Below are 56,237 nucleotides of genomic sequence, written 5' to 3' on the forward strand. Positions count from 1 at the left end.
GACTTCCAGTTGTTCGGTGCCAGGTCGCCGAGGCCGGACCCGGGAACCGAATCCTTGCCGGGCCGGAACATGTAACGGTCCCGTTCGCGGGAACCCGGGGGAGACGCCAGGGCCTGTTGGAACCAGACGTGTTCGTCCGAGGTGTGGTTAGGGACCAGGTCGACGATGACCTTCAGCCCCAGCCGGTGAGCTTTCTGCAACATGTCATCGAAGTCGGCCAGGGTGCCGAAGAGCGGGTCCACCTGACGGTAATCGGCAACGTCATATCCTGCGTCCGCCTGGGGCGACTTGTAGAACGGCGACAGCCACACGGCGTCGACTCCCAGTTTCTGCAGGTGGTCCAAATGGGCGGTAACGCCGCGGAGATCGCCCATGCCGTCCCCGTTGGCGTCGGCAAAGGAACGCGGGTAGACCTGATACACCACGGCGCTGGCCCACCAGGCCTCGGTCGAGGTGCCGGCAGTGGGAACGGTGTTGTGGACCACAGGTATCCTTTCAGTAAAGTTTCTGTGTAAACGCTTGCATTTCTCACCGCAACGTTACTAGTGTGATGGGCACCACTTCAACCGCACCGCCGAATTGCTTGTCACTCAGCGAGGAGTCTCATTTATGAAAACCCCTAACTTCCTACTGCCGGCAGCTGCCGCCGGCATCCTGGCATTAACCCTCTCCGCCTGCGCCGGTGGAGGGGGCACAACAGGCGGCGGGGGAGGCAGCGGCGATGCCGAACAGGGCCTCGACGGCCGCGGCCCTATCACCTACGTCCAAGGCAAGGACAACAGCAATGTTGTGCGCCCCTTGATCGAAAAGTGGAACGCCGACCACCCGAACGAAAAGGTCACCTTCAAGGAGCAGACCGACCAGGCCGACCAGCAGCATGATGACTTGGTCCAGCACTTCCAGGCGAAGGACGCCGGTTACGACGTCGTCGACGTGGACGTGGTGTGGACCGCGGAATTCGCGGCAAAGGGCTGGCTGCAGCCGCTCAAGGACAAGATGGCCATCGACACCAGCGCCATGCTCAAGCCGACGGTTGAGAGCGGAACCTACAAGGGAACCCTCTACGCTGCCCCGCAGACGTCCGATGGCGGCATGCTGTACTACCGCAAGGACCTGGTCCCCACGGCGCCGAAGACGTGGGACGAAATGATGAGCATGTGCTCCATCGCGAAGGAAAACAACATTGGCTGCTATGCGGGCCAGTTCAGCAAGTATGAGGGCCTGACTGTCAACGCCTCCGAAGCCATCAACTCGTTTGGCGGTTCTGTGCTGGATAAGGACGGCAAGCCGAGCCTGAACACGGACGAAGCCAAGACCGGGTTGGAAAACCTCGCGAAGGCCTACGCTGATGGCAACATTCCGAAGGAAGCCATCACGTACAAGGAAGAAGAGAGCCGTCAGGCATTCCAGGACGGTAAGCTCCTGTTCCTGCGCAACTGGCCGTACGTGTACAACCTGGCCACCACCGAAGGATCATCCAAGGTCAAGGACGTCCTGGGCCTGGCTGCCCTCCCGGGTGTGGACGGTCCAGGTGCTTCGTCACTTGGCGGCCACAACCTCGCCGTGAGTGTCTACTCAAAGAACAAAGCCACCGCCCTGGACTTCCTGAAGTTCATGACGTCGGAAGAGACGGAGAAGTTCTACGCCACGCAGGGCTCGCTCGCCCCGGTCCTGACCTCGCTGTATGAAGACGAGGAACTCGTTGCCAAGCTGCCCTACCTGCCGGTTCTGAAGACCTCCATCGAGAACGCGGTGCCGCGTCCGGTAACGCCGTTCTACCCGGCCGTCACCAAGGCCATCCAGGACAACGCATACCCTGCTATCAAGGGAGAGAAATCCGTGGAAGACGCCCTAGCCGACATGCAGAAGTCCATCGAATCCGCCGGTGCGGGATCGTAGTTCTGCCATGGCAACCGAATTAGGCCCGACGCCGGTCAAGTCACCGGCGTCGGGCGGTACCCCGATCCATCACGGCCCCAAGGGCGTAGGTGAGGACAACAAGATCCTCAGCCAGGGCAAATGGGCTTCCTGGCTCCTGGCCCCCACCATCATCGCCTTGGGCATCGTGATCGTTTATCCGATCATCAGCGCCATCGTGATGTCCTTCCAGAAGGATGCCGGCCTGGATCCCGCCACCGGCCTCTTCACCGCCGGCGGCCCGGCAGGCGTCCAGAACTACGTCAACTGGATCGCGCAGCAATGTTCAGCCCCCGGTGGCGGAACCGTCGCATGTCCGCCGGGAACCCTCGGCGGCCAGTTCTGGACAGCCACGACAACAACGTTCTTCTTCACCGTTGTCACCGTGGCCTTGGAAACCGTCCTGGGCTTCTGGATGGCCATGATCATGGCCCGCACTTTCAAGGGCCGCAGCCTGGTCCGCGCCGCCGTCCTGGTGCCGTGGGCCATCCCCACTGCTGTCACGGCAAAGCTTTGGTTCTTCATCTTCGCCTTCGAGGGCATCGCCAACAAGCTGTTCAACACCACCATCCTCTGGACCGGTAGCGAGTGGCCTGCAAAGTGGGCGGTCATCATCGCCGACGTGTGGAAGACGACGCCGTTTATGGCGCTGTTGATCCTCGCCGGCCTGCAGATGATCCCGGCGGAGGTCTACGAGGCTGCCAAGGTGGACGGTGCCACAGCCTGGCAGCGGTTCCGCATGATCACTCTCCCGCTGGTGAAGCCTGCGCTGATGGTGGCCATCCTGTTCCGCACGCTGGATGCACTGCGCATGTTCGACCTCCCGTACATCCTGACCGGCGGCGCGAACAACACCACCACGCTGTCCATCCTGGTGATTAACCAGATCAGGCAAGGGTTCAACTCGGCGGCGGCGCTATCCACCATCACGTTCATCATCATCTTCATCGTCGCCTTCATTTTCGTCCGCTTCCTGGGCGCGAATGTCGTGGAACAAAGCGGCGCCACGGGTAAGGGGAAGAAATGAGCAACGGGACAGCCACAACTGCCCTGAGGGCGGAACAGGACAGGGGCCGCAAGACCGCCCAGAACCGGGAGAAATGGGCACAGGGGCGCACCTACATTAGCGCCGCTGTAATCCTTATCTGGTGTCTCGCACCGGCGTACTGGATGGTGGTTACGGCCTTTCGTGACGTCGGCTTCACCTATGACACGTCCATCCTTCCCACCCACGTCACCCTGGACAACTTCAACACTGCCTTCGATACGTCGTTCGGTAACAGGTTCGGCCAGGCACTGCTTAATAGCGTCTTCATCGGTGTGGTGGTCACCGCCGTATCGTTGCTGATCGGCGTGTTCGCCGCGTATGCACTGGCGCGGCTTAACTTCCGGTTCAAGTACCTTGTCCTCGGCTTCATCCTGGGGGCCTCAATGTTCCCGGGTGTCGCCCTGATCACCCCGCTCTTCCAGCTGTTTACCAACATTGGCTGGATGGGTACGTACCAGGCACTGATCATCCCGAACATCTCGTTCGTGCTGCCGCTGACCGTCTACACCATGACGTCCTTCTTCCGCGAAATGCCGTGGGAGCTGGAGGAATCGGCCCGGGTGGATGGCTGCACCCAGGGACAGGCGTTCAGGAAGGTGATCATGCCGCTCGCGGCGCCGGCTATCTTCACGACGGCTATTCTGGCGTTCATTTCCTCCTGGAATGAATTCCTGATTGCCAGCCAGCTCTCCAGCGATGCAACCCAGCCGGTGACGGTGGCCATCGCCAACTTTGCCGGCGCACAGCCGAACCAGATTCCTTACACGGCCATCATGGCCGCCGGAACCATCGTCACCATTCCTTTGGTGATCCTGGTCCTGGTCTTCCAGCGCAAGATTGTTGCCGGCCTTACCGCCGGCGCCGTCAAGTGACGGGTTCGGCAGTGGACGCGAACCAGAACCACGGAAGGGTCCGCAGTGAACACCGGCGGACCCGCTCCGGGGAGGACTTCGACATCATCATCGGATTCCTCGGGTTCTGGGCCGTCGTCCTGCTGGTGGTCACCGTCTGGATGGAGGTGACCGCGCAGCCGGCACTCGGCTGGGCCCTGGGCCTGCTCGGCGTGCTCCTGGTCCTCTACGGCATGTTGCGGCTCCGCCGGCGCCTGCCTGCGAGGACCGCTACGCGTAAGAAATAGGAGCTGATCAACAGCTCAAGGCTGAGCAGAATAGACTGGCTTGTTGCCGCAGGGGGAAGCACAAGAGCAAGAATCTGCGAACAGCTGAATAAGGGGTAACTGTGGCACGCACAACAGACAGGGCTCAACGGGGCGGCCATTCCGGCGTCAGCATTGAGGACGTCGCAGCCGCAGCCGGAGTCTCCACTGCCACAGTCTCGCGGGCAGTCCGCGGACTGCCCAGGGTTTCACCGGCCACCCGGGAAAAAATTCTCGAGGTGGCCGGTGCCTTGGGCTACGTGGCCTCCTCCTCCGCCTCGGGCCTGGCCACGGGACGGACCAAAACCATTGGCGTGCTGGCACCGTTCGTGAGCCGGTGGTTCTTCTCCAAGGCCATCGAGGGTGCGGACCGGGAGCTCCACGCCCGCCAATACAACCTGTCCCTGTTCAACCTGGGCGGGCACGGCAGCAACCGCGAGCGGCTGTTCAGCAAAACCATGGTCTACAAGCAGATAGATGCCCTGCTGGTGCTCTGTATGGCACTCACGCATGACGAAATCCAGCACCTGCAAAAAATCGACATTCCGCTGGTGGTGGTGGGCGGCCATGTGGAGGAATGCCCGTACATCGGCATCGATGACTACGCCGCGGCGTCCACCGCCGTGCGGCACCTGATCAGCCTGGGCCACAAGGACATCGCGCTCCTGCACGGCGACGACGAGACAGACCTCAACTTCGACGTTCCGCGCGTCCGGATCAAGGCGTTCCAGGACGTCATGGCCGGATCGGGGCTGACAGTGCGGCCTGAATGGGACGAGTGGGGCGACTTCACCGTCCGCAGCGGCCAGGACGCCTTTGCCAGGATGTGGACGCAGGACGGGCCGAAACCCACCGCCATCTTCTGCGCTTCCGACGAGATGGCCATGGGTGTCATCTTCGAAGCGAACAAAGTGGGCGTCCGCGTCCCCGAAGACCTGTCCGTCATCGGGATCGACGACCACGACTTTTCTGACGCCATGGGACTGACCACCGTCAGGCAAAGGCCCGATGAGCAGGCCGAGCTCGGCACCAAGATGCTGCTCGACGAACTGGACGGCACCGGCGTGGTTCATTCCGCCGTGGCCCCGCATCAGTTGATCGTCCGGCGGACGACGGCGGCGCCCCCTTCGCGGCGGCAGGCCTAGGAGGCGCGGGCCAGCTGCCTGATGGGAATCCAGCGGGAGGCCAGCCGGCGGTAGGCGGCCGCTGCCCCCGTCATGTCTCCCTCGGCCAGGCATTCGATGCCAAGGCGGACGTCCATTGGTGAATCGTCCGGATAGACCTTGTCCGCCACTGCGCCGTAGTCCAGTTCCACCACCGACCCGGGGTGGAAGAGTTCCAGCCACTCGGTGAGCTGGGTCATGTCATCGAGCATGTCCAGGTCCGGAGCGGCCAGGGCAAGGTTGGCCACGGCGTAGCGCACGCGTTCCAGGGCCTCGCCGATCCGCGCCCAGACGCGGACCGTGACGATCCGTCCGCCCGACTCCACCACGTCCTGCGGGTCCGACTCCTGGAAAAGCGAGAACCAACTGAACGGGATGCCCCACGTGGAGGCGCGGGTGTGGACGCGGGTGGTGCCCTCGCGGGCCTTTACCAGGTCGATGCGTTCCTGGTGCTTGTCCCGCTGTTCCTCCGGAATCAGCAGTTCGGCCAGGGGCCCGTGGATGCCTTCCATGAGGGCGTTGGCCGCAAGGCCTGCCCGCAGCACCAGCTGGCTGGGGCAGTACAGCAGCGCAGGCTCCCCGCTCTCGCCGTCGCCGTCAGCGTCGGCCTCGGCTTCGGCAGCGTGGCCCGGCTTCCCGGCATCGGCAGCAGCGGCAGAAGCGTCACCGGGCCTGCCGGCATCGGTTGCGTCGGACCTGTGCCTGGGCGGCCGTTCCGGCTCCGCGGGAGCCGGAACGACCCGCACCAGGTCGGTGCGCCCGGTGGGGAAAGGATCGCCGCCGGGACGCGTGATCCTGCCGAGCGAAGCCTGCAGCTCCGCGTTCTCCACGGCTGCGCGGGACACTGTCCGGGCACCGGCCGCCTGAAGCGCGGCGCGCTGCTCTTCCGGGAACGCAGACAGCGGCTCGTAGATCCGCAGCGCGGATGAGAACGGCAGGCCCGCCTGGCCCCGGTAGATGTTGCCCGTCATCGCGGACCCATCAGTTTGCCAGTTCTACGATGACCGGAGCATGGTCCGAGGCGCCCTTGCCCTTGCGCTCCTCGCGGTCGATCGACGCGCCGGTCACGCGGGAGGCGAGGGCGGGGGAGGCCAGGACGAAGTCGATCCGCATGCCTTCCTTCTTCGGGAATCGCAGCTGCGTGTAGTCCCAGTACGTGTAGACGCCGGGTCCGGGAGTGTAGGGCCGCACCACATCGGTGAAGCCTGCCGATTCGAAGGCGTGGAACGCGGCGCGCTCCGGCGGGCTGACGTGAGTGTACCGGTTGTTCACGAACAGGTCGATGTCCCACACGTCGTCATCGAACGGCGCGATGTTCCAGTCGCCCATCAGCGCCACCTGGGCTCCGGGGTTTTCGGTGACGAGTCCCTGGGCGTGCGTCTTGAGGCTTTCGAGCCACTTGAGCTTGTACGGCATGTGCTCGTCGTCCAGGGAGCGGCCGTTGGGGATGTAGAGGCTCCAGACCCGGATGCCGGCACACGTGGCGGCCATGGCGCGGGCTTCCTGCACGGGATCCGTGCCTGCCTTGCCGAACGAGGGCTGGTCCAGGAAGGTCCGCTCAACATCCTCCAGCCCCACCCGGGAGGCGATGGCCACGCCGTTCCACTGGTTCACCCCGAAGTGGGCCACCTCGTAGCCCATCCGCTCGAAGAGTTCCCACGGGAAGTTTTCGTCCTTGCACTTGGTTTCCTGGATGGCCAGGACATCGCAGTCGCTGCGCTGAAGCCAGGCCTCCACGCGGTCGGCTCGGGCACGGAGGGAGTTCACATTCCAGGTCGCAATCTTCACAGTTCCTAACTTACCGAACTTGGGCGCCGGACAAAGCGGCTCGGCGGGTCCGCGGCGGACGTATTGGCGCAGAAACGGGGCACTTCGGCACGGACACGCCCTCGGCTGGTGCCTCAGAGGCGAAATTGCCGCTCAAATTGCCCCACGACGGCGGCCGCGCTGCCTCCCGCTGCGACGCCGCCGGCACTCTGGAATTTAGTAGGAAGTCCGAGTATATTCAGCAGCAGGATGATGTAGGTCACATGCAAAGGAGCATTTCATCATGGTTCGCGAGCTATCCCATTACATAGACGGCCAGCGGGTAGAAGGCACCTCCGGGCGCTTCGGCGAGGTCTACGATCCCTGTACGGGCGCGGTCCAGGCCATGCTGCCGCTGGCCGGTGCCGACGAAGTCCGCAACGCCATCGCCAGCGCCGAGAAGGCCCAGCTGGAATGGGGAGCCATGAATCCCCAGCGCCGCGGCCGGATCCTGCTGAGGTTCGTGGACCTGGTGAACGAGCACCTGGACGAACTCGCAGCGCTCCTCTCCTCCGAACACGGCAAGACCCTCGCCGACGCCAAGGGCGACATCCAGCGCGGCATCGAGGTGGTGGAATTCGCCGCCGGTGCCCCGCACTTGCTCAAAGGGGAGTTCTCCGACAACGCAGGCTCCGGCATCGACGTGCACTCGATGCGGCAGCCGCTCGGCGTGGTGGCGGGGATTACTCCGTTCAACTTCCCCGCCATGATTCCGCTCTGGAAGTCCGGACCTGCCCTGGCCGCGGGCAACGCGTTCATTCTGAAGCCCTCCGAGCGTGACCCTTCGGTACCGCTGCGCCTCGCCGAGCTCTTCACCGAGGCCGGTGTCCCGGACGGCGTGTTCAACGTGGTCAACGGGGACAAGGAAGCCGTGGATGCGCTGCTGGAGGACGAGCGGGTCAAGGCCATCGGCTTTGTGGGCTCCACTCCGATCGCCCAGTACATTTACGCCACCGCCGCGGCCCACGGCAAACGCGCCCAGTGCTTCGGCGGGGCCAAGAACCACATGGTGATCATGCCGGACGCGGACCTGGACATGGCCGTCGATGCGCTGATGGGGGCTGGCTACGGATCCGCGGGCGAGCGGTGCATGGCCATCTCCGTGGCCGTCCCGGTAGGGAAAGACACGGCCGACGCCCTGGTTTCCCGGCTGGAAGAGCGGGTGAAGCACCTCAAAGTTGGCCATAGCCTGGATAAGGACTCGGACTTCGGGCCGGTGGTGGCAGCGTCCGCCAAGGAACGGATCGAAGGGTACATCCAATCCGGTGTGGAAGAAGGCGCCACCCTGGTGGCTGACGGCCGCGGCCTGGCCGTGGACGGCTATGAGAACGGGTTCTGGGTGGGCCCCACGCTCTTCGACAATGTCACCAAGGACATGAAGATCTACAAGGAGGAGATCTTCGGCCCCGTGCTCAGCGTCCTGCGCGCCGCGGACTACGACGAAGCCCTCCGGCTCTGCAGCGAGCACGAGTTCGGCAACGGCGTTGCCATCTTCACCCGCGACGGCGACGCCGCCCGGGACTTCGCCAGCCGCGTGCAGGTGGGTATGGTGGGCATCAACGTGCCCATTCCGGTGCCCATTGCCTACTACACGTTCGGCGGGTGGAAGGCCTCCGGTTTCGGGGACCTCAACCAGCACGGCGCCGATGCGTTCCGTTTCTACACCAAGACCAAGACCGTGACCAGCCGCTGGCCTTCGGGCATCCGTCAGGGCGCTAGCTACGTGATGCCGGAAGGCAGCTGATGACCGCAGAAACGAAGGCAGAAGAGACCGCAGGGAGCCCCGCCGATGACGTGCTGTTTGAGCGGCGCGGCCATCTTGGCGTCATCACCCTGAACCGGCCCAAGGCGGTGAACGCCCTCACCGCCGGCATGGCCGCCGCAATGCTGGAGCGGCTCTCCGAGTGGGCGGACGACGACGGCGTGGCCACCGTTCTGGTGCACGGTGCCGGGGAGCGGGGGCTGTGCGCCGGGGGCGACATTGTTGCCATCTACCAGGACATGCTGGCAGGCGGTAAACAAACCGCCGACTTCTGGCGCGTTGAGTACCAGCTGAACGCCCTGATTGCCGGGTATCCCAAGCCGTATGTGGCCTTTATGGACGGCCTGGTGCTGGGCGGCGGTGTAGGGATCTCGGCACACGGCTCAGTGCGCGTGGTCACCGAACGCACCCGCACCGGCATGCCGGAGACCACCATCGGTTTTGTGCCCGACGTCGGCGGCACCCTGCTGCTTTCCCGCTCCCCGGGGGAGGCAGGCACCCATGCCGCCCTGACCGGCGCGCACCTGAGCGGGGCCGACGCCCTGTTCCTGGGATTGGCGGACCATTTCGTGCCCTCCGTAAACCTGCCCGCCCTGGAGGCCGCGCTCGAAACCGAAACGGCGGAAGCCGCCGTCGGACGCTTTACCGACAAGCCCCCGGCGTCGGCGCTGGCCGGAGAGCAGCACTGGATCAACGCCTGCTACTCAAGTGACGACGCGGAGGAGATTCTGCGCCGGCTGCGTGCCTTTGGAGGAGGCAGTTCCGGTGAGGCGGCCGCCGCCGCCGACACCATCGAAGCGAAGTCTCCCACCGCCGTGAAGGTTGCGCTGGGATCGCTCCGCCGGGCACGGGGACTGACCCTGGAGGAAGCGTTGGAGCAGGAATACCGGGTGGGCCTGCGGTTCCTGGCCGGCCCGGACTTCCGTGAGGGGATCCGTGCCCAGGTGGTGGAAAAGGACAGGAACCCGCGCTGGAAGCCGGCCACCCTGCACGAGGTCTCCAGTGCCGACGTCGAAAGGTTCTTTGCGCCCGTGGGGGAGCGGGAACTCAAGCTGCAGTCAAAGGAGGCCGACAATGTCTGAAACAAGCGGACCCGGAAACCTGGGCCATGTTGCGTTCCTCGGGCTTGGGCATATGGGCGGGCCGATGGCCGTCAACCTGGTCAAGGCCGGGTACACGGTGGCGGGCTTCGACGTCGTGCCCGCAGCGCTGGACGCCGCCCGGGACCACGGCGTCCCCACCGTCGCGACGCCGGCAGAGGCGGTCAACGGTGCGGACGTGGTGCTCACCATGTTCCCCGGCGGACAGCACGTGCTGTCCGCCTACCGCGGAAACGGCGGCCAGCCCGGGCTGCTGGAAGTCGCCGCGCCGGACACCATGTTCCTGGACTGCTCCACGATCAACGTGGACGAGGCCCGCGAGGCCTCCGCGCTCGCGGTCGCCGCCGGCCACCGGGCAGTGGACGCCCCGGTTTCCGGGGGCGTGGTGGGCGCCGAGGCGGGAACCCTGACGTTTATGGTGGGCGCCCTGCCCGAGGACTTCGACACCGTGCGGCCCCTGCTCGAAGTGATGGGGAAGCGGGTGGTCCACTGCGGCGACCACGGAGCCGGCCAGGCCGCGAAGGTCTGCAACAACCTGATCCTGGGCGTCTCGATGATCGCGGTGAGCGAAGCCTTCGTGCTGGGCGAGAAGCTGGGACTGACCCACCAGGCACTGTTCGACGTCGCATCTGCGGCGTCCGGGCAGTGCTGGGCGCTCACCACCAACTGCCCGGTCCCGGGGCCGGTGCCCACCAGCCCGGCCAACCGGGACTACCAGCCGGGCTTTGCCGGGGCGCTCATGGCCAAGGACCTTAAACTGGCACTCAACGCGCTGCAAGGCACCGGGGTGGCCGCCCGGATGGGGCCGCTGGCGTCGGAGATCTACGATACGTTTGCGGCGGAGGGCGGCGCGGGCCGGGACTTCTCCGCCATCATCACCGATATCCGGGACAAGTCCGCACACTAGGCGGGTCCACAGGCAGGTCCACAGTATTCAAGGCAGAACCACGTGAGGAGTCAGGCATGACGGAACAGTACGGGAACATTCTGGTGGAGCGGCGCGGACGCGTGGGGCTGGTGACCCTGAACCGTCCCGAAGCGCTGAACGCACTGAACAAGGCCACCATGGATGAACTCGTTGCTGCCGTCACTGCCATGGACTCGGATCCGGACGTCGGGGCGGTGGTGGTCACCGGGTCCGGCAAGGCGTTCGCGGCCGGCGCGGACATCAAGGAGATGGCTGCCCAGGGCTACATGGACATGTACGCCGCAGACTGGTTCCGCGGCTGGGAGGACTTCACCCGGCTCCGCATTCCGGTGGTTGCCGCCGTTTCGGGCTTCGCCCTGGGCGGCGGCTGTGAGCTCGCCATGATGTGCGATTTCATTATCGCCGGCGACAACGCCAAGTTCGGCCAGCCGGAGATCAACCTCGGCGTGCTGCCCGGCATGGGTGGATCACAGCGGCTCACCCGGGCGGTGGGAAAGTCCAAGGCCATGGACCTGATCCTCACCGGGCGTTTCATGGACGCGGACGAGGCCGAACGAGCAGGCCTGGTGTCCCGGGTGGTGCCCGCCGCTGACGTCGTTGAAGAGGCCCTTAAGGCTGCAGAGGTGATCGCCTCCAAGTCCAAGCCGGCGGCCATGGTGGCCAAGGAGGCCGTCAATGCCGCGTTCGAAACCGGGCTGGCGCAGGGCGTGCTTTTCGAACGGCGGATCTTCCAGTCGCTCTTCGCAACCGAAGACCAGAAGGAAGGCATGGCCGCCTTCACGGAGAAGCGCCAGCCCGAATTCAAGCACCGCTAGGGACTTCGACCCTAGGGACGCGGCGGCCGGCGGTGGGCGCGCAGCACCGAATCCGTGACCGTTACGGAGTTGCCCTCCGCGTCCGGGACCGGCCGCGGCCGGGCTTCGCAGACGTCGATTTCCCACTCGTCAGGGTCCAGCTCGGCGGCTATTTCCTCAGGTGTGAAGAGCAGGCCCGGCTCCGATGGTCGGGGGATCCCTGCAGCCAGGTCCGCGGGATGGTGGCCGACAATCAGCAGTGTGCCGCCGGGCGCCACCGACGCCGCGAGCCGGTGATACAGCTCCGTCCGCTGAGCCGCGGGGAGGTGCATGAACTGGGCAGACACGAGATCGAAAGTGCCGGCCGGGGGCGGTGAGCTGGTCAGGTCATGATGTGCCCAGGTGATCCGCCCGGCTGCCTCCGCATCCTGCGAGGCCCTTTCGGCGGCGCGGGCCAGCGCCACGGAGGAGATGTCCACCGCCGTGACCCGCCAGCCCTGGCGTGCCAGCCAGATGGAGTCGGCCCCTTCACCGCTGCCCACGTCCAGCGCGGAGCCGGGACGCAGGCCCACGGCCTCCGCCAGCAGGTTCGGGTTGGGATTGCGGCTCCACACCGAACCGTGCTGGCGGTAGCGCTCATCCCAGAACGACTCGTCAAACTTCACCCGTGATCTCCTCGCTGCCCGTGCTTCAGGTCACGGCAGCGTACCGTCAGGGACGGTCCACGCTAAGCGGTGACTATGCCACGATACGCCGAGACGGCGTCCTCCAGCTCCTCGGCCATGAGGTCGGCGTTGATGACGGCCGGTCCAGGCTCAGGCTGCGCTGATCCCGAACAGACCGATGATCAGGGCCATGACCACCAGCGTGACCAGTTCGTGCGCGCAGTTCAGCACCGTCAGGCCGGCCGGCCTGCCTTCGAAGGCGTCGTGCGTGATGAAGCGGGCGGCCGTAAAGCCGGCCCAGAGAATGACGGCGGTGACCAGGCTGTTCGCCAGGAAGTTGCCGCCGTAGAAGTGCTGGGAAATGGCGGCCGAGCCGGCAAGGACCAGGGCGCTGACGAAGCTGACCACCAGGGTGATCAGGATGGGTTTGACGGCGTCCTTTGCTTCCCCGCTCGGCGATACTTTTGCGACCCTCATCCAGTAGTTGCCGAAGACTTTCGGGGTGTACCAGACCGAGCCCACCACCATGCTGGAAAGGGTGGCCAGCAGTACCGCCCAGGTGTTGATTTCCGGAATCATTGCGCTCTCCTCAGATTAGTCCGCGAAGTCGCCGGCGTTCCGGCGGAAATTTCCCAGGATCCGGATCAGCTGGTCCACGTCCTGGCCGGCGAAACCGGACTGGCCAAAAACTTCGGTGTTGAGTGCCGCCGTCGCACTTTTGGCCAGGGTGCGCCCCTCGGCGGTCAGTTCGATCAGTGTGGTGCGGCCGTCCGTAGGATGCGGTGAACGGACCACCAGTCCGGCGTCCTGGAGCCGGTCGACGGCGTTGGTCACCGAGGTGGGGTGCACCTGAAGGAGCGCGCTGGCCTTGTTCATGGGCAGGGCGCCGCTGCGGGCGAAACTGAGCAGTGCCAGGAGTTCGTAGCGGGCGAAGGTCAGGCCGAAGGGCTTGAGGACGCCCTCGATCCGGGCCAGCAGGATCTGCTGTGTCCGCATGATCGCGGTGATGGCCGCCATGGGCGCGGCGACGTCGCCCCAGCCGTGGCGTTCCCAGTTGCGCTGGGCGTCGGCGATGGGATCGCGCGGGAGCGGGTTTCCCATGGCACCTCCTGACGTGTGGGTTGCTCCAGCCTAGCTTTTCAGCCCGGGGAATTCCGTGTCCGAGTACTCGACGCCCAGGCCCGCCGGCAAAGGTCCGCTGCCGTGCCGGAGCTCCTCGGTGTGCCGCAATTCGACGCGGCGGATCTTGCCCGAGATGGTCTTGGGGAGCTCGGCGAATTCGAGCCGCCGGATTCGCTTGAACGGAGCCAGGTGGTCCCGGCAGTAGCGCAGGATCTCTTCGGCGAGTTCCGGGCCGGGCTTGTGCCCGGCGGCAAGCACCACGAACGCTTTGGGCACGGACAGCTTGAGCGGGTCGGGGGAGGGGACGACGGCGGCTTCGGCCACGGCAGGGTGCTCGATCAGCACGCTCTCCAGCTCGAAGGGCGAGAGCCGGTAGTCCGAGGATTTAAAGACGTCGTCGCCCCGGCCCACGTAGGTGATGATGCCGCGTTCGTCCCGGCTGGCCATGTCGCCTGTGTGGTAGTAGCCGTCGCGGAAGGCGTCCGCCGTTTTCTCCGGGTCGCCGTAGTAAGCCTTCATCAGCCCCACGGGGCGGGGGTCAAGGCGGAGGCAGAGCTCGCCGTCGTCGGATTCTTCTCCCGTTGCGGGATCGATCAGGACCACGTCATAGCCGGGCAGCGGCCTGCCCATGGCGCCGATCTTGATCGGCTGGCCGGGGGTGTTGGCGATCTGCACGGTGGATTCGGTCTGGCCGAAGCCGTCCCGGATGGTCTGGCCCCAGGCGCGCTGGACCTGGTCGATCACCTCTGCGTTGAGCGGCTCCCCGGCGGAAACCACTTTGGTGGGCGGGTTTTTCAGGACCGTGAGGTCGGCCTGAATCAGCATCCGCCACACGGTGGGCGGGGCGCAAAAGCTCGTGACCTTTTCGCGGTCCATCTGTTCCATGAGCGCCTTGGCGTCGAACCGGCTGTAGTTATAGATGAACACGCAGGCCTCGGCGATCCACGGCGTGAACACGTTGGACCAGGCGTGTTTGGCCCAGCCGGGGGAGGCGACGTTAAGGTGCACGTCGCCCGGTCCCAGCCCGATCCAGTACATGGTGGAGAGGTGGCCCAGCGGGTAGGACGTGTGGGTGTGTTCCACCAGTTTGGCCTTGGAGGTGGTGCCGGAGGTGAAGTACAGCAGGAGGGTTTCGTCCGCCCTGGTGGGTGCGTCCGGCGTGAAGTCCGTCGGTGCGCCGTCCGCGTCCGAATACCGCGCAGCACCTTCGGCGGGAGCAGCGGCGGGAGTCCCGCCGTCGGCGATTTCAATCAGTTTGTAGTCGCCTGGAACGTCGGCAAACTTGCCGATGTTGGAGCTTCCGACGGCGGCCCAGCCGGCCTCGCCGCGCTCCACCCTGTCGGTTAGGTCGGCAGGGCCCATGAGGGTGGTGGTAGGGATCATCACGATGCCGAGCTTGATGCCGGCCAGCATAAGTTCCCACAGTTCAACCTGGTTGCCCAGCATGATGATCATGCGGTCGCCGCGGCGGACGCCCTGGCTGCGGAGCCAGTTGGCCACCTGGTTGGAGCGCCCTGCCAGCTCCGCGAAGCTCCGCCGGGTGGCGCTGCCGTCCTGCTCCACGATGACCAGGGCGGGCTTGGTGCCCTTGCCGGGGTCCGCCGCGATCCGGTCGAACCAGTCGAGGGCGAAATTGAACTCGTCAAAGCGGGGCCATTGGAACTCGCTCCGCGCTTGGACGTAGTCCTCGCGCAGGGCCAAAAGCCTGTCCCTCGCGGCCCGGAAGTCGTCGGTGACTGTCATGGAGGCCCTTTCGCCTAGTGATCCACATCACTGTGCAATATACTAGGACATCCAAGGGTTTGGAAGTGCCGGGCACAATGATGCGGCCGGCGGACGACGAAGGGACAGCTGCCCGTGCCGACACAGGAACAAACCGATGAAATGCCCGATGCTGCGGAAGTTGCCACCGGGCGCCCGGAACTTCCGTTCCCCGAGGCGGACCTGATGTACATCGTGGACCTGCTGCCCGCGGAGGAGCGTTCGCGCTATCTGGAAGTGCGCGAATTCCTGCAGTCCCGCATCCGCGCTGCGTCCATCGAGTACTGGAACCGCGAGGAATTTCCGTTCGGGCTGTTGGCCGAGATGGGCAAATACGGGCTGGGCGGGCTGCAGACGGACGGAACGTCGGCGCTGTTCAAGGGCCTGATGTATGTGGAGGTGGCACGCGCCGATGTGTCCCTCTCCGCGCTCGTGGGGATCCACAACGAGCTGATTGTCGGAATGATCAATGAGCTCGGTTCGGAGGAGCAGAAGCAGCGATGGCTGCCAGGGCTGACAGCCTTCACCCAGCTGGGGGCGTTTGCGCTCACGGAGCCGGACCACGGCTCGGACATCGCGGGCGGGCTCGAAACAGCGGCCCGGCTGGAGCACGGCGAATGGGTGATCAACGGGGCAAAGCGCTGGATCGGCGCCGGCACCATCGCCGATTTTGCGCTGGTCTGGGCCCGGGATGAGGCCGATCAGCAGATCAAGGGCTTCATCGTGGAAACGGACCGCCCCGGCTACACCGCCACGAAAATCTCGAACAAAATCGGCCTCCGGATCATGCAGAACGCGGACATCCGGCTGGACGACGTGCGCATTCCGGAAACGAACCTTCTGCCCGGTGCCACGGATTTCTCCAAGGCCAACGCACTCCTCCGGGACTCCCGCGCCTGGGTCGGCTGGCAAGGTGCGGGGATCCAGCTGGCCGCGTTCGACGTCGCCCGGTCCTACGCGCTCCAGCGGAAGCAGTTCGGCAAGGAACTGGCGAGGTTCCAGCTGGTCCAGCAGCAGCTGGCCGAAATCCTGGGCAACGCCAGCGCCTCCTTGGCGCTCATGGCACAGCTGGCGCGGATCCAGCAGGACGGCAAGCTGGAAATGGCGCAGGCCGCGATGGCCAAGTCCACCACCACGCGCCTGGCCCGGGCTTCGGTGGCGATGGGCAGGTCGCTGCTGGGCGGCAACGGCATCACCAGCGACTACGAGATGGGCAAGCTGTTCGGCGACGCCGAAATCCTGTACACCTACGAGGGCAGCTACGAGATCAACTCCCTGATTGTTGCCCGTGCGGTGACAGGGAAGTCGGCGTTCGTCTAAAGGACCTTCATCAGTCCTGGCCGCGCCCGTAGTGCAGCAGCACCACCCCGTTGCCGAACGTCTGTGTCCCGGCCAGCTTGAGGTTCATCCGGACGTCAGGTGATTCGAACAGCGGCCGGCCGCGGCCCAGAACCACCGGGTGGACGTAGATCCGGTATTCGTCGATCAGGCCGTGCTCCATGAAGGTGGCGGCCAGGTTGGCCCCGCCCAGCGCGATGTCTCCGCCGGGCTGCGCCTTCAGTTCCGCGATTTCTTCAGGCACGACGTCGCGGATCACCGTGGTGTTCCAGTCCGCAGTGGTGAGGGTCCGGGAGAACACGAACTTGGGCATGTCACGCCAGATCCCCGCGAACTCGAACATGGGGCCGGTGCTGGCCGGATCCCGGTCCGCCGTTGGCCAGAACTCCGCCATCAGCTCATAGGTGACCCGGCCGTCCATAAAGGCGCCCATGCCCTTGCACTGCTCGTTGAAGTGGCGGTGCAGTTCCTCGTCCACCAAGTGCCAGCTGATGTCCCGGTCCGGCCCTTCGAAGTAGCCGTCCAGCGACACCGACATCATCAGAATGATCTTCCTCATCTGGATTCCTCCTGACATGCGGCGGGCATCGGGGGGGGCGGACCGCCGTCGTAGCCTCCAGTGAATCACTCCGGGATCCGCCGGGACAGGGGAAGATCCTGCTCGCGGCCTAAGCAAGGTCCTTTGTCCCTAACAACGCCGCGTCCCGAGGGCCAAAGTTGTCTTAGGGCGACCCGAGCCGGGAATCAATCAGGGCCACCCGAAGTGATTCGCGGCAAGAGGAGGAGCCATGAGGATCGAATCCTGGATTTTCGGAGGCCTGTCTTTGTTTTTCATCCCTGTGGGTGTGGTCTACGGCCTCATCACCAACTGGAGGGAACCGGTGGGCTTCCTGGGATTGTGGCTGGTGGGCGGTCTGTCCGGAATGATCGGGCTGTACCTCGGCTACACCGGTAAAAGGATAGGGTTGCGTCCCGAAGACCGCCATGACGCGGAGATGCACGAGGGTGCAGGGGAGCAGGGCCACTTCAGTCCCTGGAGCTGGTGGCCTATTGCCGTGGGAGTTTCCGCAGCCACCGGGTTCCTGGGAATGGCCGTCGGATTCTGGATGGTCTACATCGGCGCCGGATTCGCTCTGGTTGCCCTTATTGGCTGGGTTTTCGAATACAGCCGCGGGGACCACGCCCACTGACAGGCGGGGTCAGCGCCCGCACTGGCCAGGCAGCTCCGGTAACGGCGGCGGGTGTACGGAGTACACTCATTGAAAGAAAACGGCCAGGGAGAGCGCCCGCATGACCCAGCAGATGGAAACTACGCGCCGGATCCCGCTGAACCGGGACCGCGTGCTGGCTGCCGCCGTCGTACTCGCTGACGAGGCGGGCATCGAGTCTCTCAACATGAGGCGGCTCGCGCAGGAGCTCGGCGTGGTGCCCATGGCGCTGTACAAGCACATTGCCAACAAAGAAGAACTTCTCGACGGTATGGTGGACGTTCTTGTCGGCGAGATCGATCCGCCGGTCCGCGATGCAGGCTGGAAAACAGCGGTACGGCTCAGGGTGCTTTCGGCCCGAAGGTCCATGCTCCGGCATCGCTGGGCCCGCCAGGTGCTCGAATCCCGGATCAACCAGACGCCCGCCGTGCTGGAGTACATGGACTCATTCATCGGGATGTTCCTTGCCGGCGGCTTCTCGGCGGATCTCACCCACCACGTCATGCATGCGCTCGGCAGCCGCATGTGGGGCTTCACCCAGGAGCTGTTCGACGATCCCGCCACCCCGCCGCCGGCCTCCGTGCCGCCGGAAGTCCAGGCGGCCATGCTCCGGGAGATTGCAGCGCGTTTTCCGAACATTGCGGCGGTTGCCGGGGCGGCAAACCACGACGACGGCTCCGTGGTGGGGCAGGGCTGCGATGACCAGTTTGAGTTCGAGTTTGCCCTCGACCTCCTGCTGGACGGGTTCGAGAGATTCCACGAGCAGGGCTGGACATCGGAGCGGGCAAAGCTGGATCGATAGCCGGGCCGTCCTGCAGCATCTCCGCAGGAGTTTTCACGCCGGGCTCTATGTCGAAGCCGAACATAGCCATGTTAGCTTTTGGGGATGGAGGTGCTCGACTGGCTTCTCGACTCCGATCCCGCGATCCGCTGGCAGGTCCAGCGCGACCTCATGGGCGCGCCGCCGGCGGTAGTGCAGGCTGAACGGGCGCGCGTCGCGACGCAGGGCTGGGGCGCCCGACTGCTCGCGCTGCAAGGCGAAAACGGTCAATGGGACGGGGGTACTTACTACCCGTCGCCGTTTGACGAATCCGAGGACGGCCAGCCCTGGACAGCAACCACCTACAGCCTGCTGCTGCTGCGCGACTTCGGCCTCGACGCCCGCAGCGAGCAGGCCCGCACCGCCGTCAGGCTGGTCCGCGAGAACAGCCGGTGGGAAGAGGGGGACCAGCCGTTCTTCGAAGGTGAAGTGGAGCCGTGCATCAACGGCATGACGGTGGCACTTGGCGCATACTTTGGCGAGCACGTCGACGGCGTGGTCGAGCGATTGCTCGGTGAGCAGCTTGCCGACGGCGGCTGGAACTGCGAGGTGGAACGAGGCTCGGTACGGTCGTCCTTCGGTACCACCATTAACGTGCTCGAAGGGCTGCTGGAGCATGAGCACGCTACCGGCGGATCACAGGTCTCAGTCGCGGCCCGGGAACGTGCCGAGGAGTACCTGCTGGAGCGCGCACTCCTGCGGCGCAAGAGCACCGGCGAGTTGATCGACAAGGACTGGTTGGAGTTCTCGTATCCGACCCGCTGGCTTTACGACGTGCTCCGCGGCCTTGACTACTTCCGCGCCGTGGGGAAGCGCCCCGACGAACGCATCGCAGAGGCGGTGGAGGTGCTCCGCTCGAAACAGCAACCGGATGGGACCTGGCTTCTGGAGAACTCCCATCCCGGCCGGGTCCATTTCGCCTTGGACGACGGTGACGGACGCCCGAGCCGGTGGAACACCCTCCGGGCGCTGCGGGTGCTCGATTGGTATGAGCGTCAGTAACATTCAAGTGCAGTAGCGAACCACCCGGCCGGGGTTCGTTTATTCGCCGGCGGGTTGGAACAGCTCCACCACGTTGCCGGACGGGTCCTCGAGCAGGATCTGCTGCCCGCCCGGGCCGGTCACAATGTCGTTTCGGAAGGTGACCCCTGCGCTACGCAGCCGGTCCACCTCGGCAGCGATATCGCCAACGATGAGGTGGATGCGGTTCCAGCCGCCCGGCGTCGGCAGCGTGCCGTCCGGCATCGGCCGGCCTGCCGAGCTGCCAGGACCACTCAACAGGAGCCGTAGCCGGCCGCGCACAACATCGGCGAACGCCGGAGCTGCGCTCCTCCTGAGGGTGAATCCGAGGTGCCCGGTGTAGAAGGCGATGGCGGCATCGACGTCGTCCACCATGTACCGGACGCTTACCAGGTCCGCAGGATCGTGGGACATTGCTGGGTCCTCTCCGAAACGTGTGTCGCAGAAATTAGCACAACGGCCCCTCCGAACCGTCTGGTCCGGAGGGGCCGTTGTTGGTACGGGGTGGTCCGGCTGGCCGCCGGAACGTTTACCCTAAGCCTTTAGAGAGGGCGGATGTTCTCTGCCTGCGGGCCCTTGGGGCCCTGGGTCACATCGAATTCGACCTTCTGGTTCTCGTCCAGTGAGCGGTAACCGCTGCTCGCGATCGCCGAGTAGTGGGCGAAAACGTCAGCTGATCCGTCATCGGGGGCAATGAAGCCAAAACCCTTTTCGGCGTTGAACCATTTAACTGTGCCTGTTGCCATGGCTGCATTCCTTCATGTGACTCTGATTCTCTCTACAGGCACACTGGCCCGCAGAGCGGAGAACGTCCCCCGCTGTCCCCCAACGTACGTGGCGGACGCCTTGCTTGCAAGAGTAAAAGTGCCCTTTCGACACTATAAGTCTGGCCGCCGAGTACTTGGCGGGCCACTTAACTGCCGCTTCAGAGGCCCGAAGCGACCCCGTTCCGCCGGGGATTTCTCACCAGCTGACGGTTCCGGCCGCACCGTCCACCGTTACGATCTGGCCGTCGCGCAGCCTGGTGGTGGCATCCGCAACGCCCACGACGGCGGGGATGCCGTACTCCCGCGCAACCACTGCCCCGTGGGAGATGACGCCGCCCATCTCCATGACCAGCCCGCCGGCTGTCATAAAGAGGGGCGTCCAGCCAGGGTCGGTGGAGGGAGTCACCAGGATTTCCCCGGGGTCCAGGCGGGCACCTACCGGATCCAGGACCACCCTGACCTTCCCGGTGGCAGTGCCGGCAGACGCTGGAGTTCCAGCCAGCCCGGAAGAAGCTGCGGATTGCGGCCGCCGGGCGGTCTTCGCCATGACGGCCGCTTCCACGTCCGTTCCGTCGGAGAGCAGGAGGCGGGGAATCCGCCGTCGCCGTAGTTCGACGTCGTACAGCCGGCGGCGGGCGGCGACGATGCCCTTGAGGTCGGCACCGCGAAGGCCCACCCGCAGCTCCTCGAAGTCCAGGAAGAACACGTCACCGGCGGCTGCGATGCTGCCCGTCGTTGCCAGTTCGTCGCCGACTACCCTGAGCTGGCGGTGCATCGCCGCGAGGACCAGCACGACGTAAAACTTGGGCAATTCCCGTAGTCCGGCCAATTGGCGGGCCCGTCGCAGGCACAGCGCCACCAGGCGCGCCCGCAGCCGGCTTTTGGTTCCGGCCTTGTCCACCAGTTCACTGATCCGGGTCTCGGCGAGATCGGCGGCCCTGGCGAACTGGCGGTCCGGTGCCTGCTCAGGGTCGTCAACCCGCAGGTAGTTCGAGATCATTCCGAGGAGGTGCTCCGGCTCTTCGGACCATCTCGGCATCCCCAGGTCGATCTCCGCCACGGCCCGGTGGCCGTACTTGGCCAGGAATGTCCCCAGCCCCGCCTGTACAGCGGCCGGCAGAGTACCCGCTTTGTAGAGGGCGGCCAGTTCCTCAGGTTGCTGGTCCGTAAACAACCGGCGTGCGTCCGGGTTGCGGCCCACGGAAACGGCCAGGTGCCACAATTCCAGGTCCATGATGGTGGTCACGTTGTGGGGAAGCCCGCGAAGGACCGCCTCAAGTTCGCGCGGTTCGGCAATTCCCCGCAGCAGCCTGCGGGCTGCGGCCAGCATCAGGTACCCCACGGCCGGAGCTGGAAGGGTCGCCCCGATCAGTCCGTCGAATACGTCGGGTCCCAGCACGTCCTGCGCATGCCGGAGCCGGGTGTGCGCCGTTGCGGGGACAGGGAGCGCCAGTTGGGCTTCGAGGCGCTGCTGGTAATGCCGTGCCCGGCGCAGTCCGGCGTCCGGCCACAACAGCGTCCGGACCATGGCAGGAATGAGCTGGACAGCCAGGCCGAGGCTCTGCGGCCTGTCAGTGCCTTTTGTGTCCGGCTGGCCGTGGCCCGGAGTGCCGGTCCGGCCCGGCTTCCGCCAGGGGGGCCTGACATTGCCGAACCGCGGGTCTTCCAGGAGCGCCGGGAAGACGGCCGCGGACCTCCCGTCAGCCAACGAAAGCATCCGAAGCATCACCCGGCGGCCGGATTTGCTGCGGAGAACCGGTGTCAGGTCAACGTACATCCGCAGCCCGGGGTTCACGGATCTCCATCCGCCTTTGGGGCCCTGCATGAGGCCGAGGACGGACAGCCCCATCGGAGTGATGGGGCGGGTGAGTCCCTGGAGCAGCGTGCCGCACAAATAAACCCGCGTGTCAGTGCCTGCGGCCTCCGGCAGCGGATACAGCGTGGTGATGGGGCGCGACTGGGTCAGCCAGGCCTTGCCCTGGGCATCGATCACCCACTCAACATCCTGGGGCGCACCGAACAGCAGCTGGGCTGCCTCACCGAGGGATGCCAGTTCGCGAAGCTGGGCTTCCACCAGGCTTGGCTGGCCCGGCGGCTGCTGCAGAATCCTGGCAGTGGCTGTGTCGACCACAAAGTGATCCGGGTTCACGGCGCCGGACACCACCGCCTGGCCCGGCCCCGGGCTGGCGTCTATGACGGTCTCCGTCCGCGTCCCGGTCACGGCGTTGGCGGTGAACAGCACGCCGGCCGTGCCGGCGTCGACCATTTGTTGAACGACGACGGCGAGGCCCACCTCGCGGTGGCTGATCCCGTTAGCCGCGCGGTAGGCCACGGCCCGGTCCGTCCATAGGGAAGCCCAGCAGCGCCGGACGGCCTGGATGACGTCGTCGGCTCCAACGACGTCCAGGAACGTGTCCTGCTGTCCTGCAAAACTGGCAAAAGGCAGGTCCTCGGCCGTCGCCGATGACCGCACCGCCACCGGCACATTGCCCAGGACCGCATACGCTGCGCGGACAGCAGCCTCGACGCCGGACGGAACCGCGGCCCCCGCCACCGCTTCGCGGGCATGCCCGGCAAGCCCGGCACGGTCGTCGCCGGGCGGGCCGGATGCGGTGTACGTGCCTGTGGGCGCGTCCGACAGTGCTTCATCCAGGCGGGCTGCGATGGCGTCCACTTCCCCAGGAACGGCGGTCCGGTAGGCGGCCGTGGTCAGGCAGAACCCGGGCGGAACCGGATACCCGGCGGCGGCAAGCTTTCCAAGGTTGAGTGCCTTGCCGCCCACCTGCGTCAGCGAGGCGGAAGCCAACTGGCTGAGCTCAACCGTGAGGCTCTTCCGGTCGGTGCTGTACGGCTCCCGGCCTTGGCTGACAGAAGCCATCTTCGGCTCCTAGCCGTTCGCGGCACTCTCGCCGGTGTCTTCCCACATGACGTCCAGGTTGTGGAAAATCACCGGGCCGTCGCACAGGGCCGCCATTTTTGCGGCAAATTCCGAGGTTTCGGGACGGCCCGAATTTTCCATCGCTGAGTCAAATGAATCGAAATCAACAATGGTGAAGTAGGTCCCGGGCCGGTCCCGGTCCGCCGTGGCAATAATGCGGCGGAAGGTGGGCGCCGTGGATCCCTCAGTCCTTGAGGGCCTGCCCAGCTCTTCTATCTCCTCAATGCGGGAGGTCTTGAATTCGATGATCTGCACAAACCCGGTCATGACGGCTCCTTGACGGCGGTGGTTGCTGACGCGGATCACCCTAGACCTGCAGCCGGGCGGAGCAAAGGGCAGAAATGCCCTACTTGGGCGACTGGGGGCTGTCGGTTCCAAGGACTGTGCGGTTGCGGCCGAGCGACTTGGCGCGGTACAGGGCGGCGTCCGCCGTCGCGATTAGCTCATCAAGGCCGGGCGTTCCGTGGCCTATGGGGGCAATGCCGTAACTGACCGTAGGCATCCGGGCACCGCCCGCTCCGCGGACTGCCTTCAGCTGCCGGTTGATCTCCGCCGTGATGGCCTCGGCCCGGTCCGGGGACACCCCGGGGAGGAGGAAGATGAACTCCTCACCGCCGTAGCGTCCCACGAGGTCGGTTGAACGGACCGTGCCGATGCAGGCGGCGGCGAACGACTGGAGCGCCGCGTCACCGGCAGCATGGCCATAGGTATCGTTGACGGTCTTGAAATGGTCCAGGTCGGCCAGGATCACGGAACCCGCCGCCCGCGAGCGCCGCAGCCGCTGCAGCTCATCGGAGGCCAACTCCACGAACGCGGCCCGGTTCAGGAGTCCCGTGAGGCCGTCCTGCGTGGCCACTGCGCGGAGGGCACGGGTCTGCTGCTCGCTGCTGAGGGCGGCCATGCTGAAGGACACCACAACAAGCAGAACCATGGTGACAAGGGTGGTGACGGCGGAGCCGAAGTAGGTGATGAATACCTTACTGTTCGGGCCTTCGCCGATGTACACCACCATCCGGCAGAAGTAGTAGGCGGAGAGCAAGCCGGACACGATGGCCAGCGGGATCCGGACCCTGGAGTAGCCCGGCTCGAGCCGCCAGAGTTCGCGGGACGCGAAGCCTAGCATCAGGCTCATCAGGGCAAGGAAAGCCGCGCCTCCGGACCAGGTGTTAACGGCAGGGCTGTCGAAGGCCGCGGCGACCGTCACGACGGCGGGAGCTGCCGCCAGCTGCCACGAAGGCGGGCGGGGTGCCCGCAGCGACCGGGCGCCGCCCCAGACGCAAACCGCTCCGGCAACCAGCAGGCAACTCCCCAACGGATTGGCCCACACCTGGTGCGCCGTTCCGTCCAGGAGGTAGGAAGCGGAACCGGCGAGGAAGAGCGTCAGGGCCACGCACCACCACCCGCTGTACGGGGACCGCGTGCTCCGGTACGCGGCAAAGTAGAACAGCAGGGCCAGAGTGAACGCGACAATGGCGAAGGCAACCCTGAGGGTCAAGGTGTCGAGCTGCATTCGGTTACCCCCAGTTCCCAACCAAGCGAAGACCCGGACCGCCGAGCTGATCCATACGCAGACTCAGTATCGCATTCGGAGGCTGCCGGCGCGGTCAGGTTTGAGCAGCGATCAGGGCTTGAGCAGGACCTTGATGGCGCGCCGTTCATCCATCGCCTTGTAGGCCTCTGGAGCTTCCTCCAGCGGCATGACGGAGTCAAACACCCGGCCGGGGTTGATGGTTCCGGCGAGCACGTCCGCCAGCAGCTCGGGGATGTATGTCCTTGCGGGTGCCATGCCACCGGCGATGGACACGTTGGAATCGAACAGGTAGCGCAGCGGGACCTCGGACCCGCCGGTGGGGACGCCCACGAATCCAAGGGCGCCTCCCGGGCGGACACAGTGAAGGGCTTGCTCCATGGATTCCTTGGTGCCCACGCATTCCAGCACCGAATCCGCGAGCACGCCGCCCAGCAGTTCCCGGACCTTGGCCACCCCGCCGTCGCCTCGTTCCGCCACGATGTCCGTGGCACCGAACTCGCGGGCCAGGGCCTGCCGGTCAGCATGGCGGGACATGGCGATGATCCGCTCCGCCCCGAGCCGCTTGGCCGCGAGGACACCGCAAAGGCCGACGGCGCCGTCGCCCACCACAACAACCGTCCGGCCGGGTGCCACCTTCGCGGCCAGTGCCGCATGGTGGCCGGTGGCCATGACATCGGACAGGGTCAGGAGGTTGGCCGTGAGCTCAGCGTCCGGTTCGGCGACGTCGGGAACCTTGACGAGGGTGCTCTCAGCCAGCGGCACCCGGACGGCCTGCCCCTGGCCGCCGTCGATCCTGAAGCCGGCCTTATCCCGGCCGCCCCAGCCTGCCAGGAAATCGCAGGCTACGGTGACGCCGTTCAGGCACTGCGGGCATTCGCCGCAGCTGACGACGAAGGGCGCGATGACAAAATCGCCTTCAGCCAGTCCGGTCACGTCCTCGCCGACGCTTTCGACCACACCGACGAATTCGTGGCCGATGGCCGACGGTTTGCGGGTGGACCTCACGCCCCGGTACGGCCACAGGTCCGAGCCGCACACGCAGGATGCCGTCACCTTCACCACCACATCAGTGGGCAGCTGCAAAGTGGGGTAGTCCCTGTCTTCGACCCGGATGTCACCCGGGCCGTGGATGATGGTGGCGCGCATGGGGGCTCCTTCGATCGGATGCGGGGGACCGGCTAGGTTCGAGTCTAAACCCGGTCATTGGGCGGCTCCGCAGGTTAGCGCATACCCTCGCGCCGGATGGCCGTGGCGATGGCGGCCGCCCTCGTCTCGACTCCGAGCTTCGCGTAGATGTGCGCCAGATGCGTCTTCACCGTGGCCTCCGAGATGAACAGCCGCTGGCCGAGCTCACGGTTGCTGAGTCCTTCGATCAGCAGGCTCAGCAGCTCAGCCTCGCGGGGTGTCAGGATCTCGTCCGGGTTTCGCAGCTGCTGGAAGAGCCGCGAGGCCACCGGTGCGCTCATCACGCTCTTGCCCTGGACCGCCCCGCGGATGGCGGCGAAGATCTCCTCCGGTGCGGCATCTTTGAGCAGGTAGCCCATGGCGCCGGCATCGACGGCACGGACGATGTCCGCGTCCGAGTCGTAGGTGGTGAACACCAGCACGGCCTGCCTGGCGTTGCGTCGGCGCAGCTGCTTGATGGCTTCGATTCCGTCCATGCCGGCACCCATGGCCAGTCCATCACCACCACGGCAGGGCTGTGCTGCTCCGTCAGGGCCAGGGCCTCCTCGCCCGAAGCTGCCTCGGCCACCACGTCAATATCGGGCTGTGTTCCCAGCAGCGCCTTGAGCCCGCTGCGGACCACCAAATGGTCGTCCACCAGCAGCACGGTAATGGGATTCATCGTTCCTCCCCGGTGGGCAGTTGTGCGGCCACGATCGTCCCTTCCCCGGGCGTGCTTTCCACCGAAAACACCCCGCCCAGTTGTTCCACGCGCTGGCGCATGGCCCGGAGTCCGTAGCCTCCGGCGTCCGACGGCGGTGCCAGCAATAGCGAGTCGAAGCCCGCGCCGTCGTCGTACACATCCAAAGTGACTGCATCCGGCAGGAACCCCAGCGTCACGGTGGCGTTCGCCGCGGCAGCGTGCAGCTTCGTGTTCGCGGCGGCGCTTTGGACCACCCGGAGGAGCACGTGCCGGACGTCGGCGGGGACCGGGCGGGGCTCCCCGGTGACCAGCAGGCGCACGCGCGGGACGTACTGGGATGCGGCCTGCAGCAATGCCTCGGGCAGGGGCGCCGTGTCCAGGCCGGGGGAGGCGAGCTCGTGGACCAGGCTCCGCGTGTCCGCGAGGTCTTGGCGCAGCATTCCGCTGGCGGCGCGGACGTCGTCGCGCGCGTCCGTGCTCGGCCAGGACCTGTTGGCTGCCTCGAGCAGCAGGAGGCTGCTGGCCAGGCCCTGCGTCACGGTGTCATGGATTTCCCGGGACATCCGCTCGCGCTCCTCGATGGTTCCGGCCCTGCGCTCGCTGACCGCCAGCCGCCCCTGCGCCAGCGACACCTCCGCGTGCAGCCGGCGCTGAACCGCGGCGTCCTGTTCAATGCGGTCGTAGATCAGCGTCAGCATGACGCCCACCGCAAGAGGGCCAAGGAGCATGGCAATATCGCTGCCCCCGCTCAGCCGGAACAGCCCGGCGGCGGTGGCCGCCGCCGTCGCGCCTCCCGCCAGGTACGCCACCCAGCCGCCGAAGGCCGAGCGGCACAGGAAGAACAGCGCGAACGAGCACCACGCAAAACTGGGCGCCGCGACCACCAGGACCGCCCACAAAGCCACCAGGACAAACATCCATACCGCCCACGGCCGGCGCCGTTGCGAGAGCACGGCGATCACGGCGTAAAGCGAACACACCGCTGCGGCAAGCGCCAGGACCCACAGGTTGTCCGCGGGGCTGTGCCGCATGACGTACCGGACCGCGGACGCTACCAGCAGCACGGCAAAACCAAGATGGACGACGGCGTCAATCCGGCCCAGCGGGCGGCCGCCGGCGTGGTCCTGCTCTGCTGCCGTCGCCGGCTCGGCGGGAAGGGTTGGGGGTGAGGAGGGCATGGTTGTCCGGTTCGGGTATAGGAGTGCTACCCACCATGCTAGGGCCCGCGCCGTTGCTGGTCCCTCAGCCTTTTTGGCTGATACGGCCAGCCCGATGGGGGAGTCCGCGGCAGACCAAAGCCCGATGCCCTGGCGTGCCCGGACCGGAAAGGATGGATTCAGGCCGGGAAGTGATCCCGGCAGCCAGCCAAAACCTTTACCTCCCGGGAGAACCATGAAGAAGTCCAACAAGATCGCCGCTGCCGCTGCCGCCGGGGCACTGCTCCTCACCGGAGGCCTGACGGCTGCAGCCAACGCCGGAACCTCGGCGGCTCCTGCGTCGGCCGCTGCGGCTGCCGGCGTTTCCGCAGCTGTTCCCGCCGTTGACATCCAGCCGGCCCCCGAAACGGTGGTCGCGCAAAACCGCATCAGCGTAGGTGCCTCCACGGCCGCCGTCGAGGCCGCGCTCGCCAAATGCCAGGCCGACAAGCTGCCGTTCGTCACCGTTGCCCTCGTGGACAGGTTCGGTACCGTGCAGGCCCTGCTCCGCGGCGACAACGCGGCTGAGCACACGATCGAAGCGGCGCAGCAGAAGGCCTACACCGCGGCCGCCTTCGGCGCGCCCACCAGTGAACTTGCCAAGCGCATCAACGGCAACGGCCCCGGCATCGACGACCTCCCCGGCACCCTCTTCCTGGCCGGGGGCGTCCCGCTCAAGGTGAACGGCGTATCCGTGGCGGGCATCGGCGTCGGCGGCGCCCCGGACGGCGCGCTGGACGAAACGTGTGCCACTGCCGGCGCCGAGGCCATCGCAGCCGGAACTGCGGGCGCCGGAACTGCGCAGTAAACAGGCTCCGGCTTGGAGTTTTTGTCCAGATAATGGCCGTTCCGTCCTCCCTAGGGCGTGTTATCTGGACAAAAACTCCGGGGGTTAGACGGCCTCGAGCACGCTGACATAGTTGGCGATGCCCACGCCGCCCATGTTCTGCACGGCGGCCCGGCGGGGATTGGCCAGCTGCATGTCGCCCGCTGTGCCGGTCAGCTGCATGGCGGCGATGACGTGCTGAGATACCCCGGTGGCGCCGACCGGGTGGCCCTTGGCCTTGAGCCCGCCGGAGACGTTGACGGGCAGCTTGCCGTCTTTGAACACCCAGCCTTCCTCGAGGGCGCGGGCTCCCTGGCCGGGTTCGGTCAGCCCCATGGCCTCGTACATGAGCAGTTCGGCGATGGTGAAGCAGTCGTGCACTTCGGCGAAATCCAGGTCGTCAAGCCCGACGCCGGCCATCGCCAGCGCCCGCTGCCAGGACGCGCGCGTCGCATTAAAGGCAGTGGGGTCGCGGCGTTCGGCGGGGAAGAAGTCGTTCGCGTGGCCGAAGCCGGCGAGCCGCACTGGAGCGGTTGCCCCTCCGGTCGGAGAGACGGAAAGCACGACGGCGGCGGCGCCGTCGGACACGGGGGAGCAGTCGGTGCGGCGCAGCGGATCCGCCACCATCGGGTTCTTGTCCGAGACCGTACGGCAGAACTCCTCGCCGAGGTCCTTGCGGAGCTGGGCGTAGGGGTTGTCCACGCCGTTGCGGTGGTTCTTGGCCGCGATGGTTCCCAGGACGTCAGACACCGGACCGTACCGCTTCCCGTAGTGCTTGGCCACTTCGGCGAACAGGCCGGTGAAGCCGGTGGTGGAGCGCTTGCCGGCCATGTCGTAGTCGGCTCCCAGCAGGGCCGCGCCCACAACGTCCGCACCGGCCTGGGTCATCTTCTCCGCCCCGATCACCAGGACAGTCTTCGCCGTTCCGGCCAGCAGCGACTTGGTGCCCTGCTGGAACGCTGCCGAACCGGAGGCGCAGGCGTTCTCCACCCGCGTGGCCGGTACGTTGGCGAGCTGCTCCGAGACCTGCAGCGCGAGCGAGGACGGGAACGCCAGCGGCATCATGCCGGAGTTGAACTGGCCGAGATAGATTTCGTCGATCTGGCCGGGCTCGATGCCGGCGTTGCCGATCGCCTCCGCGGCCACCTGCACGATCAGGGATTCAAGGGTTTCATCGGTGAGCTTGCCGAAGCGGCTGTGCCCCCAGCCGCTCAGCAGGACATCCTTGCCGAACTGTTCCTTGAGGCTCATGCGGTTGCTCCTTCCAGTGTTGGTTCTGCTTCAAGTGCGACGGCGAACTCCGCCTCGGTCTTCCCGCGGATTTCCTCCACGGTGACCCCCGGGGCGAGGCGGGTGAGCGTGAGCTGCCTGCCGCCGTCGCCGGTTCCCTGTTCATTCTTCACGAGGTCGAAAACAGCAAGGTCGCTGATGATCCGGTCCACGCAGCTGACCCCGGTGAGCGGAAGCGTGCATTCGCGGACGATCTTGGCGGTGCCGTCCTTGGCGTTGTGTTCGGTCAGGACCACGACGCGCGGTGTCCCGGCGACGAGGTCCATAGCACCGCCCATGCCTTTGACCATCTTGCCGGGGATGGTCCAGTTCGCGAGGTCGCCGCTCCCGGACACCTGCATGGCACCCAGGATGGCAACCTTCACATGCCCCCCGCGGATCATGCCGAAGGAGGTGGCGGAGTCGAAGATGCTGCCGCCGGGCAGGACGGTAACGGTCTGCTTTCCGGCGTTGATCAGGTCGGCGTCCTCCTCGCCTTCGTAGGGGAACGGTCCCATGCCGAGCAGTCCGTTTTCGCTCTGCAGGACCACGCGGACGCCGTCGGGCAGGTTGTTGGCCACCAGCGTGGGGATGCCGATGCCGAGGTTGACGTAGTCGCCGTCGTTGAGTTCTTCGGCCGCGATCGCAGCCATTTCATTCCTGGTCCAGGCCATGGGGTTCTCCTTGGGTCTCAAAGTTGGGGGCTTAAATGCTCGTTCGCGCTGGGTGCGGGATCAGGCCGGTGCTGTCGCGGCGACGCGCGGGCGGACGGTGCGTTGCTCGATGTCCTTGACGCGGTCGCTCGCCTGGACCAGTCGCTGGATGTAGACGCCGGGCGTGACGATGTGGTTGGGGTCCAGCGTTCCCGGGTTGACGATGACCTCCGCCTCGGCGACGGTGACGGCACCCGCAGTGGCCACCACGGGGTTGAAGTTCCGGGCGGTGTGGCGGTAGATCAGGTTGCCGTCGGTGTCCGCGGTGTGCGCGTGCACCAGTGCGAGGTGGGCCTTGATGGCGCGCTCCTGGACGTACGTTTCGCCGTCGAACTCCGCCAGCGGCTTGCCCTCGGCGACGAGGGTGCCGACGCCGGTCTTGGTGTAGAAGGCCGGAATGCCGGCCCCGCCCGCGCGGAGGCGCTCGGCGAGGGTACCCTGCGGGGTGAATTCCACCTCCAGCCGGCCGGCGAGGTATTGCTCGGCGAAGAGTTTGTTCTCGCCGACGTAGGAGGCTATGACCTTGCGGACCTGGCCGGCTTCGATGAGGATGCCCAGGCCCTTGCCGTCCACGCCCATGTTGTTTGAGACCACGGTGAGGTCCTTGACGCCGGAATCACGGATGGCCTCGACCAGGTCCGCCGGGATACCGCTCAGGCCGAAACCTCCCACGGCCAACGTCATCCCGTCGTGCAGCACGTCCTGCAGCGCTGCTGCGGCGCCGGATTTCACCTTTGACATTTGCATCTCCTCATTGAGCGCTGGGTCCGTTGATGCGGTTTCCCTGCGAATCCGTCAATCCACTTTGTGGACGGATGTTCTGGGAATGGAGCGTACGGGCCTGCAAAAGGTGCTGTCAAGGTGAGAGTATCCTCATGAGATGAGCATTTATACAGTGTGGACGGTAGGCTTTAGTGCGTCCATATTGTGGATATTTTGGAGAATTTTGAAGGGAAAATAATGAATTCAGTACCGGTCCAGGGTGCGCAGGTAGTCAGCCGGGTGGCTGCCCTGCTGAGGATCGTTGGGCGCCAGCCCGAAGGGAGCCCGCTGGTTGGACTGGTCCGGGAGTCAGGCCTTACCCGGCCCACGGTCTACCGGCTGCTCACCTCGTTGGCTTCCGAAGGCCTGCTGGACCAGGACCCGCAGAGCGGCAATTGGGTGCTGGGCCCGGAAATCCTGTTGATGGGTTCTGTGGCGTCAGCCCGTTTTCCGCTGGAGGACATCGCCCGGCCGAGCCTGCGTCGTCTGGCCGAGGAGACCGGTGAGAGCGCCTTCTTCTCGATTCGCAGGGCAGCGGAAACGGTGTGCCTGCTCCGGGAGGAAGGCAGTTTCCCCGTGCGCTCCTTCGTTCTGCATGAGGGCGTGCGGTTTCCACTGGGGGTGGCCTCCGCCGGAACGGCCATCATGGCGTTCCTGCCGGAGCCGGAACAGGAGGAACTGTTGGCTGGCTGGGAGGCGCACGCGGGTAAGTTTGCGGCGGCGCACACAGAGGCAGTGGTCCGGGAAAACCTGGCCAGGACGCGGCAGGCCGGCTACTCGGTCAACCCGGGCCTGGTGCTGGAGGGCAGCTGGGGCATGGGTGCAGCCGTGTTCGACCAACGAGGGCGGCCGGCCTGGGCGTTGTCGCTGACTGGCATTGAGCCGCGCTTCCGGGGTGAGCGGCAGGAGACGCTGGGCCGCCTCCTGATGGAAGAAGCGCACCGGATCTCCACGCTGCTGACCCGCGCGCCGGGCGGTGCCTGACCCGGGCGGCGCCCGACGCCGGCCGGGCGGCTGGCGAGGATCCACGAAACCTGGCCGGCCGTCGTCGGGCACTTTGACACGAACACGCCGGCAATTGAGGCCGGAACGGGCCAACGAGGCTTCAAAGTGCCCCGTTTCGGCCCGGACTTCGTCCGTCAGGTGCGGGAGCTGGTGGTCAAGTTGCAGGCGCTTGCGCACCCCACCGACTGTGCAAGATGCTGGCTGCATAGGCAACCACTGTGTCGAGCCCAGGGAGTGCAGCCCCATGAAAAGCATCAAAATGTCCTTTGACCGCTTCGGCAGCCCGGGGGTTGTCGCAGTGGTCGAAGAAGAGCTGCCGCCCCCGGGAGAGCGCGAGGTCCAACTGGATGTCAGGGCCATCGCCGTCAACCCCATGGACTGGAAGCTCGTTGCCGGCTACCTCGAGCCGTACTATCCGCTGCCGCTTCCTGCTGTTCCCGGATGTGAAGCGGCGGGCACGGTGACCGCCGTCGGCTCCGGTGTCTCTGCCTACGGTGTGGGGGAGGAGGTTATCTGGAATGGTGTGGCCGGCGGCTACCGTTCGGTGGCCAACTTTCCGGCGGACCAGCTGACCTCCAAACCGGCAGGACTCGATTTTGAGCAGGCGGCCTGTGTGGCGATAGCGGGCGGCGCCGCGTATTCCGCCGTCGTCCAGCTGGGAGTCCGCCCGGGGGACACCGTCCTGGTTCACGGTGCAGCGGGCGGGGTGGGCTCGGCGTCCGTCCAGATTGCTCGGGACCTGGGAGCCCGGGTCATAGGTACCGCTTCAGAGCCTAACCATGAGTATCTGCGCGGGCTCGGGGCCGAACCCGTGGCCTACGGCGATGGACTTGAGGAGCGGGTCCGCTCGCTCGGCAGCATTACGGCAGTGGTGGACACCGTTGGCGGGGAGGAGACGACGGCGGTCACCGTCGCGCTGCTTGGCGGTCACGGCGCCGCCGTGACAACGGTGCCCGGCAAGGAGTCCAATGCCGCCGGCATTGCGCAGGTTCAGCTGCTAGATGGACGGGTGGCGGATGCGGCCAGGCTGGCAGCCGACGGAAAGCTCCGTTTTAACATCCACGAACGCCTGCCACTCACGGATGCGGCCCGGGCGCTGGGCCTCAGCCGCGCGGGGCACGTACGGGGCAGGATCGTGCTGACGCCGTAAGTCCCGGGCTCCCGCAAACCCGGGAAGCCGAGCCCCGGGAACCGGGCCCCCGGCAAGGCCCCGCTCGGGTTTACAAACCGACCCGGGGTTCCTCGGGACCCTCGTGCCTCCACCAGCTGTCGAAGATGCTGACCGGCACGGTGCGCTTGTGGCGGGTGCTGAGGTACTTCTGCTCGATGGAATCGGCCACGGCCTCGGGGACTTCGCGGCCTTCAAGGTAGTCATCGATCTGGTCGTAGGTCAGGCCGAGCTCTTCCTCGTCCGTGCGGCCGGGCCTGCCGTCGAGGAGATCCGCCGTGGGGACTTTCTCCCAGATCCGGGCCGGGGCGCCGAGTTCGGCGAGCAGTTCCCTGTTCTGGCGCTTGTTCAGCCCGAACAGGGGCAGGATGTCGGCGCCGCCGTCGCCGTACTTGGTGAAGAAGCCCGTGACGGATTCCGCGCCGTGGTCCGTTCCGATGACCAGATAATTGTGCTCACCGGCGAGGGCGTACTGCGCGATCATGCGGGTGCGGGCCTTGGTGTTGCCCTTGTGAAAGTCCGAGATCCCGTTGCCCACGGTTTTTTCGAATTCATCCTCGAAGCCGTCCACGGCAGCGGAGATGTTGAAGGTCCACTCGGTCTTGGCCTGGATGAAGTCCAGGGCAGCCTGCGCGTCATCCTCGTCGTGCTGCACGCCGTAGGGAAGACGGACGGCGACGAAGTTTGCCTCCACGCCCTCGGCCTCGAGCTCGTCAACGGCAAGCTGGGCAAGGCGGCCCGCGAGCGAGGAATCAAGGCCGCCGGAGATGCCCAGGACGAAGCCCTTGGTGTTCGTTGCCTTGAGGTAATCCTTGAGGAAAGTGACCCGTTTACGCACCTCCCCGGCGGGGTCGATCCGGGGCTGGACGCCCATTTCTTCAATGATCCTGGCCTGGAGTTCGCGCATGTGATCCAGACTAGTCAGCAGTGTCAACCATGCTCAACTGTGTCCGCCGAAATTGGCCTGATTTACCCGGGAGCGGCCCCGGTGGATCCCCGGACGGTGAGGTGGGTGGGCATCACGGACCGGCTGCGGGTGCCGCCGCCCGCCAGCGGGTTCAGCTGGGCCAGCAGCATGGACACCGCCACCCGGCCGGCCTGTTCGATCGGGGACGCCATGGTGGACAGCGGCGGGTTGCAGAAGTCCGCGCCGAAGATGTCGTCACAGCCCACGATGCTCATGTCCTCCGGGACCCGGATGCCGCGCTCGCGCAGGCGCTGGAGCATGCCAATGGCGATGAGGTCGTTGAACGCGATGCAGGCCGTCACTCCGCTGTGTACGGCGGCGTCCGCAGCTGCCGCACCGGACTGTGTCTTGGGGGCGAAAGGCCCCAGCCTGCGCACTTCCACGCCGCGTTCCTCGGCCGCCTCGGAGAGCGTGCTCCAGCGACGTGTGCTGGATTGTGACGTGACCGGCCCGGCCATGTAGGCGATGCGGGTGTGACCCAGCGAGATGAGGTGGTCGAGGGCCTGGGTGGTGGCGGACGGGGTGTCAATAAGGACAGCGGGAACTCCGGGAACGTCCCGGTTGACCGTGACCATGGGCATCTTGGCCGCGGCTGCAAGCAGGGCTTCGTCGCTTAGCCGGGAGGCGGTCACCACGATGCCGTCCGCACTCTTGCGCAGTTGCTCCATGGTGCTGGCTTCGACTTCGTCGGATTCCTCGGTATCCACCAGGAGCTGAGTGTATCCGGCGGCCTTGAGCTGAAGCTGGGTACCCCGGATGAGGTCGAAATAGAACGGATTGGTGATGTCAGGGACGAGGACTCCCACCGCGCCGGTGCGTCCGGAACTCAGCGCCTTTGCCTGGCTGTTGGGGATGTAGTGGAGCTGGGCCGCGGCCGCCTGGATCCGTTGCCGCGTCCTGATGTTGACGCGCTCCGGCGTCGAGAGCGCCCGGGACACGGTGGAAGCCGCCACACCGCAGAGCGCGGCAATGTCGTGGATGGTGGGCGGGCGGTCCACCGCTGCTGGTTGCGTCGTAACCACGGCGCCCCTTTCTGAATATGGTGGCCGGGCTGTTTGGGCCGGGGTCGGAATTGGCGCTCCTGTGACTGCGGCCACAGAGTATCAGCAAAGAATGCCACAGATTGTCAAACTTTGGCAATCGGTTGTCATTTAGATGCAGTGCTGGCTAAGCTGAGGTGGACACCGTTTGTGAACTGCCTCACCGCACTGGAGCCGAAATGCTAGCTGCCCGCGCGGCGGCGCGAAACCCAGGAGATCAGCGTGAGCAAAACAACGACAGCAGTCTGGCCGCTCTCAGGCTTTGGCGATGAGATAGATCCGGATCCCGCCGTGCAGGCCGCAGTACTGCTGGCCCTGGGCGCAAGCCACATCGAAGTGCGGAGCGCCTGGGGCACCAACGTCTCCGAGCTCGAACCGCAGCAGGTTGCGGCGCTCAAGGAAATCCTCGATGAAAAGGGCCTCAAAGTCTCGGCCGTGGCCAGCCCGATCGGAAAGGTGGACGTGAGCCTGCCGGTGGAACATGAGCTCGACCGGCTCCGCCGCATCATCTCCGTGGCCAACGGCCTGGACACCAGATACATCCGCATCTTCTCCTTCTTCCGTGCGGAAGACCGGAGCGCCGAAGACATCCGCGACGACGTCATGGCCCGCATGGGCGCGCTTGCGGCACTCGCCGCGGAAGCCGGCGTCGTGCTTCTGCATGAAAACGAAAAGGGGATCTACGGCGACACCCCCGAGCGCGTCCTGGACATCATGACTACCGTGGACTCCCCCGCGCTCCGCGTCGCCTGGGACAACGCCAACTTCGTCCAGGTGGGCGTCAAGCCGTACACCGAGGGCTACGCCATGCTGCGCCCCTACCTCGAGTACTTCCAGGTCAAGGACGCTCTGGCCGACACCGGTGAAGTGGTGCCGTCCGGCGAGGGCGACGGCGAGCTGGACGCCACCATCGCCGCCCTGGAGGCGGACGGGTACACCGGCTTCGCCTCGCTGGAACCGCACCTGGCCAGCGCGCACGAGCTCGGCGGCTTCTCGGGGCCGGTGGCCTTCGGCGTCGCGGCCCGCGCTTTCGCCGCGCTGGCCGCGAAAAACGGGGTTGAACTCTCTTGAGTACGACGACGGCGGTGATCGGCTGCGGCGATGTTTCCGCCGTGCACTTCGAAGCAGTGGCAAAGCTCGACGGCGCCACGCTGGTTGCGGTGTGCGATGCGGACCCGCAGCGGCTGGCCGCTGCGGTAGCCGCCTACGGCGTCCCGGGCTTCCCCGATCACCTCTCCCTGATCGAGGCCGTGAGGCCCGACGTGGTGCACATCTGCACGCCGCATGACCAGCATGCGTCGGTGGCCGCCGACTGCCTGGAGCGGGGAGTCAACGTCATCGTTGAGAAGCCGCTGGCCCATACGCTGGCGGAGGGGCGACGCCTGGTTGACGCAGCGTCGGCGGGCAGGGCGAAAATCGCGGTGTGCTTCCAGAACCGGTACAACGCGACGTCGCAGGCCATGCACGCCCTGCTGTCATCGGGCGAACTGGGGGCCGTGGTGGGCGCGTCGGCGACAGTGATGTGGCAGCGTTCCGCCGAGTACTACCAGGACCGGCCGTGGCGGGGCACCTGGTCGGGCGGCGGCGGGGGCCTGATGATGAATCAGGCCATCCACACCGTGGACCTGCTCCAATGGCTGGTGGGTGATGTTGTTACGGTCACCGGCAATGCGTCCACCCGTTTCCTGGGCGGCACCATTGAGGTTGAAGACACTGCCGAGTTTGTGGCAGAACATGCCAACGGAGCCAGGAGCGCGTTCTATGCGACGCTGGCCAATGCGTTCAACGCTCCGGTGACACTCGACGTGGTCACCGAGAAGGCGGTCCTGAGCCTCCGGGGCGACCTCACGGTGACGCACGCCGACGGACGCGTGGATGTCATTCCGGAGCGCAGGAGCGAATCCGGCGGGCGGTCCTATTGGGGTGTCTCCCACGAACTTTTGATCAGCGACTTCTATGCACGGCTGAGCGACGTGGAGCCGTTTTGGATCAGCCCTGCCGAGGCTGAAAAATCGTTGCGGATCATCAAGGACGTCTACCGGCAGAGCTACCCGGAGTCCGCTCGCAACGTGTCCTAGGCCGTCCGTGGCAACCGGATGCATCCTTAGCGCCTAGGGCCTTGAGGCGCATCATCAGCTCGCGCGATAACAATTGCAACAGTTCTGACAATCGGTTGCCAAAAGCGGCAACGATGCGTACTGTGAATCTCACAAGGCCGATGTGGCCTGCGCCACACCGCCCGATTCCGTAAATCTCTCGTTCCCCAGATTCAGGAGCCAACAATGAAGTTAGGTCCCAAGGTGGCAGCAGCCGCCCTTGTTCTCAGTGCGTCTTTTGCGCTGACCGGTTGCGGCGGAGCTGCCAACTCCGGGTCAGCCGCCGGCGCTGCCACAGCGCTGACTCTCGGCACTGTCCAGGATGTCCGTTCCTGGGACCCGGCCCAGGCCCACGTTGGCCATGTTCTCCAGCCCTATCAGGCCGTGTACGACACGCTGATCCTGCGCGAGCCGGACGGCAAGCTCAGCCCGATGCTGGCCACCGACTGGAAGTACAACGCCGACAACACCAAGCTCACCCTGGACCTGCGCACGGACGTTACCTTCAGTGACGGCGCCAAGTTCGACGCCGAGGCCGCCAAGGCCAACGTGGACCACTTCAAGAAGGCCAACGGCCCGCAGATGGCGCAGCTGGCTTCGGTCAAGGACGTCACCGTGGTGGACGCCGACACCATTGACTTCAACCTCAGCACGCCGGACCCGGCGCTGGAATACTTCCTGAGCCAGGCCGCCGGCCTGATGGGCAGCCCCAAGGCGCTCGGCTCCGAAGGCATCAAGACCGAACCGGTCGGCTCCGGCCCGTACGTGATGGACAAGGCTGCGTCGGTCAAGGACTCACAGACCGTGTTCACGGCCCGCAAGGACTACTGGAACAAGGACCTGCAGAAGTACCAGAAACTGACGTTCAAGGTCCTGACCGACCTCACCGCCCGCACCAACGCCCTGGTCTCCGGCCAGGTGGACGCCACCATCCTGGATCCCAAGAACGGAAGGCAGGCCGAGGGCGCCAAAATGAAGCTGGCCGCCAACGAGGTTGACTGGCAGGGACTGCTCCTCCTGGACCGCGACGGCGTCAAGAACCCGGCCCTGGCAAACGTCAAGGTGCGCCAGGCCATCAACTACGCGTTCGACCGCAAGACCATCCTGGACCAGGTCATGCTCGGCCAGGGTACGCCGACGTCGCAGCCGTTCGGCAAGGCCAGCGGCGCGTGGAGTGAAGAGCTGGAGAACTACTACAGCTACGATCCGGCCAAGGCCAAGCAGCTCCTCAAGGAAGCCAGCTTTGAAAATGGGGTAACGCTGGAGATCCCCGCCGTCCCCGGCTTCGAAACCCAGATTTCCGTCATCACGCAGCAGCTGGCCGACGTCGGTATCACCCTGAAGGTTGGCGCAGCACTGACGAATACCTACACCGCGGACATTGCCGCCCAGAAGTTCACCACCATCTACTTCTCGCTCTTCCAGGGTCAGCCCACCGTTGCCACCGACCAGATCGTCTCCACCAAGGCGCTGTACAACCCTTTTAAGAACACAACGCCGGAGCTGGAAGCCAAGATCGCAGCAGTGCGCAGCGGCGGCGCCGACGCAGGCAAGCTGGCCCAGGAAGTCAACAAGTACGTCGTTGAGCAGGCGTGGTTCGCTCCGCTCTTCCGTATCAACCAGATGTACTACCACAACTCCAAGGTGAACGTGACTCCGCAGATCCAGCAGGCCGTCCCGTCCGTCTACAACTACTCACCGGCCAAGTAGGACACCATGATCAGGTTCATTGCGAAAAGGCTGGGCAGTGGTCTGGTGGTGCTGTTTGTTGTCTCGGCGCTCACCTTCTTCCTGCTGTACATCTCCAGCGGGAGCATTGCCCGGAACATCCTGGGCGACCAGGCCACCGCTGAGCAGGTGGCGATGAAAGAGCACGAGCTGGGCCTGGACCAGCCGCTGGTGCTCCGCTACTTCGCCTGGCTGGCCGATGCGTTGAGCGGGAACCTCGGTGCCTCGTGGTTCACGTCCGAGCCGGTGGCCAATTCGCTGGCCACCCGGATTCCGGTGACCATGACCATGGTCTTCGCCGCAATGATCCTGATCGCATTCTGTGCCGCACTGATTGGTGTTATCGCTGCGGTCAGGCGCGGCTGGGTGGACAGGGTGGTCCAGGTTGGCGCCATCATCGGTGACTCAATTCCGGGGTTCGTGATCGGCGTCATCCTGGTCACCGTCCTGGCCATCCAGCTGGGCCTCTTCCCGGCAACCAGCACGATTTCCCCCGAATCCGGTCCCGACGCGTGGCTCTACTCCATGTCACTACCGGTGATCGCACTGTTGGTCAACGGCGTCACGGGAGGCGCGCAGCAGATCCGCAGCGCCGTCATCAAGCAGCTCGAGCGGGACTATGTCCGCACCCTGCGCAGCCGCGGCATCGGCGAGCGCGAGATCCTGTTCAAGCACGTGCTGCGCAGCGCAGCCCCGGCCGGCCTGACCGTCCTGAGCCTCCAGCTGATCGGCATGCTCGGCGGTGTAGTCATCATCGAGCAGATCTTCGCTCTCCCCGGCATGGGACCGCTCGCGGTCGCTGCCACCGGCCAGTCGGATCTCCCGGTGGTGATGGGCGTCGTGATGTACACGGTGGTCGTCGTCATCGTGGTGAACCTGCTGGTGGACATTATTAATGGCTGGCTCAACCCGAAGGTACGTGTGTCATGAGCGATTCTGTAGAAACCGCGGCAGTTGCCGCACCGGTGCCCGGCGCCCCGTTCACCGGTCAGACCGGTACGGTGGTCCGCTCCACCGTGGGCCAGCGCCTGTTCAAGAACCCCCTGGGCCTCGTGGCCATGGCCATCCTGCTGGCGATCTCGCTCCTGGCCATCTTGGCTCCGGTCCTGGCACCTTTCCAGGAAAACTACTCCAACATCGCCAAGACGCTGGCTGCTCCGGATTCTGTGAACATCCTGGGAACGGACAGCGCCGGGCGCGACGTCTGGAGCCGCCTGCTGTTCGGTGCGCAGCTGACACTTCTTTCCGCCCTGCTCTGTGCGGGCGTTGCCATTGCCATCGGGCTGCCGGCCGGCCTGATCGCAGGCTACTACGCCGGAAAGTTCGAGGCAGTCTCGAACTGGGCAGTCAGCATCCTCATGAGCCTTCCCGGCCTGATCGTGCTGCTGACCATCCGGGCTGCCTTCGGCCCCTCGGTATGGATGTCCATGATTGCATTCGGCATCCTGATCAGCCCGTCCTACTTCCGACTGACCCGCACGGCCGTCCAGTCGGTCCGGAACGAGCTGTACGTCGACGCCGCAAGGGTCTCCGGGCTTTCGGACCTGAGCATCATTGCGCGCCATATCTTCTCCGTGGTCCGGGCGCCCATCATCATCCAGACGGCGGCGATCGCCGGCGTAGCGATCGCCATCCAGTCCGGACTGGAGTTCCTGGGCCTGGGCGATCCCACCAAGGCAACCTGGGGCGTCATGCTCTCTGAGGGCTTCAAGAACGTCTACCTGAACCCCACCCTGCTCTTCTGGCCGGCATTCGCCATGGCGCTGACCATCGGCGGCCTGGTCCTGCTGGGCAACGCCATCCGTGACGCCCTCGAAGACGGGGAAAAGATCAAGCACCGCAAGAAGGCTGCTCTGAGCACGACGGCGGCACCCGCCGCCGCGCGCACAGTACCTGCCGCTGGCGGGAAGTCCGTTGCCGCCGTCGACGCCGGAACCGAGCACCACCTCTTGAAGGTGGCCAATCTCGGCGTCGGCTACCCGCAGGCCGACGGCTCCGTCAAAAAGGTGGTGGACGACGTTTCCTTCCACGTGGACCGCGGCGAGATCCTGGGCATCGTAGGTGAATCCGGTTCGGGCAAGTCCCAGACGGCGTTCTCCATCCTGGGCCTGCTTCCGGACAACGCCCGCATCGTGGCCGGTTCCGTCCAGTTCGACGGCAACTACACCGTGGCTCCGGGTGAGGAGCGCGTCGACCAGGCCCGGCTGTCCAAGCTGCGGGGCAAGCGGATCTCCTACATTCCGCAGGAGCCCATGAGCAACCTGGACCCCGCCTTCACCATCGGCCACCAGCTGGTGACGCCTATGGTCCGCGTCCTCGGAATCTCCAAGGAGGAAGCCCGCAAGCGAGCGCTGAAACTCCTGGCCGACGTCGGAATCGTCAACCCGGAGCTGACCTTCGGTGCCTACCCCCACGAAGTCTCCGGCGGCATGGCCCAGCGTGTGCTGATCGCCGGCGCCATCAGCTGCGAACCGGACCTGGTGATCGCCGATGAGCCCACCACCGCCCTGGACGTCACCGTGCAGGCCGACGTGCTGGACCTCCTGCGCGAGCTCCAGCAGCGGCTGAACATCGGCGTCGTCCTGGTGACCCACAACTTCGGCGTGGTGGCCGACCTCTGCGACCGGGTGGCAGTCATGCAGAACGGCCGCCTCGTGGAGGAAGGCTCCGTCCGCGACATCCTCCGCAACCCGACAGAGCAGTACACTCGGACCCTGCTGGCGTCCATGCTCGAAGGTAAAACCCCCATGTCCATGCTTGTATCCAGCCAGAAGGAGCCGGTCGCATGAGCACTGTGGAAGTTAAGGAAATTGCACCGCTCCTGACGGTGGAGAACCTCGTCGTCGAGTACCCCAGCAAGAAGTTCCGGGCCAAGCCGTTCCGGGCGCTGACGGACGTCAACATCTCCATCGGCCAGGGCGAGACCCTTGGCCTGGTGGGGGAGTCCGGCTCGGGCAAGACCACCCTGGGCCGTGCGGTCCTGGGCCTGGCCCCGGTCACCGGCGGAAAGATCACCTTCGAAGGCAACGACATCAGCCACGCCACGCGCAAGCAGCGGCGGACCCTGAGCCGGGACGTCCAGGTGGTCTTCCAGGACCCGTACACCTCGCTGAACCCGGCCCTGGAGATCGGCGACATCCTCGCCGAGCCCCTGGGCGTGCAGGGCATGGAGCAGGCGGCGGCCCGGAAGCGCATCAAGGAACTGCTTGACCAGGTGGGGCTGCCCTCGGACGCCATCCACCGCCTGCCGCGGGAGTTCAGCGGCGGCCAGCGCCAGCGCGTCGCAATCGCCCGGGCACTGGCGCTTTCGCCGAAACTGATCGTCTGCGACGAACCCGTCAGCGCCCTGGACCTGTCCACGCAGGCACGTGTCCTTGACCTGTTCCTGCAGATCCAGAAGGACACCGGCGTTTCCTACCTGTTCGTCTCGCATGACCTGGACGTGGTGCGGCACATCAGCCACCGCGTGGCCGTGATGTACCACGGTGAAATCGTCGAACAGGGACCTGCCGAGGTGGTCACCCGCGACCCGGAGCACCCCTACACCCAGCGTCTTCTGCTGGCTTCCCCAGTACCCGATCCCGACCGGCAGGAACAGCGCCGGGCGGACCGTCACCGGCTGCTCGAGATCCAGCGGCAACAGAACGAACAGGCCGGCGTCCCCGCCTGAGGACGCTCGCAAACGAAAGGACCACCATGGCCAACACAGCCACAATTGGCGTACAAGCGATGATGCTGAAAGACAGCTTCAGCGAACTGGGAGCGTTCGAAACGCTCCGCAAGGTCAGCGCGATCGGCTACAACGCCGTCGAGATTTCCCAGGTCCCGATGACGGCGGAGAACGTGGCCGAACTGGATCGCTCCCGCAGTGAACTGGGCATGGACATCGCGGCGTTGTCCGTGGCGATGGAAACCCCCAAGGGCATGCCCGCCGATTCGCTCAAGGACCACTTCGACAAGGTCGTGGACGACGCCAAGCGCCTGGACACGAAGCTCCTGCGGATCGGCATGCTGCCGTTCCCGGCCATGAAGTCGATCGGCGCCGTGGTGGACTTCGCGAAGCTGGCCAACGAGTACGCCGAGCGCCTGCAGGAGCACGGCATCAGCCTTTACTACCACAACCACCACATCGAGTTTGCGAAGTTCGACGGCAAGTACATGCTGGACATCATCGCGGACAACTCCCCGGCCATGGGCATGGAAATCGACGTCCACTGGGTGCAGCGCGGCGGCCTTGACCCGGTCCGGACCCTGGCAAAGTACGCCGGCCGCACCGCCATGGTGCACCTCAAGGACTACCGGATCGGCCAGCTGCCGGAATCGGCCTTCGGGCTCCTGGAATCCGGGGACGTCGCGGGCTTTATGGCGGCGTTCAAGGACGTGGTCCAGTTCGCCGAAGTGGGCGAAGGCAACCTGGACTTCCCGGCCATCATCCCGGCCGCCCGGGCCGCCGGTGCCCGGTACCTGCTCGTGGAGCAGGACCAGCTGTACGGCCGCACCGTCTGGGACGCGCTGCAGACCTCCTACGACAACCTGGTGGCCATGGGCCACGCCGACCTCTTCTAATTTCGACACAACAGCAGGAGATTCACTCATGAGCAGCAAAGTACGCCTGGGCATCATCGGCCTGGGCCAGCAGGGCGGCGCGTACGCCAAATTCATCGCGGACGGCATGGTCCCGAACATGGTGATCGGCGCCATCTGCGACACCGACCCCGCGAAGAAGGAAGTTGCCTCGGCGGCCTACCCCGACGCGCCGTTCTACGACGACTACATCACCATGCTGGAAAGCGGCGACGTCGATGCGGTGGTCACGTGCGTGCCGCACTTCCTGCACCCCGGGATGGGCATCGAGACGCTCAAGCGCAACATCCACGCTTTGGTGGAGAAGCCGGCCGGCGTGTACACCAAGCAGGTCAAGGAGCTGAACGAGTTTGCCGCCAGCAAGCCTGAGCTGTCCTTCGCCATCATGTTCAACCAGCGCAACAACCCGCTGTACCAGAAGCTCAAGGAGACCGTCGACGGCGGCGAGATCGGCGCCATCCGCCGCACCAACTGGATCATCACCAACTGGTGGCGTCCGCAGGGCTACTACAATTCCAGTGAATGGCGCGCCACGTGGGGCGGCGAAGGCGGCGGTGTCCTGGTCAACCAGGCACCGCACCAGCTGGACCTGTGGCAGTGGATCTGCGGTGTACCGAAGTCCGTCTACGCGAAGGTTGCCTACGGCTTCCGCCGGGATATCGCCGTCGAGGATGAAGTCACCGCGGTGGTGGATTACGGCGACGGCGCCACCGGCGTCTTTGTCACCGCCACGCACGACCTCGTGGGAACCGACCGCTTCGAGATCCTGGGCGACCAGGGCAAGATCGTCGTCGAAAACTCCAAGACAGCCACCGTGACCCGCCTGAAGAAGCCCGAGCGCGAACTCAGCGACAGCATGGACATGGACGATGTCCGCAAGCTCTTTATGGGCGAGCTGAACCCGGAGGAGTACTACACCACCGAGGTCATCGAGTTTGAGTCCGCCTGGGGTGCGCAGCACGCCGGCGTCCTGGAGAACTTCGCCGCCAACATTCTGGACGGCACCCCGCTGCTGGCACCGGGCTCGGACGGCATCAACGGCGTCCGCCTAGCCAACGCCATCCACCTCTCCAGCTGGACCGGCACGGAAGTGGGCCTGGACTTCGACGAGGACGTGTTCCTTGCCGAGCTGAACAAGCGGATCGCAGACGAAGGCAAGTTCGCCGAGCGCTCCTAGCCCTTCCCAGAAAACCCTTCCCAAACAACCCTGCCCGGCAACCGCTGGCCACCGGCCAGGCAACACCAGCCCAACTGAGTAGCAGTTAATGTCGTAATGAGCCCTCAAAACGGCATTAACTGCGACCTGGTTGGGTTGTTTCCTCGTTAGGATGGGGCGGTGACTGAACCCAAGACGCCGGATGTTGCCGCAACAACAGGTCCGGCCAAAAAGCACGCCCGGGACGGAAAGCCCAACGCCACGATTTACGACATCGCCAAGGTTGCCGGCGTCAATCCGTCCACGGTCTCCCGGGCGCTCAGCAAGCCCGGCCGGGTCAGCGCCAAAACGCAGAAACTCATCGAGGACGCCGCCGCCGAGCTCAACTATCAGGTCAACCCGTTCGCGCGGGCCCTGCCCACCGGACGGACCAGCACCTTCGGGCTGATCGTCGCGGACATCACCAACCCCACCTTCTTCGACATCATCCGCGGGGCGGAGACCACGGCCACCCTGCGGGATTACACCCTGGTGCTGGCCGAGTCCGCCGAGTCGGCGGTCACCGAACTGACGGCGGCCCGCCGGATGATGGCCACCGTGGACGGCCTCATCCTGGCCAGCCCCCGCATGGACGACGACGACATCCGCGCCCTGGCCCGCGACAAACCCGTGGTGGTCATCAACCGCGAGGTTGACGGCGTGCCGTGCGTGGTGCCCGACGTCAACAAGGGCATCAGCGAGGCCGTTCGGAGCCTGGCCGCCAACGGCCACAAGAAAGTTGCCTTTGTTGCCGGGCCGCCACAGTCCTGGATGTCCGCCCGCCGCTGGGACGGCGTGCGGGCCGCCTGCGAATGGTCCCGGCTCGACGCCGTCCGGTTGGAATCCAGCAAGCCCACGGTCGACGGCGGCAGGCAGGCGGCGCGGGCCGTCCGGGACAGCGGCGCCACGGCCGTACTGACGTACAACGACCTCCTGGCCATCGGGCTCATGCAGGAACTGCAGGCTGCGGGCGTGGTGGTGCCGGATCAGATCAGCATCGTGGGCTTCGACGACATCTTCGGCGCGGACTTCACGACGCCCCCGCTCACCACCGTGCGGTCCCCGCTGGGGGAGTGCGGCTCTGTCGCCGCCACGCTTCTGCTCGATCTGCTGCATGGCACGGGGGACCCCGCCGGCACGCTGCGCGTGGAAACGGAGCTGGTGCTGCGGGGCTCGAGCGGACGCCTGCTGCCGCCGCGCTAGCCTTACTCCCTCAGCCATTCCTGCAACTTGTTGGCAATTTATGGCAACCGGTTGACAAAAGCCTAAGACAGGCCGGACCATTGAGCTATGTCACAGTCGATTGCCGCCAACCCAGACCGGCTCCTGCCCGCTGATCCCGGAACGCGCAGCATTGCGCGCGACCTCCTGCAGCGCGTCCAGGACCTCCCCATCATTTCCCCGCACGGGCACGTTGACGCCGCGGTCATCGAGCACAACACCCCCTTCCCGGATCCGGCAGCGCTGCTGGTCAGCCCGGACCATTACGTCACCCGGCTGATCCACGCCAGCGGCGTTCCGCTGGACCGGGTCCGCGGCTCGAAAACCGCAGAACCCGACTCACGCGCCGTCTGGCACGAGTTCTGCAAGGCCTGGCCGCTGTTCGAGGGCACAGCCTCCGGCTACTGGCTCCGCACGCAGTTCGACGGCGTCTTCGGCCTGCGCCAGGCGATCAGCGCCGAGACCGCCGACGCCAGCTACGATGCGATTTCCGCCAAGCTGCTGGAACCGGGCTTCCGGCCCCGGCAGCTCTTCAAGGACTTCAACATCGAGGTGCTGGCCACCACGGACGATCCGCTGGATAACCTGGCCAGCCACCAGGCGATCGCCCAGGATCCCACCTTCCACGGGCGCGTCCTGCCTACGTTCCGCCCGGACCAGTACCTGAACATCGCCCACCCGGAGTGGCAGTCCAACGTGGACCGCCTCATTGCGGCGGCGGGCGACGGCGGCACCGGCTATGCCGGGTACCTCACCGCGCTGGAAAACCGGCGTCGATACTTCGTGGAACACGGCGCGGTCTCCGCGGACCACGGCGTCCGCACTCCCGCGACGCTCAAGCTCGACGCCGCAGAGGCGGCGAAACTCTTCGACCGTGCCCGCTCCGGACAGGCCACGGCTCAGGACCGCGACGACTTCGAGGCGCACATGATGTACCAGATGGCCCGGATGTCCGTGGAGGACGGACTGGTCATGACCATCCACCCCGGCTCCTACCGCAACCACCATGACCCCACGTTCGAGAAGTTCGGCCCAGACACCGGCCACGACATTCCGTTCGCGGTCAACTACACGGAGGCGATCCGGCCGCTGCTGCAGGACTTCGGCACCGCCAAGGACTTCCACCTGGTGCTCTTCACGCTGGATGAGACAGTATTCTCCCGCGAACTCGCGCCGCTGGCAGGCTTCTACCCGTCCGTGTACCTGGGGGCCCCGTGGTGGTTCCTGGACGCCCCGGACGCCATGCTGCGCTTCCGTTCTGCCGTCACCGAGACCGCTGGTTTCTCCCGCTCGTCCGGCTTCATCGACGACACCCGCGCCTTCTGCTCCATCCCCGCACGCCACGATGCCTCACGCCGGATCGAGGCCTCCTTCCTGGCCCGGCTCGTGGCGGAGCACCGCGTCAGTGAGGACCGCGCCCACGAACTGATCGTCGACATTGTCGACGGCTCGCCCCGAAGGGTCTTCAAGCTGTGAGCACCGAACTGAAAACGGGGGCAGCGTCCGCCGTCGACCTTCCCCGACTGAACCGCTCCCTGCGGGCGGCCCCGAAGGCACCTGTGCGGATCGTCCACCTCGGGCTGGGCGCCTTCCACCGCTCGCACCAGGCCTGGTACACCCACCAGGCGGGCGACGCCGCGGACTGGGGCATTGCCTCGTTCACCGGCCGCCGGCCGGACGCCGCGCTGGCCCTGGCTGAGCAGGACGGCCTGTTCACCGTGGTGGAACGCGCGGACGGCGGTGACTCCTTCACCGTGGTCGGCAGCATCGTGGAGGCCGTGGACGGTGCCGACGTGCAGCGGCTGGCGGAACTGGTTGCAGCTCCCGGCACCGCGGTGGTCACCCTGACCATCACCGAAGCGGCGTACCGGCTCGGCGCCGACGGTGAGCTTGACCGCACCGCGTCCGACGTCGTGGCGGACCTTGCGCTGCTGGGGTCCGGCAGCGGAAGTCCGACGACGCCGCTGGGCCGCCTGGTGTTTGCCCTCGCCGCCCGCCGGGCTGCCGGAGCCGGACCGCTCGCCGTGGTCTGCTGCGACAACCTCTCCCACAACGGCAGGGTGGCGCACAACGCGGTGGTGGGCTTGGCCGGGGCCTGGGACGAAGGTTTGGCCGAATGGATCGACACCACCATCAGCTTCGTCAGCACCTCGGTGGACCGCATCACGCCACGGACCACGGAGGCGGATCTTGCCGCCGTGGAAGCCGGCTGCGGCTACCGCGACAGTTCACCGGTCGTGGCGGAGCCCTTCTCCAACTGGGTGCTCAGCGGGGACTTCCCGGCCGGGCGGCCGCGCTGGGAAGGTGCCGGTGCCGTGTTCGTGTCCGACATCGAGCCGTACGAGAACCGCAAGCTCTGGCTCCTGAACGGCGCGCATTCGCTGCTGGCCTACGCCGGGCAGCTGCGCGGCCACACCACTGTGGCCCAGGCGCTGACGGACCCGCTGTGCCTGAAGGCCGTGGAAATGTTCTGGGACGAGGCGGAAGCGAACCTTGCCGGGGCAGGGGGGCATGCTGCAGACCTGCAGATTCCTGCCTACCGGGCCGCATTGCTGGCACGTTTCAGCAACGCCCGGATTGCCCACCACCTCGCGCAGATTGCAATGGACGGCAGCACCAAGCTGCGGATGCGTGCCGTTCCTGTGCTGCAGGCCGAGCGTTCTGCAGGCCGGTCCGGTGCGGCCGCCGCATTGATGATTGCCGCCTGGATGGACTACGGCGCCGCCGCTGCCGAATTCCACGATCCGCTGGCCGACGAGGTGGCCGCAGCCAACCGCCTCAGCGGGACGGAGCGGATCCGGGCCCTGCTGGGTCTAGTGGATCCGGCGCTGGCCGGGGACGCCGCCGTCGTCCAGCTGATTGAAGACTTGTGCGGAACGTTCGCGGAGCCGGCTGTCTCCCCATAACGTCTTCGCACATGCGGTACTGCCCGGCTTCCGGACCATAGGGAGCCGGGCAGTGCTGTTTGTAGAACTTTCAACGAATATTTGGCAACCGCTTGCCATTTGATTGCCACGTGACTAGGATTACAACAAGAGCAAAACCAGGCGCCGCCAAGCCCCCGACATCTTCTCCGCCGGCTCAGTCCGCAAAGACGCGATAGGACCCCGCAAATGCTAAAGCCCCAGGCAAACGAAACCCGAGAGCTGGTCAACCTCGACGGCATCTACCGCTTCAAGGTGGACTTTGACCGTGCCGGCCACCAGGAGGAGTGGTTCAGGACTCCGCTGGATACCCACCTGGAAATGGGAGTTCCCGCGAGCTATAACGACGTCTTCCCCGACAAGGCCATCCGTGACCACGTGGGCTACGTCTGGTACCAGCGCGAGGTGCGCGTTCCCCGCGGCTGGGCAGGGGAACGGATCCACGTCCGTTTGGACTCCGCCACCCATGAGGGCATGGTCTGGGTCAACGACGTCCTGGTGGCCGAGCACACCGGCGGCTATATGCCGTTCAGCGCTGACATCACCGACCACGTCACCGCCGGCCAGGCCTTCCGCCTCACTATCTCCGTAAACAACGAGCTCACCCAGGCCACCATTCCGCCGGGCAGCATCACCGTGACCGAGGACGGCCGCCGCCAGCAGAGCTACCTCCACGATTTCTACAACTACGCCGGACTGCACCGCAGCGTCTGGCTCTACAGCACGCCGGCCGTCACCGTGGATGACATCACGGTGGTGACCGGTTTCGAAGGCACCACCGGCACCGTCGACTACACGATCGCCACCGCCGGCGGCACCGGAAATGAAGCGGTGAAGGTCACCCTTCGCGACGCGGACGGCGCCGAAGTCGCCAGAGCAGAAGGCGCCCGGGGCACGCTGGTGATCAGCGACGTCGTGCTGTGGCAGCCCGGCGCCGCCTACCTTTACAGCCTCACCGCCGAGATCCGCGACGGCGGCCGGCTGGTGGACAGCTATGCGCTGCCCGTGGGCGTGCGGACCGTTCAAGTCAGCGGCAAGGAATTCCTCATCAACGGTCAGCCGTTCTACTTCACCGGTTTCGGCATGCACGAGGACCATGTGTCCATCGGCAAGGGCCACAGCAACGCCCAGATGGTCAACGACTTCCAGCTCCTGGACTGGGTGGGCGCCAACTCCTTCCGCACCTCGCACTACCCCTATGCCGAGGAAGTCATGGAGTTCGCGGACCGCCACGGCATCGTGGTGATCGACGAAACCGCCGCCGTCGGCCTCCACCTCGGGTTCGGCGCGGTGTTCGGCGGCATCGCCAAGAAAACGTATGTCGACGGCGGCGTGGACGCCAACACGGCGGGGAACCACCGGCAGGCGATCAGGGAGCTCGTGGCCCGGGACAAGAACCACCCGTCGGTGGTCATCTGGTCCATCGCCAACGAACCCAACGGCTCCGAGGAAGGCGCCCGCGAATACTTCCAGCCGCTGGCGGAACTCACCCGCGAGCTGGACCCCACCCGACCCGTGGGCTACGTCAACGTCATGTTCGACACCCCGGATAACGAACTCCTGGGGGACCTTTTCGACGTCATCATGCTCAACCGCTACTACGGCTGGTATGTGAACAACGGCGATCTGGACTCAGCGGAGCAGGTCCTGGAAAAGGAGCTGCGGGAGTGGGAAGCCAAGTACGGCAAGCCCATGATCATGACCGAATACGGACCGGACACCATGCCGGGCTTCCACTCGATCTACGAGCAGCCCTGGAGCGAGGAATACCAGGCCGCTTTCCTGGCCATGTACCACCGGGTCTTCGACCGCGTAGACGCCATGGTGGGCGAGCAGGTCTGGAACTTCGCAGACTTCCAGACCTCCAACGGCATCATGCGCGTGGACGGCAACAAGAAGGGTGTTTTCACCCGCGACCGCCGTCCCAAGCCCGCCGCCTTCGCCCTGCGCCAGCGCTGGACCGCGCTGGCCGGCGTCAAGAACGGCAGCGACAAGAACATCACCGCCCACTAGCGTTTCACCATTTTTCGCCGGCCCACGGGACGGCACCGGGTAAAGGAGCCCACACAATGAAAAAGCTGAGCAAGCTAAGCATCATCGGCTACGGTGCCGGCGACGCCGCCAACAACCTGGCCTTCACCACGGCCACCATGTTCCTGCTGGTCTACTACACAGACGTTGCCGGGATCTCCGCCGCCGCAGCCGGCACCCTGCTTCTGGTGGTCCGGATCTTTGACGCCTTCGCCGATGTCTTCGCCGGCCGCATGGTGGACCGCACTTTCAGCAAGCGCTTCGGGAAGTTCCGTCCGTTCATCATGTTCGGCTCCATTCCGCTGCTGCTCCTAAGCGTCGCGACCTTCTCCGTACCGCAGATCGGCGAATCCGGAGCATTGCTTTACGCCTACGTCACCTACGCTGCCCTCGGCCTGGCCTATAGCCTGGTCAACATCCCCTACGGCTCCCTGGCCGGGGCGATGACGCAGGACCCGGGGGAGCGCGCCAAGCTGGGGTCGGCCCGCATGGTGGGTGGACTGCTGGTGGGTTCGGCCCTCGGCATCTTCGTCGCGCCGCTGATCAAGCCCGGCGCCGACCTGCAGTCAACCTTCACCACCATCACCCTGGTGTTCGTCGGGATCGGCGCGGTGCTCTACTTCTTCACCTTTATGACCGCCAAGGAACGCGTCCACCGCGCCGTGCCGAACGTCTCGGTCAAGCAGAGCATGGAAACCCTGAAGGGTAACAAGCCCCTCTTGATGCTGTGCATCAGCTCCTTCCTCTTCCTCTCCGGCTACCTGGCACTGACCTCCGTGCAGCTGTACTACCTTCGCGATGTCCTCGGCCGCCTTGACCTGTACCCGGTGCTGTCCATCATCCAGCTTGTCCTCACCTTCGTGCTGGCCGGCTCTATGCCGAAGCTTGTCCGCAACATCGGCAAGAAGCACGTCTACATCTACTCCTCCCTGATCACTGTCGTCGGCGGTGTGGTTATTTTCTTCACGCCGGCAAGCCAGGTCATGATCGGCTTTGCCGGCCTGGTGCTCAGCCTCGTGGGCGTCCTTGCGATGAGCATCGTGGTGTGGGCCCTCGAAGCAGACACCGTGGAATACGGCGAATGGAAGACCGGCGTCCGCACGGAAGGCATCACCTACGCACTGTTCTCCTTCACCCGCAAGACCGGCCAGGCTGTGGGCGGCGCCCTCGCCGCGTACGCACTCGCACTGGGCGGGTACAAGTCCGGCGGCGTCGCCCAGACCCCGGAGGCAGTGTTCGGCATTCAGATCGCCGCGGGCGCACTGCCCGCCGTGCTGACCATCCTCGCAGTGCTGGTCATGAGCAGGTACACGCTGACCGACGCCCTGCACGCCGAAATCCTCACAGAAATCCGGGCCCGCCGCGAAAGCGGCGATGCCCCCAAAAAGGCCGAAGCCGCCGTCGGGCCCGCCAACGACCACGCGGACGGCACCGGAACAGCCGCATCCCCCCAGCCGCTCGCGGCGCCCACCAACTGACCCCTGAACCTGTCCCTCCGAAAGGAATAGCTGTGAAAATCATTGCCGCGGAAGTCTTCGTGACAAGCCCTTCCCGTAACTTCGTGACCCTACGGATAACCACGGAGGACGGCGTGACCGGCATCGGTGACGCCACCCTGAACGGCCGCGAGCTAGCAGTGGCCGCGTACCTTAAGGAACACGTCGCGCAGCTGCTGATCGGCAAGGACCCGCACCGGATCGAGGACACCTGGCAGTTCCTGTACCGCAGCTCCTACTGGCGCCGCGGCCCGGTAACCATGGCAGCGATAGCCGCCGTGGACATGGCGCTGTGGGACATCAAGGGCAAGATGGCCGGCATGCCGGTCTACCAGCTGCTGGGCGGGGCCTCCCGCCACGGCCTGCGCGCCTACGGCCACGCCTCCGGTTCCGACATCCCCTCCCTGTTCGACTCGGTCCGCGAGCACCTGGAGCTTGGCTACAAGTCCGTCCGCATCCAGACCGCCGTCCCCGGCATCAAGGCCGTCTACGGTGTCGCTGCACAGGCCCAGGCCTCCGGCGAGCGCTACGACTACGAACCCGCCGGCCGCGGCGCATTCCCGGTGGAGGAGGACTGGGACACCCGGGCGTACCTGCGCCACCTGCCCACCGTGTTCGAGGCGGTCCGGAACGAGTTCGGCCCGGAACTGCCGCTGCTGCACGACGGCCACCACCGCATGACGCCCATCCAGGCAGCCAAACTCGGCAAGGCGCTGGAACCCTATGACCTGTTCTGGCTCGAGGACTGCACCCCGGCGGAAAACCAGGAGGCCCTGCGCCTGGTCCGCCAGCACACCACCACGCCGCTGGCCATCGGTGAAATCTTCAACACCGTGTACGACTACCAGACCATCATCAAGGAACAGCTGATCGACTACGTCCGGGCCGCGTCCACGCACTTCGGCGGCATCTCCCCGCTGAAGAAGGTCATGGACTTCGCCGCGCAGTACCAGATCAAGTCCGGCTTCCACGGCCCCACCGACATCTCCCCGGTAGGTTTCGCCGCGCAGCTGCACGTGGGCCTGGCCATCCACAACTACGGCATCCAGGAGTACATGCAGCACTCGGACAAGACCAACGAGGTCTTCCAGCAGTCCATGACCTTCGTGGACGGCTACCTGCACCCGGGCGACCAGCCCGGCATCGGCGTCGAATTCAACGAGGAAGCCGCCGCAGCGTTCCCGTACCAGCAGGCCTACCTGCCGTACAACCGCCTGGTGGACGGAACGGTTCATGACTGGTGACCTAACTCCCGCTGCTGCCGCTCCCCGCCACATCGTGGTGATGGGCGTGACCAGCTGCGGCAAGAGCACGGTGGGCGCGGCCATCGCTGAACGCCTCGGGGCTGAATTCGTCGACGGCGATTCGCTGCACCCGCAGTCGAACATCGACAAGATGGCCTCCGGCACCCCGCTGAACGACGACGACCGGGCACCCTGGCTGGCTGAAATCGGCAGGCGGTTCTCGGCGTCGGACGCCGCACTGGTGATCGCGTGCAGCGCACTCAAACGCAGCTACCGCGACCTCATCCGAAGCGGTGATCCGTCCGTGGTGTTCGTGCACCTGCACGGCTCCCGTGAACTGCTGGCCAGCCGGATGGCAGCACGGCCGGGACACTTCATGCCGCTTTCGCTGCTGGATTCGCAGCTGGAAACGCTTGAAGCGCTCGCAGCCGACGAAGCCGGGGTGGTGGTGGACATCGCCACGCCGGTGGAAGAGATAGTCGATGTGGCGGTTGCTGCCGCTCCGCACGTGTCCCGGGTTTAACACCGGGACGACCGATACCCGTGCGGTAGACGGGCGCGCGGCGTAGCGTGGGTGCATGGAGCGGACGGGGTGCGCAGTTGTAGGGGGCGGGCCGGCGGGCATGATGCTGGGCCTGCTGCTGGCCCGGGCCGGCGTGGAGGTCACGGTCTTCGAAAAGCACGGCGACTTCCTGCGGGATTTTCGTGGCGACACCGTGCATGCATCCACCATCCGGCTGATTGACGAGCTGGGACTGGGCGACGGATTCCGCAACCTCCCGCAAAGCCGGCTGAACAACGTGGCCTTCCCCATCCCGGGCGCCGGTCTGGTCACCCTCGGCGATTTCGCGTCCCTGAAGCCCCCGTACAACTACATCGCCATGATGCCGCAGTGGGACTTCCTGAATTTCCTGGCTACCGAGGCCGCGCGCGAGCCCACGTTCACGCTCCTGATGGAGCATGAGGCCACGTCGTTAATGTTCGACGGCGACGGGTTCGACGGCGGACGGGTCACCGGTGTCCGCTACCGCACCCGCCAAGCCGGTGGGGAACCGGCTTCTGAAGGCGCCCTGCACGCGGACCTTGTGGTGGCAACGGACGGACGCCATTCAGTGCTGCGCCGGGCGGCGGGCCTGCAGCCAAAGAACTATCCCGTTCCCTTCGACACCTGGTGGTTCAGGCTTCCGCGCCACGCGTCCGAGAAAGGGGCCGTGGCGGGCATCGTTCCCGCTTTCCGGGAGGGTGAAGCCATGATCGCGCTCTTCCGTGATGACTACTACCAGATGGGCTATATCGGCCCCAAGGGAGCGGACGCAAGGATCCGGGCCGAGGGAGTGGAACGGTTCCGGGAACGCGTTGCGGCGCTGCGTCCGGACCTGGCGGACCGGGTGGACTCCATCCGGTCGATTGATGACCTTCACTGGCTTGACGTGCGGCTGGACCGGCTGCGGCGCTGGTACGTGGACGGGCTGTTGTGCATCGGTGATGCCGCGCATGCCATGTCGCCGGCGGGCGGCGTCGGCATCAACCTGGCCGTGCAGGATGCCGTTGCGGCGGCAGCCCGGCTCGGGCCGGCACTGCTCCGGGGACACGTGGGCGTGGATGACCTCGCGGCAGTTGAACGGCGCCGGCGGATGCCGACCGTTGTGGTGCAGACCGTCCAGCGCATCATGCACCGGGCAGTCTTCGTGCCGCTGTTCGCCGGAAAGAGGTCCGGGGTTCCGCGGATCCTGCTGTTCTTCGTCCGGAACGCCCCGGTGGTGCGGCGCATCATGCCGCGGATGATCGCCTTCGGACCCCGGCCGGAGCACGCGCCGGCCTTTGCCCGCCGTGCTCAGCCGCGGGAGGCAAGGTAGGCGATCAAACCCCTCACCGTGGCCACGTGGGCATAGTCGCGTTCAGGGATGTCCACGCCGGTTGCTTCATCGAGGGTTTCCATAAGCCTCAGGAAATCCAGCGAATCCAGTTCCAGGTCCTGCTGCAGCCTGGCCTCTTCATTGAGCCCGTCAAGGTCCACGTCCGGAGCAACCTGGCCGATCGCGGCGTGCACTGCCTGCCGGG

At 65.8% G+C, this 56,237-nt stretch carries 54 protein-coding genes and 1 pseudogene (2 of these 55 cut by a window edge); 33 read left to right on the top strand and 22 right to left on the bottom strand.

Annotated elements, in window-relative coordinates:
- Positions 1 to 485 carry the 5' portion of an alpha-amylase family glycosyl hydrolase gene (locus J7I92_RS02555; protein ID WP_396020344.1) on the bottom strand. It extends 1,408 nt beyond the left edge of the window, so the window shows 485 of its 1,893 coding nt (coding positions 1–485); the start codon lies at positions 483 to 485; its stop codon lies off the left edge, out of view.
- 124 nt (positions 486 to 609) lie between these two features.
- On the opposite strand from J7I92_RS02555, the gene J7I92_RS02560 reads away from it, so the two are divergent.
- From J7I92_RS02560 to J7I92_RS02580, 5 genes are all read left to right on the top strand, one after another.
- Positions 610 to 1,899 carry an ABC transporter substrate-binding protein gene (locus J7I92_RS02560; RefSeq protein WP_214836922.1) on the top strand — a complete coding sequence of 430 codons (1,290 nt, stop codon included), beginning with the start codon at positions 610 to 612 and terminating at the stop codon, positions 1,897 to 1,899.
- A gap of 7 nt (positions 1,900 to 1,906) precedes the next feature.
- Positions 1,907 to 2,944, top strand: coding sequence for a carbohydrate ABC transporter permease (locus tag J7I92_RS02565; RefSeq protein WP_214836925.1), 1,038 nt, complete (start codon positions 1,907 to 1,909; stop codon positions 2,942 to 2,944).
- A complete protein-coding gene (locus J7I92_RS02570; RefSeq protein WP_214836927.1) occupies positions 2,941 to 3,837 on the top strand; it encodes a carbohydrate ABC transporter permease in 897 nt (298 codons plus the stop codon). The genes J7I92_RS02565 and J7I92_RS02570 overlap by 4 nt, the downstream gene beginning before the upstream one ends.
- Complete coding sequence (locus J7I92_RS02575; RefSeq protein WP_311380048.1) at positions 3,834 to 4,103, top strand: hypothetical protein; 270 nt, start codon at positions 3,834 to 3,836, stop codon at positions 4,101 to 4,103. The genes J7I92_RS02570 and J7I92_RS02575 overlap by 4 nt, the downstream gene beginning before the upstream one ends.
- 101 nt (positions 4,104 to 4,204) lie before the next feature.
- Entirely contained in the window at positions 4,205 to 5,266 is a 1,062-nt protein-coding gene (locus J7I92_RS02580; RefSeq protein WP_214836930.1) for a LacI family DNA-binding transcriptional regulator, read from the top strand.
- Here the strand turns inward: J7I92_RS02580 and J7I92_RS02585 are convergent.
- Entirely contained in the window at positions 5,263 to 6,255 is a 993-nt protein-coding gene (locus J7I92_RS02585) for a hypothetical protein (RefSeq protein ID WP_214836933.1), read from the bottom strand. The two genes, J7I92_RS02580 and J7I92_RS02585, sit on opposite strands and share 4 nt — an antisense overlap.
- Before the next feature lie 10 nt (positions 6,256 to 6,265).
- Entirely contained in the window at positions 6,266 to 7,072 is an 807-nt protein-coding gene (locus J7I92_RS02590; protein ID WP_214836936.1) for an exodeoxyribonuclease III, read from the bottom strand.
- A gap of 262 nt (positions 7,073 to 7,334) precedes the next feature.
- On the opposite strand from J7I92_RS02590, the gene J7I92_RS02595 reads away from it, so the two are divergent.
- From J7I92_RS02595 to J7I92_RS02610, 4 genes are read left to right on the top strand one after another with little or no spacing between them, the layout of a single operon-like run.
- Entirely contained in the window at positions 7,335 to 8,834 is a 1,500-nt protein-coding gene (locus tag J7I92_RS02595) for a CoA-acylating methylmalonate-semialdehyde dehydrogenase (protein WP_214836939.1), read from the top strand.
- Positions 8,834 to 9,934 carry an enoyl-CoA hydratase/isomerase family protein gene (locus tag J7I92_RS02600; protein WP_214836942.1) on the top strand — a complete coding sequence of 367 codons (1,101 nt, stop codon included), beginning with the start codon at positions 8,834 to 8,836 and terminating at the stop codon, positions 9,932 to 9,934. The genes J7I92_RS02595 and J7I92_RS02600 overlap by 1 nt, the downstream gene beginning before the upstream one ends.
- Entirely contained in the window at positions 9,927 to 10,859 is a 933-nt protein-coding gene (gene mmsB / locus J7I92_RS02605; RefSeq protein WP_214836945.1) for a 3-hydroxyisobutyrate dehydrogenase, read from the top strand. Before J7I92_RS02600 ends, mmsB begins: the two co-directional genes overlap by 8 nt.
- A gap of 56 nt (positions 10,860 to 10,915) precedes the next feature.
- Complete coding sequence (locus J7I92_RS02610; RefSeq protein WP_214836948.1) at positions 10,916 to 11,695, top strand: enoyl-CoA hydratase; 780 nt, start codon at positions 10,916 to 10,918, stop codon at positions 11,693 to 11,695.
- Positions 11,696 to 11,706: 11 nt separating this feature from the next.
- On the opposite strand, the gene J7I92_RS02615 is transcribed toward J7I92_RS02610, so the two are convergent.
- Entirely contained in the window at positions 11,707 to 12,339 is a 633-nt protein-coding gene (locus J7I92_RS02615) for a cyclopropane-fatty-acyl-phospholipid synthase family protein (RefSeq protein ID WP_214836951.1), read from the bottom strand.
- A 2-nt stretch (positions 12,340 to 12,341) separates the two neighbouring features.
- Here J7I92_RS02615 and J7I92_RS02620 point away from each other — a divergent pair, with 2 nt between their 5' ends.
- On the top strand, positions 12,342 to 12,503 hold the full coding sequence (locus J7I92_RS02620) for a hypothetical protein (RefSeq protein ID WP_214836954.1): 162 nt from the start codon (positions 12,342 to 12,344) through the stop codon (positions 12,501 to 12,503).
- Here the strand turns inward: J7I92_RS02620 and J7I92_RS02625 are convergent.
- From J7I92_RS02625 to J7I92_RS02635, 3 genes are read right to left on the bottom strand one after another with little or no spacing between them, the layout of a single operon-like run.
- A complete protein-coding gene (locus J7I92_RS02625; RefSeq protein ID WP_214836957.1) occupies positions 12,490 to 12,918 on the bottom strand; it encodes a DUF1761 domain-containing protein in 429 nt (142 codons plus the stop codon). The two genes, J7I92_RS02620 and J7I92_RS02625, sit on opposite strands and share 14 nt — an antisense overlap.
- A 15-nt stretch (positions 12,919 to 12,933) precedes the next feature.
- Positions 12,934 to 13,440 (bottom strand): MarR family winged helix-turn-helix transcriptional regulator, encoded by a 507-nt coding sequence (locus J7I92_RS02630; RefSeq protein WP_209747764.1) that lies wholly within the window; start codon positions 13,438 to 13,440, stop codon positions 12,934 to 12,936.
- Between the two features lie 30 nt (positions 13,441 to 13,470).
- Positions 13,471 to 15,204 (bottom strand): AMP-binding protein, encoded by a 1,734-nt coding sequence (locus J7I92_RS02635; RefSeq protein ID WP_214836961.1) that lies wholly within the window; start codon positions 15,202 to 15,204, stop codon positions 13,471 to 13,473.
- A gap of 141 nt (positions 15,205 to 15,345) precedes the next feature.
- On the opposite strand from J7I92_RS02635, the gene J7I92_RS02640 reads away from it, so the two are divergent.
- A complete protein-coding gene (locus J7I92_RS02640) occupies positions 15,346 to 16,542 on the top strand; it encodes an acyl-CoA dehydrogenase family protein (protein ID WP_214836964.1) in 1,197 nt (398 codons plus the stop codon).
- A gap of 10 nt (positions 16,543 to 16,552) precedes the next feature.
- On the opposite strand, the gene J7I92_RS02645 is transcribed toward J7I92_RS02640, so the two are convergent.
- On the bottom strand, positions 16,553 to 17,119 hold the full coding sequence (locus J7I92_RS02645; protein ID WP_214836967.1) for a dihydrofolate reductase family protein: 567 nt from the start codon (positions 17,117 to 17,119) through the stop codon (positions 16,553 to 16,555).
- A gap of 229 nt (positions 17,120 to 17,348) precedes the next feature.
- Here J7I92_RS02645 and J7I92_RS02650 point away from each other — a divergent pair, with 229 nt between their 5' ends.
- The 3 genes from J7I92_RS02650 (at position 17,349) to J7I92_RS02660 (ending at position 19,590) form a co-directional block, all read left to right on the top strand.
- Positions 17,349 to 17,750: a cytochrome c oxidase subunit 4 gene (locus J7I92_RS02650; RefSeq protein WP_214836969.1), complete on the top strand. Its 402-nt coding sequence runs from the start codon at positions 17,349 to 17,351 to the stop codon at positions 17,748 to 17,750.
- Positions 17,751 to 17,850: 100 nt separating this feature from the next.
- Positions 17,851 to 18,570: a TetR/AcrR family transcriptional regulator C-terminal domain-containing protein gene (locus tag J7I92_RS02655; RefSeq protein WP_214836971.1), complete on the top strand. Its 720-nt coding sequence runs from the start codon at positions 17,851 to 17,853 to the stop codon at positions 18,568 to 18,570.
- A gap of 84 nt (positions 18,571 to 18,654) precedes the next feature.
- Positions 18,655 to 19,590 (top strand): hypothetical protein, encoded by a 936-nt coding sequence (locus tag J7I92_RS02660; protein WP_214836973.1) that lies wholly within the window; start codon positions 18,655 to 18,657, stop codon positions 19,588 to 19,590.
- A 39-nt stretch (positions 19,591 to 19,629) separates the two neighbouring features.
- On the opposite strand, the gene J7I92_RS02665 is transcribed toward J7I92_RS02660, so the two are convergent.
- The 8 genes and pseudogenes from J7I92_RS02665 to J7I92_RS02700 form a co-directional block, all read right to left on the bottom strand.
- Positions 19,630 to 20,022 (bottom strand): VOC family protein, encoded by a 393-nt coding sequence (locus tag J7I92_RS02665; RefSeq protein WP_214836976.1) that lies wholly within the window; start codon positions 20,020 to 20,022, stop codon positions 19,630 to 19,632.
- Positions 20,023 to 20,150: 128 nt separating this feature from the next.
- Complete coding sequence (locus J7I92_RS02670; RefSeq protein WP_013599688.1) at positions 20,151 to 20,354, bottom strand: cold-shock protein; 204 nt, start codon at positions 20,352 to 20,354, stop codon at positions 20,151 to 20,153.
- A 217-nt stretch (positions 20,355 to 20,571) separates the two neighbouring features.
- Entirely contained in the window at positions 20,572 to 23,253 is a 2,682-nt protein-coding gene (locus J7I92_RS02675; RefSeq protein WP_214836978.1) for a PEP/pyruvate-binding domain-containing protein, read from the bottom strand.
- 9 nt (positions 23,254 to 23,262) lie between these two features.
- The gene (locus J7I92_RS02680) at positions 23,263 to 23,580 is read right to left on the bottom strand and encodes a hypothetical protein (RefSeq protein WP_214836979.1); all 318 of its coding nucleotides are present in this window, start codon (positions 23,578 to 23,580) and stop codon (positions 23,263 to 23,265) included.
- A 79-nt stretch (positions 23,581 to 23,659) separates the two neighbouring features.
- Positions 23,660 to 24,823, bottom strand: a complete 1,164-nt coding sequence (locus J7I92_RS02685) for a GGDEF domain-containing protein (protein ID WP_214836982.1) — start codon at positions 24,821 to 24,823, stop codon at positions 23,660 to 23,662.
- A 111-nt stretch (positions 24,824 to 24,934) separates the two neighbouring features.
- The gene (locus J7I92_RS02690) at positions 24,935 to 25,990 is read right to left on the bottom strand and encodes a zinc-dependent alcohol dehydrogenase family protein (RefSeq protein ID WP_214836985.1); all 1,056 of its coding nucleotides are present in this window, start codon (positions 25,988 to 25,990) and stop codon (positions 24,935 to 24,937) included.
- Between the two features lie 74 nt (positions 25,991 to 26,064).
- A pseudogene (locus tag J7I92_RS02695) lies at positions 26,065 to 26,690 on the bottom strand (response regulator).
- Positions 26,687 to 27,889, bottom strand: coding sequence for a sensor histidine kinase (locus J7I92_RS02700; protein WP_251039372.1), 1,203 nt, complete (start codon positions 27,887 to 27,889; stop codon positions 26,687 to 26,689). The pseudogene J7I92_RS02695 and the gene J7I92_RS02700 overlap by 4 nt, the downstream one beginning before the upstream one ends.
- Before the next feature lie 214 nt (positions 27,890 to 28,103).
- Here J7I92_RS02700 and J7I92_RS02705 point away from each other — a divergent pair, with 214 nt between their 5' ends.
- Positions 28,104 to 28,715, top strand: coding sequence for a heme-binding protein (locus J7I92_RS02705; RefSeq protein ID WP_214836988.1), 612 nt, complete (start codon positions 28,104 to 28,106; stop codon positions 28,713 to 28,715).
- Between the two features lie 84 nt (positions 28,716 to 28,799).
- Here J7I92_RS02705 and J7I92_RS02710 read toward each other — a convergent pair whose 3' ends face one another.
- From J7I92_RS02710 to J7I92_RS02720, 3 genes are read right to left on the bottom strand one after another with little or no spacing between them, the layout of a single operon-like run.
- Entirely contained in the window at positions 28,800 to 29,984 is a 1,185-nt protein-coding gene (locus J7I92_RS02710; protein ID WP_214836991.1) for an acetyl-CoA acetyltransferase, read from the bottom strand.
- On the bottom strand, positions 29,981 to 30,676 hold the full coding sequence (locus J7I92_RS02715; RefSeq protein ID WP_214836994.1) for a CoA transferase subunit B: 696 nt from the start codon (positions 30,674 to 30,676) through the stop codon (positions 29,981 to 29,983). The genes J7I92_RS02710 and J7I92_RS02715 overlap by 4 nt, the downstream gene beginning before the upstream one ends.
- A gap of 60 nt (positions 30,677 to 30,736) precedes the next feature.
- Complete coding sequence (locus tag J7I92_RS02720) at positions 30,737 to 31,456, bottom strand: CoA transferase subunit A (RefSeq protein WP_214836997.1); 720 nt, start codon at positions 31,454 to 31,456, stop codon at positions 30,737 to 30,739.
- Between the two features lie 219 nt (positions 31,457 to 31,675).
- Between J7I92_RS02720 and J7I92_RS02725 the strand changes: the two genes are divergently transcribed.
- Both J7I92_RS02725 and J7I92_RS02730 read left to right on the top strand, forming a co-directional pair.
- Positions 31,676 to 32,461, top strand: a complete 786-nt coding sequence (locus tag J7I92_RS02725; RefSeq protein ID WP_214836999.1) for an IclR family transcriptional regulator — start codon at positions 31,676 to 31,678, stop codon at positions 32,459 to 32,461.
- Between the two features lie 265 nt (positions 32,462 to 32,726).
- A complete protein-coding gene (locus J7I92_RS02730; RefSeq protein WP_214837002.1) occupies positions 32,727 to 33,632 on the top strand; it encodes an NADP-dependent oxidoreductase in 906 nt (301 codons plus the stop codon).
- Between the two features lie 70 nt (positions 33,633 to 33,702).
- Here J7I92_RS02730 and nadE read toward each other — a convergent pair whose 3' ends face one another.
- Positions 33,703 to 34,557 (bottom strand): ammonia-dependent NAD(+) synthetase, encoded by an 855-nt coding sequence (gene nadE, locus J7I92_RS02735; protein WP_214837005.1) that lies wholly within the window; start codon positions 34,555 to 34,557, stop codon positions 33,703 to 33,705.
- Positions 34,558 to 34,619: 62 nt separating this feature from the next.
- A complete protein-coding gene (locus J7I92_RS02740) occupies positions 34,620 to 35,639 on the bottom strand; it encodes a LacI family DNA-binding transcriptional regulator (RefSeq protein WP_311380052.1) in 1,020 nt (339 codons plus the stop codon).
- 240 nt (positions 35,640 to 35,879) lie between these two features.
- Here J7I92_RS02740 and J7I92_RS02745 point away from each other — a divergent pair, with 240 nt between their 5' ends.
- The 16 genes from J7I92_RS02745 (at position 35,880) to J7I92_RS02820 (ending at position 56,032) form a co-directional block, all read left to right on the top strand.
- Entirely contained in the window at positions 35,880 to 36,728 is an 849-nt protein-coding gene (locus J7I92_RS02745) for a sugar phosphate isomerase/epimerase (protein WP_214837008.1), read from the top strand.
- Positions 36,725 to 37,735, top strand: coding sequence for a Gfo/Idh/MocA family protein (locus tag J7I92_RS02750; protein ID WP_214837011.1), 1,011 nt, complete (start codon positions 36,725 to 36,727; stop codon positions 37,733 to 37,735). The genes J7I92_RS02745 and J7I92_RS02750 overlap by 4 nt, the downstream gene beginning before the upstream one ends.
- A gap of 204 nt (positions 37,736 to 37,939) precedes the next feature.
- Positions 37,940 to 39,463: an ABC transporter substrate-binding protein gene (locus J7I92_RS02755; protein ID WP_214837013.1), complete on the top strand. Its 1,524-nt coding sequence runs from the start codon at positions 37,940 to 37,942 to the stop codon at positions 39,461 to 39,463.
- A 6-nt stretch (positions 39,464 to 39,469) separates the two neighbouring features.
- Complete coding sequence (locus J7I92_RS02760; RefSeq protein WP_214837015.1) at positions 39,470 to 40,411, top strand: ABC transporter permease; 942 nt, start codon at positions 39,470 to 39,472, stop codon at positions 40,409 to 40,411.
- On the top strand, positions 40,408 to 42,270 hold the full coding sequence (locus tag J7I92_RS02765) for a dipeptide/oligopeptide/nickel ABC transporter permease/ATP-binding protein (RefSeq protein WP_214837017.1): 1,863 nt from the start codon (positions 40,408 to 40,410) through the stop codon (positions 42,268 to 42,270). The genes J7I92_RS02760 and J7I92_RS02765 overlap by 4 nt, the downstream gene beginning before the upstream one ends.
- Complete coding sequence (locus J7I92_RS02770; protein ID WP_214837019.1) at positions 42,267 to 43,151, top strand: ATP-binding cassette domain-containing protein; 885 nt, start codon at positions 42,267 to 42,269, stop codon at positions 43,149 to 43,151. Before J7I92_RS02765 ends, J7I92_RS02770 begins: the two co-directional genes overlap by 4 nt.
- A 26-nt stretch (positions 43,152 to 43,177) precedes the next feature.
- Complete coding sequence (locus J7I92_RS02775; RefSeq protein ID WP_251039373.1) at positions 43,178 to 44,047, top strand: sugar phosphate isomerase/epimerase; 870 nt, start codon at positions 43,178 to 43,180, stop codon at positions 44,045 to 44,047.
- A 28-nt stretch (positions 44,048 to 44,075) separates the two neighbouring features.
- Positions 44,076 to 45,242 (top strand): Gfo/Idh/MocA family protein, encoded by a 1,167-nt coding sequence (locus J7I92_RS02780; protein WP_214837021.1) that lies wholly within the window; start codon positions 44,076 to 44,078, stop codon positions 45,240 to 45,242.
- A 159-nt stretch (positions 45,243 to 45,401) separates the two neighbouring features.
- The gene (locus J7I92_RS02785) at positions 45,402 to 46,463 is read left to right on the top strand and encodes a LacI family DNA-binding transcriptional regulator (protein ID WP_214837023.1); all 1,062 of its coding nucleotides are present in this window, start codon (positions 45,402 to 45,404) and stop codon (positions 46,461 to 46,463) included.
- A gap of 87 nt (positions 46,464 to 46,550) precedes the next feature.
- A complete protein-coding gene (uxaC, locus tag J7I92_RS02790; protein WP_214837027.1) occupies positions 46,551 to 47,957 on the top strand; it encodes a glucuronate isomerase in 1,407 nt (468 codons plus the stop codon).
- Positions 47,954 to 49,387 carry a mannitol dehydrogenase family protein gene (locus tag J7I92_RS02795; RefSeq protein ID WP_214837030.1) on the top strand — a complete coding sequence of 478 codons (1,434 nt, stop codon included), beginning with the start codon at positions 47,954 to 47,956 and terminating at the stop codon, positions 49,385 to 49,387. The genes uxaC and J7I92_RS02795 overlap by 4 nt, the downstream gene beginning before the upstream one ends.
- 207 nt (positions 49,388 to 49,594) lie before the next feature.
- Positions 49,595 to 51,418 (top strand): beta-glucuronidase, encoded by a 1,824-nt coding sequence (uidA, locus tag J7I92_RS02800; protein ID WP_214837033.1) that lies wholly within the window; start codon positions 49,595 to 49,597, stop codon positions 51,416 to 51,418.
- Positions 51,419 to 51,474: 56 nt separating this feature from the next.
- Positions 51,475 to 52,914, top strand: coding sequence for a glucuronide transporter (gene uidB, locus J7I92_RS02805; RefSeq protein ID WP_251039374.1), 1,440 nt, complete (start codon positions 51,475 to 51,477; stop codon positions 52,912 to 52,914).
- A gap of 32 nt (positions 52,915 to 52,946) precedes the next feature.
- Positions 52,947 to 54,176: a D-mannonate dehydratase ManD gene (manD, locus tag J7I92_RS02810; RefSeq protein ID WP_214837036.1), complete on the top strand. Its 1,230-nt coding sequence runs from the start codon at positions 52,947 to 52,949 to the stop codon at positions 54,174 to 54,176.
- Positions 54,166 to 54,699 carry a gluconokinase gene (locus tag J7I92_RS02815; protein ID WP_251039375.1) on the top strand — a complete coding sequence of 178 codons (534 nt, stop codon included), beginning with the start codon at positions 54,166 to 54,168 and terminating at the stop codon, positions 54,697 to 54,699. Before manD ends, J7I92_RS02815 begins: the two co-directional genes overlap by 11 nt.
- A 55-nt stretch (positions 54,700 to 54,754) precedes the next feature.
- On the top strand, positions 54,755 to 56,032 hold the full coding sequence (locus J7I92_RS02820) for an FAD-dependent oxidoreductase (RefSeq protein ID WP_214837039.1): 1,278 nt from the start codon (positions 54,755 to 54,757) through the stop codon (positions 56,030 to 56,032).
- Here J7I92_RS02820 and J7I92_RS02825 read toward each other — a convergent pair.
- On the bottom strand, positions 56,011 to 56,237 hold the 3' portion of the coding sequence (locus J7I92_RS02825) for an acyl carrier protein (RefSeq protein WP_214837041.1). The gene runs 16 nt beyond the window's last position; only the last 227 of its 243 coding nucleotides appear in the window; its start codon lies off the right edge, out of view; the stop codon is at positions 56,011 to 56,013. The genes J7I92_RS02820 and J7I92_RS02825 overlap by 22 nt on opposite strands.

It is taken from the genome of Arthrobacter sp. ISL-72 (assembly GCF_018613755.1).
In the GTDB taxonomy this organism is placed as follows: Bacteria; Actinomycetota; Actinomycetes; order Actinomycetales; family Micrococcaceae; genus Arthrobacter.

Bases quoted from the DNA above. Each gene is read 5' to 3' on its own strand.
- J7I92_RS02655 (WP_214836971.1), top strand. From the start codon at position 17,851: ATGACCCAGCAGATGGAAACTACGCGCCGGATCCCGCTGAACCGGGAC.
- J7I92_RS02700 (WP_251039372.1), bottom strand. From the start codon at position 27,889: ATGCCCTCCTCACCCCCAACCCTTCCCGCCGAGCCGGCGACGGCAGCA.
- J7I92_RS02600 (WP_214836942.1), top strand. From the start codon at position 8,834: ATGACCGCAGAAACGAAGGCAGAAGAGACCGCAGGGAGCCCCGCCGAT.
- J7I92_RS02775 (WP_251039373.1), top strand. From the start codon at position 43,178: ATGGCCAACACAGCCACAATTGGCGTACAAGCGATGATGCTGAAAGAC.
- J7I92_RS02770 (WP_214837019.1), top strand. From the start codon at position 42,267: ATGAGCACTGTGGAAGTTAAGGAAATTGCACCGCTCCTGACGGTGGAG.
- J7I92_RS02705 (WP_214836988.1), top strand. From the start codon at position 28,104: ATGAAGAAGTCCAACAAGATCGCCGCTGCCGCTGCCGCCGGGGCACTG.
- J7I92_RS02560 (WP_214836922.1), top strand. From the start codon at position 610: ATGAAAACCCCTAACTTCCTACTGCCGGCAGCTGCCGCCGGCATCCTG.
- J7I92_RS02570 (WP_214836927.1), top strand. From the start codon at position 2,941: ATGAGCAACGGGACAGCCACAACTGCCCTGAGGGCGGAACAGGACAGG.
- J7I92_RS02730 (WP_214837002.1), top strand. From the start codon at position 32,727: ATGAAAAGCATCAAAATGTCCTTTGACCGCTTCGGCAGCCCGGGGGTT.
- J7I92_RS02565 (WP_214836925.1), top strand. From the start codon at position 1,907: ATGGCAACCGAATTAGGCCCGACGCCGGTCAAGTCACCGGCGTCGGGC.
- uidB (WP_251039374.1), top strand. From the start codon at position 51,475: ATGAAAAAGCTGAGCAAGCTAAGCATCATCGGCTACGGTGCCGGCGAC.
- J7I92_RS02675 (WP_214836978.1), bottom strand. From the start codon at position 23,253: ATGGCTTCTGTCAGCCAAGGCCGGGAGCCGTACAGCACCGACCGGAAG.
- J7I92_RS02820 (WP_214837039.1), top strand. From the start codon at position 54,755: ATGGAGCGGACGGGGTGCGCAGTTGTAGGGGGCGGGCCGGCGGGCATG.
- J7I92_RS02610 (WP_214836948.1), top strand. From the start codon at position 10,916: ATGACGGAACAGTACGGGAACATTCTGGTGGAGCGGCGCGGACGCGTG.
- J7I92_RS02725 (WP_214836999.1), top strand. From the start codon at position 31,676: ATGAATTCAGTACCGGTCCAGGGTGCGCAGGTAGTCAGCCGGGTGGCT.
- J7I92_RS02595 (WP_214836939.1), top strand. From the start codon at position 7,335: ATGGTTCGCGAGCTATCCCATTACATAGACGGCCAGCGGGTAGAAGGC.
- J7I92_RS02720 (WP_214836997.1), bottom strand. From the start codon at position 31,456: ATGTCAAAGGTGAAATCCGGCGCCGCAGCAGCGCTGCAGGACGTGCTG.
- mmsB (WP_214836945.1), top strand. From the start codon at position 9,927: ATGTCTGAAACAAGCGGACCCGGAAACCTGGGCCATGTTGCGTTCCTC.
- uxaC (WP_214837027.1), top strand. From the start codon at position 46,551: ATGTCACAGTCGATTGCCGCCAACCCAGACCGGCTCCTGCCCGCTGAT.
- J7I92_RS02715 (WP_214836994.1), bottom strand. From the start codon at position 30,676: ATGGCCTGGACCAGGAATGAAATGGCTGCGATCGCGGCCGAAGAACTC.
- J7I92_RS02815 (WP_251039375.1), top strand. From the start codon at position 54,166: ATGACTGGTGACCTAACTCCCGCTGCTGCCGCTCCCCGCCACATCGTG.
- J7I92_RS02645 (WP_214836967.1), bottom strand. From the start codon at position 17,119: ATGAGGAAGATCATTCTGATGATGTCGGTGTCGCTGGACGGCTACTTC.
- J7I92_RS02710 (WP_214836991.1), bottom strand. From the start codon at position 29,984: ATGAGCCTCAAGGAACAGTTCGGCAAGGATGTCCTGCTGAGCGGCTGG.
- J7I92_RS02625 (WP_214836957.1), bottom strand. From the start codon at position 12,918: ATGATTCCGGAAATCAACACCTGGGCGGTACTGCTGGCCACCCTTTCC.
- J7I92_RS02660 (WP_214836973.1), top strand. From the start codon at position 18,655: ATGGAGGTGCTCGACTGGCTTCTCGACTCCGATCCCGCGATCCGCTGG.
- nadE (WP_214837005.1), bottom strand. From the start codon at position 34,557: ATGCGCGAACTCCAGGCCAGGATCATTGAAGAAATGGGCGTCCAGCCC.
- J7I92_RS02650 (WP_214836969.1), top strand. From the start codon at position 17,349: ATGAGGATCGAATCCTGGATTTTCGGAGGCCTGTCTTTGTTTTTCATC.
- J7I92_RS02640 (WP_214836964.1), top strand. From the start codon at position 15,346: ATGCCCGATGCTGCGGAAGTTGCCACCGGGCGCCCGGAACTTCCGTTC.
- J7I92_RS02690 (WP_214836985.1), bottom strand. From the start codon at position 25,990: ATGCGCGCCACCATCATCCACGGCCCGGGTGACATCCGGGTCGAAGAC.
- J7I92_RS02670 (WP_013599688.1), bottom strand. From the start codon at position 20,354: ATGGCAACAGGCACAGTTAAATGGTTCAACGCCGAAAAGGGTTTTGGC.
- J7I92_RS02765 (WP_214837017.1), top strand. From the start codon at position 40,408: ATGAGCGATTCTGTAGAAACCGCGGCAGTTGCCGCACCGGTGCCCGGC.
- uidA (WP_214837033.1), top strand. From the start codon at position 49,595: ATGCTAAAGCCCCAGGCAAACGAAACCCGAGAGCTGGTCAACCTCGAC.
- J7I92_RS02665 (WP_214836976.1), bottom strand. From the start codon at position 20,022: ATGTCCCACGATCCTGCGGACCTGGTAAGCGTCCGGTACATGGTGGAC.
- J7I92_RS02630 (WP_209747764.1), bottom strand. From the start codon at position 13,440: ATGGGAAACCCGCTCCCGCGCGATCCCATCGCCGACGCCCAGCGCAAC.
- J7I92_RS02780 (WP_214837021.1), top strand. From the start codon at position 44,076: ATGAGCAGCAAAGTACGCCTGGGCATCATCGGCCTGGGCCAGCAGGGC.
- J7I92_RS02760 (WP_214837015.1), top strand. From the start codon at position 39,470: ATGATCAGGTTCATTGCGAAAAGGCTGGGCAGTGGTCTGGTGGTGCTG.
- J7I92_RS02755 (WP_214837013.1), top strand. From the start codon at position 37,940: ATGAAGTTAGGTCCCAAGGTGGCAGCAGCCGCCCTTGTTCTCAGTGCG.
- J7I92_RS02685 (WP_214836982.1), bottom strand. From the start codon at position 24,823: ATGCAGCTCGACACCTTGACCCTCAGGGTTGCCTTCGCCATTGTCGCG.
- J7I92_RS02680 (WP_214836979.1), bottom strand. From the start codon at position 23,580: ATGACCGGGTTTGTGCAGATCATCGAATTCAAGACCTCCCGCATTGAG.
- J7I92_RS02635 (WP_214836961.1), bottom strand. From the start codon at position 15,204: ATGACAGTCACCGACGACTTCCGGGCCGCGAGGGACAGGCTTTTGGCC.
- J7I92_RS02585 (WP_214836933.1), bottom strand. From the start codon at position 6,255: ATGACGGGCAACATCTACCGGGGCCAGGCGGGCCTGCCGTTCTCATCC.